The sequence below is a fragment of the Clostridium sp. chh4-2 genome, from assembly GCF_002899675.1.
In the GTDB taxonomy this organism is placed as follows: domain Bacteria; phylum Bacillota; class Clostridia; order Lachnospirales; family Lachnospiraceae; genus CHH4-2.
This window is the reverse complement of the sequence record NZ_PKUU01000008.1, coordinates 173,014-230,684: the sequence shown is the minus strand read 5'-3', so window position 1 is coordinate 230,684 and position 57,671 is coordinate 173,014. Positions and strand designations below refer to the sequence as shown.

54 protein-coding genes, 2 riboswitches and 1 other annotated feature (2 of these 57 only partly in view) are annotated in these 57,671 nt (G+C 45.8%); of the genes, 7 read left to right on the top strand and 47 right to left on the bottom strand.

Translation table 11 applies throughout. The features are described from left to right. The 14 genes from C0033_RS11040 to C0033_RS10975 all read right to left on the bottom strand — a co-directional run. Positions 1-1,193: the 5' portion of an amidohydrolase gene (locus C0033_RS11040; RefSeq protein ID WP_103227926.1), read on the bottom strand. The gene continues 427 nt to the left of window position 1, outside the view; the window shows 1,193 of its 1,620 coding nt (coding positions 1-1,193); it begins with the start codon at positions 1,191-1,193; its stop codon lies beyond the left edge, outside the window. Then, positions 1,193-2,665, bottom strand: coding sequence for a sodium:alanine symporter family protein (locus C0033_RS11035; protein ID WP_103227925.1), 1,473 nt, complete (start codon positions 2,663-2,665; stop codon positions 1,193-1,195). Before C0033_RS11035 ends, C0033_RS11040 begins: the two co-directional genes overlap by 1 nt. Positions 2,666-2,969: 304 nt before the next feature. After that, positions 2,970-3,143: riboswitch (Lysine riboswitch) on the bottom strand. Between the two features lie 313 nt (positions 3,144-3,456). Next, positions 3,457-4,449 carry a PHP domain-containing protein gene (locus C0033_RS11030; RefSeq protein WP_103227924.1) on the bottom strand — a complete coding sequence of 331 codons (993 nt, stop codon included), beginning with the start codon at positions 4,447-4,449 and terminating at the stop codon, positions 3,457-3,459. Positions 4,450-4,560: 111 nt separating this feature from the next. Further along, positions 4,561-5,568, bottom strand: a complete 1,008-nt coding sequence (locus C0033_RS11025; protein ID WP_103227923.1) for an ABC transporter ATP-binding protein — start codon at positions 5,566-5,568, stop codon at positions 4,561-4,563. A 3-nt stretch (positions 5,569-5,571) separates the two neighbouring features. Beyond that, a complete protein-coding gene (locus C0033_RS11020) occupies positions 5,572-6,363 on the bottom strand; it encodes an ABC transporter permease subunit (protein ID WP_103227922.1) in 792 nt (263 codons plus the stop codon). After that, positions 6,360-7,211, bottom strand: coding sequence for an ABC transporter permease subunit (locus tag C0033_RS11015; RefSeq protein WP_103227921.1), 852 nt, complete (start codon positions 7,209-7,211; stop codon positions 6,360-6,362). The genes C0033_RS11020 and C0033_RS11015 overlap by 4 nt, the downstream gene beginning before the upstream one ends. A gap of 29 nt (positions 7,212-7,240) precedes the next feature. Continuing rightward, positions 7,241-8,338 (bottom strand): ABC transporter substrate-binding protein, encoded by a 1,098-nt coding sequence (locus C0033_RS11010; protein ID WP_103227920.1) that lies wholly within the window; start codon positions 8,336-8,338, stop codon positions 7,241-7,243. Positions 8,339-8,805: 467 nt separating this feature from the next. After that, positions 8,806-9,996 carry an iron-containing alcohol dehydrogenase gene (locus C0033_RS11005; protein ID WP_103227919.1) on the bottom strand — a complete coding sequence of 397 codons (1,191 nt, stop codon included), beginning with the start codon at positions 9,994-9,996 and terminating at the stop codon, positions 8,806-8,808. Positions 9,997-10,032: 36 nt separating this feature from the next. After that, complete coding sequence (deoC, locus tag C0033_RS11000; RefSeq protein ID WP_103227918.1) at positions 10,033-10,695, bottom strand: deoxyribose-phosphate aldolase; 663 nt, start codon at positions 10,693-10,695, stop codon at positions 10,033-10,035. A 43-nt stretch (positions 10,696-10,738) separates the two neighbouring features. Further along, a complete protein-coding gene (locus tag C0033_RS10995) occupies positions 10,739-11,494 on the bottom strand; it encodes an ABC transporter ATP-binding protein (protein ID WP_103227917.1) in 756 nt (251 codons plus the stop codon). A 21-nt stretch (positions 11,495-11,515) separates the two neighbouring features. Continuing rightward, the gene (locus tag C0033_RS10990) at positions 11,516-12,277 is read right to left on the bottom strand and encodes an ABC transporter ATP-binding protein (protein ID WP_103227916.1); all 762 of its coding nucleotides are present in this window, start codon (positions 12,275-12,277) and stop codon (positions 11,516-11,518) included. Continuing rightward, positions 12,259-13,035, bottom strand: coding sequence for an ABC transporter permease (locus tag C0033_RS10985; protein WP_103227915.1), 777 nt, complete (start codon positions 13,033-13,035; stop codon positions 12,259-12,261). Before C0033_RS10985 ends, C0033_RS10990 begins: the two co-directional genes overlap by 19 nt. Next, a complete protein-coding gene (locus tag C0033_RS10980) occupies positions 13,022-13,834 on the bottom strand; it encodes an ABC transporter permease (protein ID WP_103227914.1) in 813 nt (270 codons plus the stop codon). Before C0033_RS10980 ends, C0033_RS10985 begins: the two co-directional genes overlap by 14 nt. Before the next feature lie 37 nt (positions 13,835-13,871). Beyond that, positions 13,872-15,062: an ABC transporter substrate-binding protein gene (locus tag C0033_RS10975; protein WP_103227913.1), complete on the bottom strand. Its 1,191-nt coding sequence runs from the start codon at positions 15,060-15,062 to the stop codon at positions 13,872-13,874. 263 nt (positions 15,063-15,325) lie between these two features. On the opposite strand from C0033_RS10975, the gene C0033_RS10970 reads away from it, so the two are divergent. Further along, complete coding sequence (locus tag C0033_RS10970) at positions 15,326-16,342, top strand: LacI family DNA-binding transcriptional regulator (RefSeq protein ID WP_180994680.1); 1,017 nt, start codon at positions 15,326-15,328, stop codon at positions 16,340-16,342. A gap of 92 nt (positions 16,343-16,434) precedes the next feature. Here C0033_RS10970 and C0033_RS10965 read toward each other — a convergent pair whose 3' ends face one another. The 8 genes from C0033_RS10965 to aspS form a co-directional block, all read right to left on the bottom strand. After that, entirely contained in the window at positions 16,435-17,325 is an 891-nt protein-coding gene (locus C0033_RS10965; protein ID WP_103227911.1) for a 3-isopropylmalate dehydrogenase, read from the bottom strand. 543 nt (positions 17,326-17,868) lie between these two features. Further along, positions 17,869-18,651 (bottom strand): DUF305 domain-containing protein, encoded by a 783-nt coding sequence (locus tag C0033_RS10960; RefSeq protein ID WP_103227910.1) that lies wholly within the window; start codon positions 18,649-18,651, stop codon positions 17,869-17,871. A 1,011-nt stretch (positions 18,652-19,662) separates the two neighbouring features. After that, on the bottom strand, positions 19,663-19,788 hold the full coding sequence (locus C0033_RS27630; protein WP_278320747.1) for a hypothetical protein: 126 nt from the start codon (positions 19,786-19,788) through the stop codon (positions 19,663-19,665). Between the two features lie 17 nt (positions 19,789-19,805). Continuing rightward, positions 19,806-21,095 carry an aminotransferase gene (locus C0033_RS10955; RefSeq protein ID WP_103227909.1) on the bottom strand — a complete coding sequence of 430 codons (1,290 nt, stop codon included), beginning with the start codon at positions 21,093-21,095 and terminating at the stop codon, positions 19,806-19,808. Positions 21,096-21,169: 74 nt separating this feature from the next. Then, entirely contained in the window at positions 21,170-22,606 is a 1,437-nt protein-coding gene (gene gatB / locus C0033_RS10950) for an Asp-tRNA(Asn)/Glu-tRNA(Gln) amidotransferase subunit GatB (RefSeq protein ID WP_103227908.1), read from the bottom strand. Beyond that, positions 22,603-24,090 (bottom strand): Asp-tRNA(Asn)/Glu-tRNA(Gln) amidotransferase subunit GatA, encoded by a 1,488-nt coding sequence (gatA, locus tag C0033_RS10945; protein WP_242984472.1) that lies wholly within the window; start codon positions 24,088-24,090, stop codon positions 22,603-22,605. The genes gatB and gatA overlap by 4 nt, the downstream gene beginning before the upstream one ends. A gap of 25 nt (positions 24,091-24,115) precedes the next feature. After that, entirely contained in the window at positions 24,116-24,409 is a 294-nt protein-coding gene (gene gatC / locus C0033_RS10940; protein WP_103227906.1) for an Asp-tRNA(Asn)/Glu-tRNA(Gln) amidotransferase subunit GatC, read from the bottom strand. Positions 24,410-24,524: 115 nt separating this feature from the next. Next, the gene (gene aspS, locus C0033_RS10935) at positions 24,525-25,856 is read right to left on the bottom strand and encodes an aspartate--tRNA(Asn) ligase (protein WP_103227905.1); all 1,332 of its coding nucleotides are present in this window, start codon (positions 25,854-25,856) and stop codon (positions 24,525-24,527) included. A 591-nt stretch (positions 25,857-26,447) separates the two neighbouring features. On the opposite strand from aspS, the gene C0033_RS10925 reads away from it, so the two are divergent. Both C0033_RS10925 and C0033_RS10920 read left to right on the top strand, forming a co-directional pair. Continuing rightward, entirely contained in the window at positions 26,448-27,818 is a 1,371-nt protein-coding gene (locus C0033_RS10925; RefSeq protein ID WP_103227903.1) for an MATE family efflux transporter, read from the top strand. A 323-nt stretch (positions 27,819-28,141) separates the two neighbouring features. Beyond that, the gene (locus C0033_RS10920) at positions 28,142-28,702 is read left to right on the top strand and encodes a manganese efflux pump MntP family protein (RefSeq protein ID WP_103227902.1); all 561 of its coding nucleotides are present in this window, start codon (positions 28,142-28,144) and stop codon (positions 28,700-28,702) included. Positions 28,703-28,713: 11 nt separating this feature from the next. On the opposite strand, the gene tyrS is transcribed toward C0033_RS10920, so the two are convergent. The 3 genes from tyrS to C0033_RS10905 form a co-directional block, all read right to left on the bottom strand. Next, positions 28,714-29,943, bottom strand: a complete 1,230-nt coding sequence (gene tyrS / locus C0033_RS10915; RefSeq protein ID WP_103227901.1) for a tyrosine--tRNA ligase — start codon at positions 29,941-29,943, stop codon at positions 28,714-28,716. A 151-nt stretch (positions 29,944-30,094) separates the two neighbouring features. Beyond that, positions 30,095-30,380, bottom strand: a binding site (T-box leader). A gap of 67 nt (positions 30,381-30,447) precedes the next feature. Then, positions 30,448-32,766, bottom strand: a complete 2,319-nt coding sequence (locus C0033_RS10910) for a HAMP domain-containing sensor histidine kinase (protein ID WP_146043756.1) — start codon at positions 32,764-32,766, stop codon at positions 30,448-30,450. Next, a complete protein-coding gene (locus C0033_RS10905) occupies positions 32,738-33,448 on the bottom strand; it encodes a response regulator transcription factor (RefSeq protein WP_103227899.1) in 711 nt (236 codons plus the stop codon). The genes C0033_RS10910 and C0033_RS10905 overlap by 29 nt, the downstream gene beginning before the upstream one ends. 345 nt (positions 33,449-33,793) lie before the next feature. On the opposite strand from C0033_RS10905, the gene C0033_RS10900 reads away from it, so the two are divergent. Next, positions 33,794-35,518 (top strand): ATP-binding protein, encoded by a 1,725-nt coding sequence (locus C0033_RS10900; protein WP_103227898.1) that lies wholly within the window; start codon positions 33,794-33,796, stop codon positions 35,516-35,518. Between the two features lie 3 nt (positions 35,519-35,521). Here C0033_RS10900 and C0033_RS10895 read toward each other — a convergent pair whose 3' ends face one another. Continuing rightward, a complete protein-coding gene (locus C0033_RS10895; RefSeq protein WP_103227947.1) occupies positions 35,522-36,667 on the bottom strand; it encodes a hypothetical protein in 1,146 nt (381 codons plus the stop codon). 165 nt (positions 36,668-36,832) lie between these two features. Here C0033_RS10895 and C0033_RS10890 point away from each other — a divergent pair, with 165 nt between their 5' ends. Then, positions 36,833-37,054 carry a hypothetical protein gene (locus tag C0033_RS10890; protein WP_103227897.1) on the top strand — a complete coding sequence of 74 codons (222 nt, stop codon included), beginning with the start codon at positions 36,833-36,835 and terminating at the stop codon, positions 37,052-37,054. 128 nt (positions 37,055-37,182) lie between these two features. Here the strand turns inward: C0033_RS10890 and C0033_RS27020 are convergent, their stop codons facing one another. From C0033_RS27020 to C0033_RS10870, 5 genes are all read right to left on the bottom strand, one after another. Next, positions 37,183-37,323, bottom strand: coding sequence for a hypothetical protein (locus C0033_RS27020; protein WP_180994679.1), 141 nt, complete (start codon positions 37,321-37,323; stop codon positions 37,183-37,185). A gap of 1 nt (position 37,324) precedes the next feature. Then, positions 37,325-38,377 (bottom strand): spermidine/putrescine ABC transporter substrate-binding protein, encoded by a 1,053-nt coding sequence (locus C0033_RS10885; protein WP_103227896.1) that lies wholly within the window; start codon positions 38,375-38,377, stop codon positions 37,325-37,327. Positions 38,378-38,465: 88 nt separating this feature from the next. Next, positions 38,466-39,257, bottom strand: a complete 792-nt coding sequence (locus tag C0033_RS10880) for an ABC transporter permease (protein ID WP_103227895.1) — start codon at positions 39,255-39,257, stop codon at positions 38,466-38,468. Beyond that, a complete protein-coding gene (locus C0033_RS10875) occupies positions 39,254-40,123 on the bottom strand; it encodes an ABC transporter permease (RefSeq protein ID WP_103227894.1) in 870 nt (289 codons plus the stop codon). The genes C0033_RS10880 and C0033_RS10875 overlap by 4 nt, the downstream gene beginning before the upstream one ends. Continuing rightward, positions 40,116-41,210 (bottom strand): ABC transporter ATP-binding protein, encoded by a 1,095-nt coding sequence (locus C0033_RS10870; protein ID WP_103227893.1) that lies wholly within the window; start codon positions 41,208-41,210, stop codon positions 40,116-40,118. Before C0033_RS10870 ends, C0033_RS10875 begins: the two co-directional genes overlap by 8 nt. 353 nt (positions 41,211-41,563) lie before the next feature. Here C0033_RS10870 and C0033_RS10865 point away from each other — a divergent pair, with 353 nt between their 5' ends. Beyond that, on the top strand, positions 41,564-42,193 hold the full coding sequence (locus tag C0033_RS10865) for a GntR family transcriptional regulator (RefSeq protein WP_103227892.1): 630 nt from the start codon (positions 41,564-41,566) through the stop codon (positions 42,191-42,193). A 107-nt stretch (positions 42,194-42,300) separates the two neighbouring features. Here C0033_RS10865 and C0033_RS10860 read toward each other — a convergent pair whose 3' ends face one another. The 14 genes from C0033_RS10860 to C0033_RS10795 all read right to left on the bottom strand — a co-directional run bounded on the left by C0033_RS10860 (position 42,301) and on the right by C0033_RS10795 (position 55,702). Further along, positions 42,301-42,558 carry a TIGR03905 family TSCPD domain-containing protein gene (locus tag C0033_RS10860; protein WP_180994678.1) on the bottom strand — a complete coding sequence of 86 codons (258 nt, stop codon included), beginning with the start codon at positions 42,556-42,558 and terminating at the stop codon, positions 42,301-42,303. Positions 42,559-42,597: 39 nt separating this feature from the next. Continuing rightward, the gene (locus C0033_RS10855) at positions 42,598-43,998 is read right to left on the bottom strand and encodes a cation:dicarboxylase symporter family transporter (protein ID WP_103227891.1); all 1,401 of its coding nucleotides are present in this window, start codon (positions 43,996-43,998) and stop codon (positions 42,598-42,600) included. Positions 43,999-44,023: 25 nt separating this feature from the next. Then, complete coding sequence (locus C0033_RS10850) at positions 44,024-45,310, bottom strand: L-serine ammonia-lyase, iron-sulfur-dependent, subunit alpha (protein ID WP_103227890.1); 1,287 nt, start codon at positions 45,308-45,310, stop codon at positions 44,024-44,026. Between the two features lie 386 nt (positions 45,311-45,696). After that, positions 45,697-46,521, bottom strand: coding sequence for a choloylglycine hydrolase (locus C0033_RS10845; RefSeq protein WP_103227889.1), 825 nt, complete (start codon positions 46,519-46,521; stop codon positions 45,697-45,699). A gap of 111 nt (positions 46,522-46,632) precedes the next feature. Next, positions 46,633-47,268: a sulfurtransferase-like selenium metabolism protein YedF gene (yedF, locus tag C0033_RS10840; RefSeq protein WP_347501091.1), complete on the bottom strand. Its 636-nt coding sequence runs from the start codon at positions 47,266-47,268 to the stop codon at positions 46,633-46,635. Between the two features lie 95 nt (positions 47,269-47,363). Further along, positions 47,364-47,987, bottom strand: a complete 624-nt coding sequence (locus C0033_RS10835; RefSeq protein ID WP_103227888.1) for an MBL fold metallo-hydrolase — start codon at positions 47,985-47,987, stop codon at positions 47,364-47,366. Positions 47,988-48,032: 45 nt separating this feature from the next. Continuing rightward, positions 48,033-48,824 (bottom strand): bifunctional hydroxymethylpyrimidine kinase/phosphomethylpyrimidine kinase, encoded by a 792-nt coding sequence (thiD, locus tag C0033_RS10830; protein ID WP_103227887.1) that lies wholly within the window; start codon positions 48,822-48,824, stop codon positions 48,033-48,035. Positions 48,825-48,885: 61 nt separating this feature from the next. Then, entirely contained in the window at positions 48,886-49,545 is a 660-nt protein-coding gene (thiE, locus tag C0033_RS10825; RefSeq protein WP_347501094.1) for a thiamine phosphate synthase, read from the bottom strand. Then, entirely contained in the window at positions 49,523-50,365 is an 843-nt protein-coding gene (gene thiM, locus C0033_RS10820) for a hydroxyethylthiazole kinase (protein ID WP_103227885.1), read from the bottom strand. Before thiM ends, thiE begins: the two co-directional genes overlap by 23 nt. Before the next feature lie 19 nt (positions 50,366-50,384). Then, complete coding sequence (gene thiW / locus C0033_RS10815; RefSeq protein ID WP_103227884.1) at positions 50,385-50,894, bottom strand: energy coupling factor transporter S component ThiW; 510 nt, start codon at positions 50,892-50,894, stop codon at positions 50,385-50,387. Between the two features lie 94 nt (positions 50,895-50,988). Further along, a complete protein-coding gene (thiC, locus tag C0033_RS10810) occupies positions 50,989-52,296 on the bottom strand; it encodes a phosphomethylpyrimidine synthase ThiC (RefSeq protein ID WP_103227883.1) in 1,308 nt (435 codons plus the stop codon). A 196-nt stretch (positions 52,297-52,492) separates the two neighbouring features. Further along, positions 52,493-52,599: riboswitch (TPP riboswitch) on the bottom strand. A gap of 33 nt (positions 52,600-52,632) precedes the next feature. Continuing rightward, on the bottom strand, positions 52,633-53,238 hold the full coding sequence (locus C0033_RS10805) for a cytidylate kinase-like family protein (RefSeq protein WP_103227944.1): 606 nt from the start codon (positions 53,236-53,238) through the stop codon (positions 52,633-52,635). A gap of 56 nt (positions 53,239-53,294) precedes the next feature. Next, on the bottom strand, positions 53,295-54,647 hold the full coding sequence (mgtE, locus tag C0033_RS10800; RefSeq protein WP_103227882.1) for a magnesium transporter: 1,353 nt from the start codon (positions 54,645-54,647) through the stop codon (positions 53,295-53,297). Between the two features lie 527 nt (positions 54,648-55,174). Further along, entirely contained in the window at positions 55,175-55,702 is a 528-nt protein-coding gene (locus C0033_RS10795) for a nitroreductase family protein (protein WP_103227881.1), read from the bottom strand. Positions 55,703-55,852: 150 nt separating this feature from the next. Between C0033_RS10795 and C0033_RS10790 the strand changes: the two genes are divergently transcribed. Then, positions 55,853-56,452, top strand: a complete 600-nt coding sequence (locus tag C0033_RS10790) for a TetR/AcrR family transcriptional regulator (RefSeq protein WP_103227880.1) — start codon at positions 55,853-55,855, stop codon at positions 56,450-56,452. A 285-nt stretch (positions 56,453-56,737) separates the two neighbouring features. On the opposite strand, the gene C0033_RS10785 is transcribed toward C0033_RS10790, so the two are convergent. Further along, positions 56,738-57,208 (bottom strand): methylglyoxal synthase, encoded by a 471-nt coding sequence (locus C0033_RS10785; RefSeq protein ID WP_103227879.1) that lies wholly within the window; start codon positions 57,206-57,208, stop codon positions 56,738-56,740. Positions 57,209-57,250: 42 nt separating this feature from the next. Continuing rightward, positions 57,251-57,671 carry the end of a DNA topoisomerase III gene (locus tag C0033_RS10780; protein ID WP_103227878.1) on the bottom strand. Its footprint extends 1,778 nt past the window's final position, so the window shows 421 of its 2,199 coding nt (coding positions 1,779-2,199); its start codon lies off the right edge, out of view; the stop codon is at positions 57,251-57,253.

The following is a 57,671-nucleotide window of genomic DNA, read 5'->3' as shown; positions in this document are numbered from 1 at the left end:
GACTGAATATAAGCATGGAGAGAGAACTCCTTAAACTTCGCAATCTGGTCCGGGCGCATGATCTGGCAGTGGACGATTCCATGACGGTGATCCTCCCTCGGGCATTCCGTCAAAGCCTTTTCATAAGCCGCCAGAATATCATCTAAAATCCCGTCTCCGATGGCATGAATGGCAACCTGCATATGATGGGAATTGGCATAGCAGACCATCTCTTCAAACTGTTCTCTGGTGAAGATCGGAATTCCTCTGGTGGACGCGTCATCCGCATAGGGTTCACTCATATAGGCGGTACGCGCGCCTAATGATCCGTCCCCCAGCATTTTAAGCGGCCCGATGCGGAACCATTCGTTTCCCCACCCGGTGTTGTATCCTTTGCCGATAAATTCCTTCAAACCGTCTAGCTCCATGAACTGAGACTGCTGGTTTACGCGGACCGTCATTTTTCCTTCCGCTTCCAATTCTGTATAGGCGTCCAGAATCCTTTGGTACGGCACGTTATTGAACACCAGAAGATCATCCGTCTGGGAAGAGGTCACGCCGTAGCTGTTAAGTGCTGCGGATGCGGCAAGAATCATCTTTTTAATGTCCTCTTTTGTTGGCTCCGGCAGTTTGGAATACACCAGATCCATGGCATTTTCACGGAAAATGCCGTTGGGTTCGCCGTCCGCTCCCAGTTCGAAACGGCCGCCCGGAATCTGCGGGGTATCTTTTGTAACGCCGATCATTTCCAACGCTTTGCTGTTTACCACACAGGCGTGCCCGCAGGTTCGGGTCAGACAGATGGGATGATCGGAGGAAATCTCGTCCAAATCCTGTTTCGTGGGAAATCTTTTGTCATCTGTGAAATAATCCTGGTTCCAGCCACGGCCTCTCACCCAGCTTTCTTTTTCGATCCCGCGGTCTGCGATGAACTGCTTTACGGCATTTTTCACGGCAACCATGGACTCTGTATGGGACGCCAGCTCAGCCATCTGAAGAGAATATCCGTAATTCACCAGATGCATATGGGAATCATTAAAACCGGCGCAGACAAAACGTCCTTCCAGGTCGCAGACCACATCGTCCCCGTCTTTCAGGCTCATGGCCCCTTCCACGGTTCCTGCATATACAAACCGTCCGTCCTCTACTGCAAATGCCCGGCAAAATGGCATTTCACCCGTATAAACAATACCGTTAATATAAATTGTTTTCATTATTTTCTTCCTTCCAGCGCTTCTTGCTTTTTCTTGTCTTCATAGAAAATCGGGAAGTTTTCATCCGGCCTGCCTTCATTCATGTAGCGCGCCTTATAGTCCTTTAACAGTTTAAAGTAAGTTCCGGACAGAATCAGCACCACAATAACATTGATAAAGGTCGGGATACCGCTTGTAATATCCACCATCGTCCAAATGCTCAGATCCCCCACATGGATCAGATAAAGGGTCAGCAGAAATGGCGGCAGCGCATAGAAATAGCGGAACATGAGCAGCAGCCATTTTTTCACCTTAGCATGATCCCCTGCCAGGTGGCGGAGAGTGGCCTCATAATAAACATACCAGCCGCCGGAAGTTGTGACAGAGAAAATCACCATGGTGACGGTCATAAACAGCGTGCCGAAACCTCCCAGGTTATCACGGAATACATTTAATGCAAGTGTAGCATTTGTAGCTCCGGATGTCCACTCCCCGGTGATCAATACGCTGAGGGCAGTCACCGTACACACCACAAATGTGTCCACAAATACTTCGAAAGAACCCCAAAGCCCCTGCTCCACCGGATGTCTTGTCTTGCTGGAAGCATGAACCATAGGGCTGGTTCCCCAACCGGCTTCATTGGAGTAAACGCTGCGGGCCATACCCGTGGAAATGGCTTTCGACACAGTCACTCCGGTAAATCCTCCGAGGGCGGCGCTTCCGGTAAATGCCTCTCTGAAAATCGCTGTGATCGTAGGCAGCAGATTCCCAATGTTCAGCACGATGATTACGATGCCGAACAGAAGATAGCCCACGCTCATAACAGGAACCAGTTTCACAAATATCTGTCCCAGCTTCTTAACGCCTCTCCAGATCAGGGCATATGTAAAGATAACCAGCATAAGGGCTGCCAGTTCCTGTTTTAAGCCCAGGGATGACGCCAGAACTTCCGATGTAGTAAAGTTGGATGCGCTGATGAAAAATGTGGAAAAGATTCCAAGGCCGAAGACAAATGCCAATGGAAGCCATTTTTTCCCCCAATGGCGCTCCTCTCCCAGACCGTATTCCATATAATAGGTAGGTCCGCCGTAAGGATTGCCCTCCTCATCGGTCCGCCTGTAATAAACAGCCAGAGTAACCTCCACCTGCTTAATCAGCATTCCCATCAGAGCGGTCATCCACATCCAGAACACAGCTCCCGGGCCGCCTGTGGTCACTGCCGTGGCAACGCCCGCGATATTGCCGAATCCTACCGATCCTCCTACCGCTGTGGCAATGGCTTCATATGGGCTCAGCAGCCCCTTGTCGTTTTCATCCTGGACATGGTCTTTTCGTAGAATGCAGCCCAAAGTCCGGTTAAAGATGTAACCCAGGTGCCGGATCTGGAAAAATCCGGTACGGATGGTCAGATAAAGTCCGGTTATCACCATAATTGCAATCAGCGGCGGTCCCCATAAAATGTCATAGGCAAACCAGTTAAAAAATTCAGTCATTTGTATATCCCCCTGTTTTCTTTTTTGATGCATCATCACTGTTTGAGCGCTGCAGTTAATGTTGACAACACTCTCGTTTTTGGCAAAATTGACGTCTGGATTTTATGGCATAAGAGAGAATCCCGCTTGCGGGATTCTCCGCCTGCGGCGGGTCGCTTCAGCGACATTATACCTTACCGCCGCAGTGCGGCCCCATAGCCAACGAAGTTGGCATTGGAGGGCTTTTTTATATCATAGGCTCACTTTCCTATGATATAAAAAAAGCAACGGCACAGGCCATTGCTTTTCATATCATATTAACAATCCAGCCAATAGCGCCTCCACTTTACAGTGAGAGTATGCAGCCTCTTAGACTGCATCCCAACGAATAAAACCGGCAGGTTTCCTTCGTTTCGGCGGTAAATCCTTTCCTCCCATCTCACAGCTCCTGCCGGACCTCCATGGGGCTACTGATCTTCACCGCGCCTCTATTGCATCTCATAGTATTAAATTCATTGATATCATACTATCAGTATTCAGGGTATGTCAACTATTTATTTTTTCAATCCGGTTTTAATAATCGGATATAAGTCAAATGCAAGTATTCCGAAAACGATGATATAAGCAACAGCGTACATCTTGACCGCCTCTCTTTCCCTTTTGATATCCTTATTATATCAGGTTGCAAAAGAATAACAATTCACAAAATACATAAGAATTCATACAAAAAGGAGCTGTTTTGCGATGATATACACAAATTTTTAGGTTGCCTAAAAAATTTTGTATTTTCAAAAATACAGACTGCACATGAATTAAGGAATTAAATAAATGGGATTGCTCCAGGCCGTCTTTCCTACCCTGTCCGTGCATTCAACGCGCACATAAGTTTCATGGCCTTTCAGATCGTAAAATGCTTCCGAAACCGTCTCTTCTTTAGACCTGCACACCATGCTCCTGCCGTCATTTACAAAATTGCCCGCTATAAAATCAATCCGGTACACAGGGCTGCAGTTCACATAAACTCTGCCGTCACGAATTCCCCAGTCATAAATCTCAGGCCCTGAAGAGGAATAATAATTCCCGCAGATCATATTTTCCACAATGTCCTCATGGGTCAGAGCATCCGCATTAACCACGATAAAGCCTCCGAAGGAATCGTCAAACAGCCCTTCATTGTGATTGTCATCGGAAGCAAATCCTAAAATCCTTTTGCCTTCTCTCAGCATAACATCCCAGTAAGTCGTGTCAAATCCGGTGCTGCTTTCATTTACCGTATCATAATTAAAGATCTCCAACGCCCACAGTCCCTTGGTGTCTATAAACTCGCTCTCCCTGACTCTGGACCATATGGGATGGTTATACGTCGTTATGCAGCCTTTCTCCCTCAGTTCATCCGCCAGCCGCTGCGCCGCTTCCGCTCCGTTCCAGGTTCCATAGTACCGGAGGGGTTCCTTCCGCTCCATATGTTTGAACAGTTTTCCGTTCTCCGACGCCTTCTCCTGCATGGCTTTTGTCCCTAAGATACCATGAATGTGGTGGACCTTCAGGCGGTTGGGGAAATTCCTGTTCTCAAACAACACTGCCGAAGCTTCCAGCCCCGGAAGAATGATAAAATTCTCAGAATCAAATTCATTTCTGTAATCCGTATAGCAGTCATGTTCCGACAGGCACAAAAAATGATACCCATGGCTTTTGAACAGCTCCACAGATTCCTCTGGCGTCAGCAAACCGTCCGAGTTTGTGGTATGGCTGTGAAGATTGCCTTTATACCAGTTTTTCAAATGTTTAAATCCACATCGTTCCATTCTCTTCTTCCTCTGTTCTTATTATGATTCGCAGTCCCTGTGGTCCCTGCCTTCCGCTCCGGTTTTGGCAGTTTGCCGCCGGGGCTGTGAATCGTAACCTGTCTTCTCAATTTACAGGCGAATGCAGTTTCTGTCCGACACGGAAAGGTTGACTTTCATCCCGTTTTCGAACAGAACTTTGCTCCTGAACAACACATCCACATGAAGTTTGATGCCCCCTGCGTCCACCAGATAGCGGAGCACATTTCCCCTCGGAATGCTGTCCACGATCACTCCGTCAAACCGGTATTCGTCAGGCCCGTCAATCGGTCCTGCCGATATCTGAAGGGTTTCCGGGCGGATGGCAATTTCGCTGCCGGATATTTCCCTGCGCGTTACGCAGAAGAACTCGTCTTTGGACAGGATGTTGTAATTGCCGATAAAACCGGCGGCAAATCGGCTAACCGGCTGTGTGTACATGGAGATGGGGCTGCCGGACTGCTCGATCTTTCCGGCGTGGAACAGATGAATCACATCCGACATGACCATGGCCTCGTCCTGGTCGTGGGTGACGAAAATGGAGGTCAGCCCCATTTCTTTATGAATCTGGCGAATGCTGTTCTGAAGGGATTTTCTCAGTTTTGCATCGATGGCGCTCAGCGGTTCGTCCAGAAGCAGAACCTTTGGACGCATCACGATACTTCTGGCCAGCGCCACTCTCTGCTGCTGTCCGCCGGACAGGTTCATGGGGTACTGGCGCTCCTTTCCCTCTAATTCCACCATTTTAATGGCCTCCAGCACCCTTTTTTCAATCTCCTTCTGACCTGTTTTTTTCAGTTTGAGGCCAAATGCGATATTCTCCTCCACCGTCATATTGGGGAACAGGCTGTACTGCTGAAATACCATACCTATATTGCGGTCTTTCGGATCTTTGTGTGTAATGTCTTCTCCGTCCAGAAGAATCTGTCCGCCGGATATCTCTTCTAAGCCGGAAAGGCAGCGCAGCAGCGTACTTTTTCCGCATCCGGAAGGGCCTAACAGGGTGACAAATTCTCCCTTTTCGATCTTCAGATCAATTCCCTTCAATACCTGGTTTGTGCCATAGTATTTATCAATCTGCTTAAATTCTATATATGACATAACTTATCTTTCCTTTCTGTCCCTGCCTCTTAAAAATACCCCCGCCGAGATAAATAATGTGACCAAAAACAGGATAATAATGATCGCACAGGTCTTTTGCCCGGATTTTTTCATCACATCATAGAGATACATCTGAGCGGTGGGGAAATAATTGCCCGCCACCGTATTAATCACCACAAAGTCGCCGAACACGATTGCCATAGCCAGCATGGCGGAAACCGTAACGCCGCTTACAATATTGGGAACTACCACCTTAAAAAATGCATAAAACTTGCTTGCTCCCAGCATCTGAGCGGCCTCAATCAGCCTTGGGGCGTGCACGCCGTTTAAATTATTGCGGATTCCCTGATAAATATAAGGAAGCACCACAATGCAGTAGGTGGACACCAGCATAAAGATCCTGTTGGAAAATGGTTCCGGCGCCGCGGCATACAAAGACAGCACGCAGATCGGAAGGATTACACCCTGGATCGCATACGGCACAGTACATAATGTTTTCATGATTTTATCCAGCTTTGGATGGTAAACCACCACCACATACATGGCTAAAAGAACGAAAACCGTGCAGATCACAATAGGAAATATGGAAATCACAATAGTTCTGCCTATGGCTTCCCAAAATGCCGGATCGCTCAGTATCTCATGGTAGGCCCTCAACGTAAATCCAGTGGGAAGAACCGCCATCCATTCATTGAATACTGAATACAAAAATGTAATGACCAAAGGAAACAAAAGATAGATTCCAATCACCGCGATGGCAATTTTCGCTCCCGCTTTCTTAGACGAACGTTTCATGACCTCCCTCCTTTCTGCATATGAAGCACCTTTTCATTCAAATAGATGGAAAGCACCATCAAAAGCATCAAAATCACCGCCAGAGCGCTTCCGAACTGGGGGCGCTGTACCACGTCCCCCACAAACTGTTCCGAAATCCGTATAGGCAAAATGGATAAGTTATTCATAAGGAGAGCATAAGCCGTGGCATAGGCGGATATGGCATTGGCAAACAGCACCGAAAATGTGCCCAATATGCTGGGTTTTAAGACCGGAATCCCCACTTTAAACCAAAATGTCCTTTCATCGCCTCCCAACAGGCTGACCGCCTCCTTCCACTCTTTTTTAATGGAATCAAAGGCCGGAATCAGCAAAAGCGTAGCCAATGGAACCTGAAAATACACATAGATCAGAAGCAGTCCCCACACCGTATAAAGCGGAAAACCTGCCAGAGCCCCGATTCCATATGTCTTTCCAATCATGGTCATCACCCCCACATTTCCAAACAGAATGATGTAGGAAAAAGCCAGCGGCACTCCGGAAAAATTGGATACCATATTTAAAATGCTCATAAAAAATTTCTTTCCTCTGCCGCTTTCACTATAAGCCGCTTTTGCACCGATAAATGCGATTATCAGACCGATGATGGAAGAAAACACAGCCACAATCAGACTGTTTCCAATTGCTGACCTATATAACTTTTTCGTAAAAATACTCTGATAATGTTCCAGGGTAAAACCGATTCCCCCTCCTTCCGGCATAAAGCTTTTCACCACAACCGTAAGGATCGGTACCAGTTCAAACATCCCTGCCAGCAGCAAAAACGGCAGCAGTGCAAATAAATAAGTTTTCCCTTTTAATGCTTTCATATAACCCTCTCAATCCGCCGTCCCTATTTCTATTTTGCGTAGGCTACCACTTCTTCCTGCCATTTCGTTCCGATGGTTTTTGCAGTCTCTTCCCATGCAGCCTGGTCAGTTACCATTCTCGCGTTCGCATACTGGCTGTCATCTATCAGCTTTGCTTTTAAGTCCGCCGGAATCTCCACGTTCCGCACCGGCTTTGCATAACCTTTTGCCAGGTTAATCTGCCCTTCATCGCTGAGAATATATTCTCTTGCAATGGCAGCCGCATGAGGGCGCTGGGAATATTTGTTAAGAATCGTACAGTAACCGCTTTGGATAGACGCTTCTGACGGCACATTCGCTTCAAAATCCGCACTTGGGTTATTTTCTACAAACTGGTCACGATAGCCCAAAGCATTATAATCCCATAAAAAGGCCACTCCAACTTCCCCTTTTTCAATTCTCGCCATCGAAAATTCGCCTAAGTCAAGACGCCCCTGCTCGGCAATCTTTCTAAAATACTCTAGTCCAGGTTCTATATTAGACTCGTCACCGCCCATGGCAATGGCCGCTGCCAGAACCGCATACTGTGCCTGAGTTGCCTTCGCCACGTCTCCTACTGCCACCATATAATCCCCATTTAAAAGATCCTCAAATGACGTTGGTGCTTCCGGCACCAGTTTTTTATTGGTCAGCATAGTCATGGTTCCGTAATAAGCGATGATCCAGTCTCCATCGTCATCCTTGGCCCAGTCAGGAATGGAATCCCAATAGCTTGTTTTATATTTCATCGTGACTCCCTTTTCCACTGCCACCGGTCCAAAAGCCTGTCCCACATCACCGATCTCTTTGGTCGCCTTATTCTTCTCGGATTCGAATATAGCGATTTCTTCCGCCGACGACATGTCCGTATCCACATGCTCCAATCCATATGTATCTTTAATCCCCTGCCAGGTTTCTCCCCAGTTGGCCCAGGTATCCGGCATTCCAACGGAATCCACGCGCCCTTCCTTTTTGGCTTCTTCTGCAATCTGTTCCAGGGTCATGCTGTTTAAATCCACTTCTTTGGCGCTTGCTTTGCCGGAACATCCTGATAATAATCCTGCAATCATTAAAGTCGATAACGCTGTGCAAACTATTCTTTTTTTCATACTTTCCTCTCATTCCGCCGGCTAAACGGCATTTTGAATCGATTGATTTTGTTTTTTTGATTTTTCTATATGTTGTGTGAAGCCTGTTATATTTTATCTGTATTCTCATACTTAGCGGCTTTCCGGATTTATTCCGGGTACAACAAAAATTATCATATCGGAAGTATGTAAAATGAGAGGAGGGGGAGGTGTTAAATATAGGTAAAGCTAAGAGGTGAAAGGGATTGCAATTTCGTTGAAGAGCAAAAATACATAGGAAAAGAATCCAAAAAAGGAACACAGTCCTTCCAAGGCCTGTTTGACCCGTTGACGGCTGTGTTCTCTTCCTGGATTCCTCTTTTGCGCCGGTTTTCACCTGCTTTGCTAAAAATATTTTATATCTGATTTTACATCGATCTTTGCATAAATCTCCAATGCATTTTTACATCAATCATGAAGGCATTTTGGAAAATGCCTTCACGCTTTACTTAAATGAATTCATCTCCATTAGCCAGACCATATATCCGGCGGACATCCTCTCGTTTAAGTTTTTCACAATTTCCCACTGTTTCTCTTCTTCCATTAAACATGCATTTTTCTGTCAATGAATCCAACTCTTCTCCTGTCAGCTTTCTGCCCATAAGCTCTTTCAGATCGACCGGCATTCCCCACTTCTTAAAATATTCTACTGTTTTTTCTATTCCGGCTATAGCAGCAGCTTCCTCTGTTGTACCGGTAATATGAAGCACCTTATCTGCATATCTGGCATAGCGTTTTATATTGTTTTTGTATGTATACCTGGCCCAGCTGCACCACATTGCGGTGACGGTTGCCGCGTGGGTCTTTTCATACATGCCGGAAAGTTCGTGCCCCATATTATGAGTTCCCCAGTCAAACTGTCCGCCTAAACCACAGTACATATAAGCCGAAGTTCCGGCCCACATAATTTCTGAAGTCACATCGTAATTCTTTGGATCATCCAAAAATGTGCCGCTGAGTTCATAAAGGGTTCTCATCATCCCTTCTGAACACTGATCTGAAATCCGGTTTTCTCCATGCTGGGTAAAATACCGTTCAAACGTATGGGATAGAATATCAGCTATGGTGCAGGCGCGCTGAAATCTGGGCAGAGTATATAGGATTTCAGGGTTCATAAACGCATAATCTGCCCGGCTGGCTTCACAATACAGACTTCTTTTCAATCCTTCTTCCTCATTCATCACCACAGAAGAAGCATTTGTTTCGCTTCCTGTGGCCGCAGTAGTCAACACTACCGCCATTTTAATAGCTGTTACCGGTTTAAATTTCCCTTCGTAGCAGTCCCAGATATCCACCTGGGGATTTGCGGTTCCCACACAGATGGCTTTTGCAGAGTCGATAGCGCTTCCTCCTCCAATAGCTGTCACACAATCCACCCCGTAATCCAAACATTTATTGATTCCGGAACGTATTACGGAAAGCTTGGTATTGGGCACCACGCCGCCATGACGTATGGTACTGATTCCCTCGGCATTCAAATATGTCTCTACCCTCTGCAAAATCCCCAACTGCTCTGCAATCTGGTCATAATGAAGCAGAACCTTTTCAACCCCTTCTTCCTTCATCTTTTTTCCAATTTCCATTTCAGCGTTTTTTCCAAATATAATTTTAGTCGTAAAATAAAGTTCAAACCCGTTCATCCAATCCCTCTTTCCCCGTTAATGCAGCCTGTTTTCTCACTTTATCATCTTGCCGCAAATTGCTGGTGTAAATGCCACGCCCACCCCTAAACGATCTGCGCCCATATCGACAAATGCTTTCGCTGTTTCATAATCGCTCATACCTCCGGAAGGTTTTACTTTTATCCTGCCGCCCGCGGCGTCTATCATTGTCTTCACACTTTCCATGGTGGCGCCACAGCCTAAAAAGCCTGTAGAGGTTTTTACGAAATCTGCTCCGCATTCAATACAGACTTCTGTACCTTTTCTGATTTCCTCTGTTGTAAGCTGGCTTGTCTCAAAGATAACCTTAACTCCTACCCCTTGAGCATGAGCTGCATTTACCACAGCTCTGATTTCGTCTGCTACCCGGTCCCATTCTCCGGACTTTGCCAGGCCAAAATTCATCACCATATCAATCTCAACCACCCCCATACCGGCATAAATGCGGGCCAATGCTTCTTTGGCATCTTTTCCCGCTGATCCATGAGGGAAATCCAGAACACAGCTGACAAGCGTATCCGTCCCCCGGCACATTTCCTGCGCAAGTCTTATGTCACATGGTCTTACACAAACGGTTTTCACATGATAGTCGATCCCCATCTGAATTCCCGCCTTTGCTTCCTCCTGTGTAAATTCCGGTTTTAATACCGCATGGTCCAGATATCTGTTTATTTCCATATTGTTTCTCCATTCCTCCGCTGTCTGCGGAAATGTTTTATTTTTACCACCATTTAATCTGATCCGTAATGTAAGCTCTCAAAGTTACAAATTCCGGGTCCGCAAAATTTCTGGGACGGGGCAGGTCTATGTTAATTTCTTCTTTTATTTTGGCCGGTTTATTCGTAAGAATCAGCACTTTTTGAGCGAGATAAACCGCTTCTTCTATATTATGGGTAATGAATACCACCGTGCTTTTTGTCTCTTTCCAAAGCCTGATCACCTCATCCTCCAGATAATATCTGAGCTTAATATCCATTTGGGCATAGGGTTCGTCCATCAAAAGGAGATCGGGATTCATGGCAAATGCCCTTCCTATAATAATTCTCTGCTCCGTACTGACAGAGAGCTGATGTGGATAGCTTTTTCTTGACTTTTCAAGCCCCATCAGACGCAGAATATTATTTACCCTGGTCTTGATTTCTTCCTTAGGAAGCTTTTTTATCTGGAGACCAAAGGCAATATTCTGCTCAACTGTCAGCCATGGATACGCAGACGGCTCCTGAAAGACAAAAGCCAGATTATGCTTTTTCGGATCTGCTGGCACTCCGTCTATCAAAAGTTCTCCTGATGTAGGCTCATAAAGCTTTGTCAGCAGGTTCAAAAAGGTCGTCTTTCCACAGCCCGTAGGTCCTACCACGCAAACAAATTCTCCTCTTTTTATATTAAATGAGATATCATCCAGCACGAGCAGGTCGCCAAACTTTTTAGTGAGATGTTTCACTTCAACTTTAATTTCTTCGCACTCCTTCTCAATCATAACAGCCGCTCCTTTTCCGATCTATAAAGCGAGATCCGTGTTCTCCGCAATCTCCTGTCTGATCTCCATAAAGTATGGGTCCACAAAATTTCTGGGCCGGGAAAGATCAATTTCATAAATCTTTTTTACAGTTGCAGGACATCCACTGAGCAGCACAATTCTGTCTCCCAAGTATACGGCTTCTTCAATGTTGTTCGTAACAAACACAACCGTTCGTTTATCCTGTTCCCACAACCGGCTGATCTCCTCTTCCATGGCATATCTGGTCTGAGCATCCAGCGCTCCAAACGGTTCGTCCATTAAAAGCAGCTGAGGATCGGCGGCATACGCCCTTGCAATGCCCACCCTCTGTTTCATTCCGCCGGAAAGCTGAGACGGATAGTGTTTCTCAAATCCTTTCAGCCCCACTAAATCTATGTATTTTTGTGCGGCCTGCCGCCTTTTTTCTTTCTTGACCCCTGCGAATTTAAGACCCAATTCCGTATTCTGCATCACTGTTTTCCACGGCATAAGTCCGGTTTTTTGAAAAACCATGGCGATATCCCGGTTTGGCTTATTATGCGTTTTTCCATCCAAAAGCACTTCTCCCGAGGTGGGTGCATCAAGTCCGTCCATAATATTTAAAAGAACTGATTTTCCACAGTGCCCCGGCCCTAAAACAACCAAAAATTCATTGTCGTAAACATCCAGTGAAACGTCTTTAACCGCCTCAAAAGCTTCCGATTTCGTATAAAATTTTTTATTCACATGTTTTAGGCTAAGCCTTATCTTTTTTCCATCCATGGGCAAGCCATCCTTTCAACCAGTTCAAATACAATCGCCAAAAGAGCACCTACAATGCCTATGGCAATCATGGCAACCAGCACAAGAGGGGTATCCGCGCTGTCCATACCCCGGCTGATTAAAAATCCAACTCCAGAGCTGGCGCCCAGCATTTCAGCCGCCACCACCACCATCCAGGCCGAGCTGGTGGAAGTCCTCATTCCGGCCAGAATCGCCGGCATGATCGAGGGCATAGCCACTTCCCACAAAAGCTGGCGGTTGTCCGCGCTGAAAGATTTTGCCACGTCCAGATACAGTCCTTCCACATTGCTCATTCCAGCCTGGGTATTTACCACTACGGGTATAAACGCTCCGATAAACACGATCAATATCTTAGGCATCTCGCCTATTCCAAAACAAATGGTTATTAACGGAATCCACGCCAGCGGCGGAATCGGGCGCAGCATGGTAAAAACAGAGCCAAACAGAGCGTTGGCAGCCCTGTTCCATCCAATTACCACACCAAACGCCACACCGGTTACCCAGGATATCAAAAGTGCAATTCCAACCCGCCTCAAACTGGCCGCCACATGCTGCAGAAGATTTAATTTCTTGACCGGTTTTGAAAATGTCAGCATAAAGCGTTCCCACGTTTTTTGTGGGCTGGGAATCATTTCGGGATAATTGGCTGCAACAAAAATCCATATTCCCAGCAGAAATGAAAGCGAAAGCGCCGTCACAATGATCCGTTTTCTGTTTATCCGCTTACTTTCCATCATTTGTTTTCCTCCATGCCAGAACCTTTTTCTCTGCAATCGATAAAATTCCATTGAAAAACGCCCCGACTGCGCCGATCACAAGCATTCCTAATATAATAATATCCGGCCTGCCAAAGGATCTTCCTGTCAGAATCATATAGCCAAGGCCTGAACTGGCCGACAGCATCTCCGCCGCCACCAAAGTGGACCAGGAATTGCCCAGGGCAATTCTCATACCCGCAAAAACCATTGGAAGAGATGCCGGTATCCCCACCTTGTAAAAAATAGTGAATTTTGACGCTCCGCACGTCTTTGCCACATTGATTAAAACAGGACTTGCCAGCTTGATTCCAGTATAGGAATTGATTACACAAGGAATAAACGCTGAAAAAAATATAATAAATGCCTTGGCTTTTAATCCGATTCCCAACCACAGAATTGTCAGAGGAATCCATGATATAGGCGGAATCGGACGAATCACTTCAAATATCGGCCGGACAAATAAATCCACGTCTTCGTACCATGCCATAATCCATCCAAGCGGCACTCCAACAGCAATGGCTAATCCCAGCCCTGTCAGCGACAGCTGCAGGCTTGTGAGAATATTCGTCTGCAGAAGTGAACCGTCCGGGCTTTTATCACTTAATTTTACAAAGAACAGGTGAATCACTTCCGTCGGTTTTGAAAGTATTCTGGAACTGACAATTCCCGTTTCCAGAACCAACTGCCAAATCAGAAAAAATCCCAGAATCCCGGCTGCTGTCAAAAAAGCATATTTGGCGGAATCTTTTCTTTGTTTTTGAACAACTTCTTTTTCCATACCCTGCCGCCTCCTTATTCGATCTTCCTGTTTAAAGTTAATTGCGGCTTTCCAGTTCTTCTTTCACTAATTTTGCAATTGTATCGTCAATCATTCTGTTATCTAATAAGAAGTTTCTGTTTTCATTCGTATATTTTCCCTGATCCACAAAAAAATCAAAGGTTTCAAACAGATCCACTTCCACCTGGTTCAGCTTTCTTGCAGTATACAAGCCTCTGGGGTCCTCCATTTCATTCTCAAACATCGCAATACTCTCTTCCAGTGTAGGCACAAACAGAATGGAAACTGCATAAGCGGCATCTTCAGCCGTACAGAGCACTCCTTCGTCAGTACATACTTCCATATAATATTCTGCCGCCTCTTCCGGATTCTCAAGACACCATTTCGCCGATTGATAGTAAAGTTCATATGCTTTCACTATAAGATCTGTCTTATTCTCTATTGCATCCGAAGTCGCGCATACGTTGCAGACAATAATATCTCCGTTTGCATCTAAACCTCCCACTTTTTTATACCCCTCGCGCTCTGCAGCCAAAGCCAATGTCGACCACTCTCCGCAGCCATCCCCCTCTCCTGCTTTAAATCCTGCAAGTGCAGAACTCACATCCATATTGACAATGGTCACCTCATCTGTAGGCACACCCACCTTCTCAAGCGTTGAAAACAGTATTTTATGAAGCGTAGTCCCTACCGGAAGAAGCCACGTAGTTCCTTTCCAATCCTCAGGTGTTCCATATATATCTTCATAGCCGTCCACATGACCTTTTCCAGATTTTAAAATCGGAGAATCTTCTCGAACATATAAATTCAGACCGGCATCATAAGTTGCTGTCCCAATGCATTTTACGTCATATGTCAAAGCTCCCACTATCGTTCCAGGTCCTCCTGTTGTAGCGAAATCCCAACTGCTGCTGGCTTCCATCATTGCCGGACCATTTGAAAAAGTTACATATTCCAAATCAATGTTCAATTCATCGAACCATCCCTTTTGATCCGCCACATAAATCGGAAGAGCATGCTGTACTCCTACGAAATATCCGACATTTAACGTTGTCCTCTCTTTCATTGGAGAAATACCAAATTGCGTATCCTTTGTTTCATTCCCCCCATCTTCTGTCTGGCTTTCCTGCACATCTTTGGAAGTTTCCGTCTGTGCACCAGCCCCATTGCCGCACCCCGCCAAAAAAACTGTCATTGCCAATCCCCATGCCAATAATCTCTTTTTCATTTCGCCTCTCCTTTCACAATTTGCTCCAAATTTTTGGATTAACTTTTACCACATTTCAAGAAAATTCGACAGTAAATACTGGATTTTCTTCTTATATTTTCATATTATCATCGTTATTCCAAATTTTCAATCCTTTTATATCCAAAGTTTTTGGAATTATCATTCGTCTTTTTATTGACATACTTTATATTTTCTATTATACTAGCACTATATTATGGATGATAATCCAATTTTATCCAATTCCGCACAAAGGAGTCCTGCCTATGCGTCCTACACTTTATGAAATTGCACAGCAAGCGGGTGTTTCCATCTCAACTGTATCCCGCGTTCTTAATAATGACAAACAAAAGCCAGCCAGTCCTGCTACAGCTGAAAAAGTAAAACAGATCGCCAGATCATTAGGCTATATCAATGACATTTCATTTGCCAGAACTTCTGCTAAATCCTTGGCATGTGTGCTGGTATCGCCATCCGATAGCTTTAATAATTATTTTTTTGCACAGCTTTTAGTTGGAATCCAGGAAGAATCAGCCAGATTAGACTATGAATTGAAACAGACCATATCAACTTCAAACGTCGATATCTCTCCTATATTGAGCAGCCTGGAAAAACAGAATTATGACGGCATCATTCTTCTCGGGAGAATTACACAGGAGGTTATGAACCGTTTCAAACAGATGGGAACGAATCTTATCTACGCAGGTTTGAACTCTCCCAATGCTGATATTGATGAAGTCATCTGCGATGCTTATACGGCTACCACATATGCCACAGAATATTTCATCAAATGCGGATTCAAATCGATCGGCTTTTTAGGCACGATTCCATCCGATTCCGCCAATTATATCAATGAGCACCGGTTCCGTGCTTTTTGCGATACCTTGTCCGCCCATTCATTTCCGCTCGACATGGATTACTGCCGTAACATTATCCTCACAGCGGATCAGGCCTATGCAGCTGTTAACGACTTAATTGAGCATAAAAAACTTCCGGAGGCAATCATATGCGCAGATGATTATCCCGCCATAGGCGCTATCAGCGCCCTCCATGACCACGGTTATAAGATACCTCAGGATATTTCCATAATTGGTCTGGCAGATATTGACATTGCACAGTTCATATCCCCACGGCTCACCACTGTACGAGTTGTGAAAAAGGAACTTGGGGAGTTTGCTGTGAAAATTCTGGATGACCGGATTTCAGGAAGACATACGTCTCCAATTAAAGTTCAATTTCCATGCGAACTGGTTGTCCGCGAAAGTTCCATTTCCCTTTCGTAATAAGGATAAAAAATATTTTGCAAAATTAAAAAGGTTCCGTAAGAAGGTATTTATGCCTCCTGACGAAACCTTTTTGTATCTTACCATATAACTCATGAAAAGCAAATCTGGTAAACCTCTTCATCTGTACTTTCCATATGGCCCTGGATTGTCTGATATATCTTGCTTACCAATTCAGGTTCCTCTTCTAAAATCTCCGCAATTTCTACTACTGACAGACCTTTTTGCTGTTTTTTGCGAATTTGAGAAATCAGTTTCAACATTGCTCCCCGTTCCATCCCTTTCTCTTCACGTTCCACCAATTCATCCGCAAATAATTCTCTTAATGCCTCGCACATCTTTTTTCCCTCCTCATACTGCTCCTGGTTTGCCCGGATAATTAAATCCATCACTGCCTGATACAACGGATCTTTTTCTTTTCCCTTGTACACCAATGCCAATGGTTCAATATCCGATTTTATTTCCAGATCTTTTCTCAATCGGCTCAGCCAGATGTAATCTTCTTTCGACAGTTGATCTGTCACCAGCACCTGCACAGGAAACATCAGGCCATCCATATAGTAAATTCCCTCGAATACTTCCCGACGCAAAATGCCGTAATTCTTCTTTAAATGATCGATCAATGCCTTGGGATAATGGCTGCATACAAAAGTAACTGTCAATTCTTCCGGCGGTATTTCCATTACTTTTTCCGTATCCGACTGATAGATACAGACATATCCCATCACTTTGTAAAAATCATTAATGCTGATATAATCCTCCGGACTCTTATACTCCACAATATTATGCTGCCGAAACAGCTTGCCAATACTCTTTTTAATCACATGCCCAGGTGCCAATTTTATGATCAGCGTATCCATCCGCAGCGGTTTCTTACTCAGATTATATTCCTCTACAAATCGCAGATATGGCCGGTCTTCAGCAAGTTCAACCTGAAGCGCTGCTTGAAATGCGGGATGCCAATGCAGTGTTTTCTTCCCCATTTCTCTTCTCCTTTCAGTATAATCAAAATAAAACGCAACTTCAATAGATGCGGATAAAATTCCTCACCTCTCCTTCAATCCATATTTCAAGTTCTGAATTTGCGACCGAACCGGTCATTACAGTGCTGCTCACACTTTAGACTGCCGCTTAACGGCAAAAACTTCTTCTGCGAAAGAAATCCGCAGGAAACGTAATTCTAAACTCAGGAATAGTTTTAGTATAACACATACATCTATAAAATGGGAAGCTGCAAATCTTTATTTAATTGACTAAGAAATGCCTAAAACAAGTCCGAAAAAGCAACGTGGAATACCCCTTAGTAAGGGCATAAATTCATCAGAAAAACATCCTTTTCTGCAGGCCGAAGGAAGGGATCAGGTTCAATTGCAGGGAGACGATTCATTTTTATAACAGTTTTCTTCACATATAATCAAAATCGTCTGAGCGGCCTTACTACAAATAACTTCTCACTACTTCGCTTTCCAACCACGTTCCCAATCCCCATTCTTCTTCCATCCCGGCCTACCTTATTGCCGTACCGTTTATCTCACCGATTGTAAGATATTTTCCATCTTTTCCATTTCGTCTTCCTGCGTGCGGACAATATTTTGAGCCATCATCTTAACAGCGCCTTCGTCTGCATAATTCAGGATTGCTTTTGACATATCAACGGCCATTTTGTGATGCATATGCATTCCTTCGGCAAATGCCTGGTCAATGTTATCGGCTGAACTGTGGCCTTCATGATGAGCCGACATCATTTCGTTGTACTCCTTCAGATATGCCTCTTCTTTTTCCGTATCGGTCTGCCCAAGAGCCGTAAGTTCATCAATCAGGGCCTTCATCTGCCAGATTTCATCTGTCTGAGTTTCAATAATGGATTCTGCCATTTCTTTCAGCTCCTGATTCTCCCCTCCATATTTCAGATAGCTTTCCGCCATATCGACGGCCGACTCATGATGCGGAATCATGCCTTCCAAAAAATCGATGGAAGCATTTCCTGTCTTTTCTATTTCCGACATATCTCTCATCATAGCCATCATAATCTTGTCCTGATCATTTAAATAAGCTTCCAGGCTCTCGTCTTCCATATCCGTGTCCGAATTAACGGTTCCATGGCCCATAGCTCCATGTTCCATGTTATCATGACCAGAAATACCGGAAGTTTCATCTGTGAGAGAACTCTCTTCTGTCGATTCTCCGACTATGCCGTTTTCCTCTCTTTTGCTTCTGCTTTTATTGTAGCTTACCGCAAGCAGTATGATAAGAATGACTACTACTGCGGCAATTCCTCCTACCAACCAATAATTATTTTGTTTTTTCATAAAGGCTCCCTCCGAATTTTACTTTAATTCTATTATTATTATCTTGAGGGAGGCTTAAAATTATTCATGGCTTAAAAATGACAAAAAATTTTCATATGGATAGAATACCGCTAAATGGGCGTAGAACATCATTTAATATGAAAACATTGACAATAAATACTCTTACTACAAACTAAAAATAAACTATCATAAATCTTTATTTAATTGAGAAAGAAACGCCGGAAAGAAGGGGAAACCTGGGCGGGCGGCGAACATAGAGAACGACAGGGGATTCGGGTTACGACCCTAAGTAATACTAGGCCGCCAAGAGCGAAAAAAGGCAGCGCGGCGCCATTCACGATGAACTCTTTATGACTTCATCGTTCAAGGGCGCCTCAAACACTGATTCGGAATTCAGTATTTGTCTGCCTTTTTCCGTTCTTGCCGGCCAAGTATCACTAAGGGTCTGCACACGATCCCCTGTCGTTCTCTATGTTCGCCGCCCGCCCAGGTTTCCCCTTCTTTCCGGCTGTTGCTTGGCTAGCTGAGGGTAAAAAAGATTTGGTGGAGTAGTGAGTAAGTTTTTACATCAACCGTGAAGGGATTTTCAGAAATGCCTTCATGATTTAATGTAAAGAGTGAAGTCGTTTCGTGAAATGCCTTGACGTTTAAAGTAAAACCTGAAGTCATTTCTGAAAATCCCTTCACGATCTATGTACGAACTATGTAAATGTAGTGCTACATAAATACCTACGCACCAATATTGTTTTTAACCAGGCCAGCAAAAACCAGCCCGGAATCGGGAGGCGGAGCCGGGAAACGAAGGTTGGAGGGGCCGTCCGGGCCGGGGAAGGAAGATGCAGACAGATCGGATCGTATGGAACCCCTTTAGAACAACTTAGGCCCGTAAGGGCAGAACGAGGCAGGTAGAAACTGATTTCCGTGTCAGTTTCTAAGGCGCCCTTGAGCAGCGAAGTCATAAAGAGTTCACTGCGAATGGCGCCGGCCTGCCTCGTTCTGTCCTTACGGGTCTTAGTAGTTCTTAGGGGCGAATCCCGAATCCGATCTGGCTGCATCTTCCTTCCCCGGCCCGGACGGCTCCTCCGACCTTCGTCTCCCGGTTCCGCCTCCCGATTCCGGGCGTCCCCCTTTCGCCACCCCCGTTAAATAACAATTTACTGCATTTCATTCAAAAGTTTATCAATGCTTACCATCTTAACGCACAAAGCAAACAATTCCATAGCCACCATCAAATCCCCCAGCGGCGGATAAGAAGGCGCAATACGGATATTGCTGTCATGAGGATCTTTTCCATATGGATAAGTCGCTCCAGCTCCTGTCATTATCAGGCCGGCTTTTTTACATCTTGCAACGATCGCTTTCGCACATCCGTCTAAAGAATCAAAGGAGATGAAATATCCGCCCTTTGGTGACAGCCAGCTACCGATTCCAAGTCCGCCCAGCTCTCTTTCCAAAATTGTGGTAACCGCTTCAAATTTAGGTCTCATAATATCAGCGTGTTTTCTCATATGCTCAACCATTCCGTGAATGTCGCCGAAGAAGCGAACATGGCGGAGCTGGTTCACTTTATCATGGCCGATGGTCTGAATCTTCAGCTGCTTTTTAATGTCAACCAGGTTGTTGTGTGAGGTAGCGATTGCCGCAATACCGGAACCTGGGAAGCTGACTTTTGAAGTGGATGAGAATTTATAAACCAGGTCCGGATTACCTGCCCTCTTACATTCTGCAAGAATTTCAACCAAATGATCCTGGTCATGGTCGTATAAATGATGAATGCCATAAGCATTATCCCAATAAATTCTGAAATCAGAAGCTGCCGGTTTTAAACGAGCAAAACGGCGTACCGTCTCGTCAGAATAGGAAATTCCCTGTGGATTGGAATATTTAGGCACGCACCAGATTCCCTTGATCGCCTCGTCATTTGCCACCAGATTTTCTACGATGTCCATATCCGGGCCGGTAGGAGTCATTGGCACATTGATCATTTCAATTCCGAAATATTCTGTGATCGCAAAGTGTCTGTCATATCCCGGTACAGGGCAGAGGAATTTCACCTTATCCAGTTTACACCAGGGAGTATTTCCCATAACACCGTGAGTCATGGAACGGGAAATGGTATCGTACATAACATTTAAGCTGGAGTTGCCGTAGATAATGATATTGTCGGGATGAACCTCGATCATATCTCCGATCAATTCCTTTGCTTCTTTAATTCCATCTAATACGCCATAGTTACGGCAATCGGTTCCGTCTTCACATGTCAGGTCGTCATCGCTGCTTAAAACATCCATCATGCCCATGGACAGGTCTAACTGCTCTGCGCTTGGTTTGCCGCGGGACATATCCAGTTTCAGATCTTTACCCTGGAATTCCTTGTACTGGGCGGACAGCTGTTTTCTAAGTGACTGTAACTCTTCTTTCGTCATTTCTGCATATGGCTTCATTTTCTTCCTCCTCATTTTTACCTCTCATTCTGCCAGTTACGGCAATATAATCGAAACCTCCATAGGGAGAGCGATTACCTCATTAGTATTTCTTTTACAATCTGGTTTACCATGGCCGGATCTGCCTTGCCTTTCATGGCCCGCATGGTCTGGCCCACTAAAAAGCCCATGGCCTTTTCTTTTCCACTATGGTAATCCTCTACGGACTGGGGGTTCGCCGCCACGATCTCTTCTATGGTCCGGCGGAGAGCGCCTTCGTCATTGACTACTTTCAGCCCGTTTTCTTCCACATAGAGCTCCGGATCTGTGTCATTTTTAAATACTTCTTCAAATACTGTCTTGGCTACCGTGCGGTTTATTATATTAGTATCCACCAATTTTATTAACTTTGCAAGGTTTTCCGGTGAAAATGTGATATCTTCCGGATCTTTTTCTTCTTCCTTCAGCAAACGCATGGTTTCAACCATCAGCCAGTTGGACACTTCTTTCGGTTTCCGGCACAGGGATACGGTCTGTTCAAACAGATCCGCCATGTGTTTGGAAGAGGTCAAGATCCCGGCGTCGTACTCCGGCAGCTGGTATTCTCTTTGATACCGTTCCAATTTTTCCGTCCGAAGTTCCGGCTGCCTTTTTCTTATCTCCTCCAGCCATTCATCACTGATTACAACAGGCGTCAGATCCGGGTCCGGAAAATACCGGTAGTCCTGGGCGTCCTCCTTGGAACGCATGGCATGGGAGGATTCCTTATTGTCGTCCCAGCGCCGCGTCTCCTGAACCACCTTTTTTCCTTCCTCAATCAGTTCAATCTGACGTTTTCTCTCCCCCTCAATCGCACGGGCAATGGCCTTGAAGGAGTTTAGATTCTTCATTTCTGTCCTTGTACCGAATTCAGGTGCTCCCACTTCGCGGACAGACAGGTTCACGTCGGCCCTCATGGAACCCTCCTGAAGTTTACAGTCCGACGCGCCTAAATACTGTATAATCAGCCTCAGTTTTTCCAGATATGCGATTACCTCATCAGCGCTTCTCATATCCGGTTCTGAAACGATCTCGATTAACGGCACGCCGCTACGGTTATAATCCACCAGAGAGCAGTCTTCCCATTCATCATGAATCAATTTTCCGGCATCTTCTTCCATGTGGATTTCGTGGATACCAACCTTCTTTTTCCCGGCCGAAGTATCGATTTCGACCCAGCCGTCGTGACAGATCGGCAGATAAAGCTGTGAAATCTGGTAATTCTGCGGATTATCCGGATAAAAATAATTTTTCCTGTCAAATTTGCAGTACTGGTTAATGCCGCAGTTGGTGGCAAGGCCCACGGCCAGGGCATATTCCACCACCTGTTTATTAAGCACCGGCAATGATCCCGGCATTCCCGTGCACACCGGACATGTATGGGTGTTAGGAGCTCCGCCAAACTCGGTGGAGCAGGAGCAGAAGATTTTTGTCTTTGTGGCAAGTTCAACATGAACTTCCAAACCGATTACTGTCTCATACTGTTTGCTCATGACACCACCTCCCGTTCTGCCACCCCTTTTGCCAGTCCGGGCGCTTCATAAGTTCTCGTCTTTTCAAATGCATAGCCCGCGCGGATGATATTCTTCTCTTTAAAGCAGTCTCCGATCAGCTGCAGCCCGATTGGCAGGCCTTTCGAATCCTTTCCGCAAGGAACCGTCATTCCCGGAAGTCCTGCTAAGTTAACCGAAATGGTATAAATGTCGCCCAAATACATTTTCAGCGGATCATTTAAGGATTCTCCCAATTTCGGCGCCGTAGCAGGCGACGCCGGTCCAAGAATCACATCGTAAGATTCAAATGCCTTGTCAAATGCCTTCTTAATTAACGCCTTGGTCCTCAGCGCCTTCAGATAATAAGCATCATAATAACCGCTGCTTAATACAAATGATCCCAGCATAATCCGCCGTTTCACTTCCGGCCCGAACCCTTCCGAACGGCTTTTCTTGTACATACTGTGAAGCCCCTCGTATTCCTTTGCACGGTAGCCATATTTTACTCCATCGAATCTGGACAGATTGGAGCTGGCTTCTGCGGATGCGATCACGTAATAGGCCGGAATCGCATATTCCACCAGGCTCAAATCAAACAGTTCCACCAAAGCTCCTTTAGCTTCCAATTCCTTGGCCGCTTTGAGCACCGCATCCTTCACCTCCGGGTCCAGCCCGTCTCCCAGGTAATCTCTTGGAATTCCAATTCTCATTCCCTTCACATCATCCACCAGAGCAGATGTAAAATCGCAGTCTTCTCGTTTCACGGATGTGCTGTCCTTATTATCATAGGAAGCAATCGCTTCTAATATAGTGGCGCAGTCCGTAACATCTTTCGCCACCGGACCGATCTGGTCCAAAGAAGATCCGTATGCAATCAGTCCATAACGTGATACGGTTCCATAAGTGGGTTTAATCCCCGTCACTCCGCAGAATGAGCTGGGCTGACGGATGGAACCGCCTGTATCAGACCCCAGTGCGAAAAAGCACTCATTTGCCGCCACCGCCGCACAGGAACCGCCTGAAGAACCGCCGGGAACATGTTCCGTGTTCCAAGGATTCTTCGTCTCACCATATGCGGAGGTTTCTGTGGTACTGCCCATGGCGAATTCGTCCATATTGGTCTTTCCCAGAATTACCGCCCCGGCCTGCTCCAGATTCTTAACTGCCTGGGCCGTATAAGTTGGTTTAAAATTATATAGAATTTTGGAGCTGCAGGTTGTCAGCATTCCTTCCGTACACATATTATCCTTAATCGCCACCGGAACGCCCGCCAATGGGCCGGTCAGGGTTCCGTCGTCAATCATTTTCTGCACCTCTTCGGCGCGTTTGACCGCTCCTTCCTCATCGACTGTAACAAAACAGTTCAATTCCGGTTCCAGAGCCTTGATCTGAGCTAATGCCGCTTTTGTGGCTTCTACTGCGGTAATCTCTTTTGACTTAATCTTTTTTCCCAGCTCAACCGCTGTTAAATCCAATATACTCAAGCTGAACTCTCCTTTCTGCTGGAATTTATTCCACGGTCTTTGGCACCTTGAAGGCTCCGTCCTTGCATTGGGGTGCATTTTTCAGTATCTGTTCCCGTTCATCACCATTGGTGACCACGTCTTCGCGGAATACATTGCTGACCGGGAAGATGTGGGACAGAGGCTCTACTCCGGTAGTGTCTAATTCGTTTAATTTATCGATGTAAGCCAGCATGCGGCTCATGTCGTTTTGGGCGGCCTGTTTTTCTGACTGGGAAAGCTCCAGTTTTGCAAGAATGCCCACGTATTCGATTGTTTCGTCGCTGATTATATTTGCCATTGTTCTCCGCTCCTTTTTTAACATCAAGGGTGAAGGCATTTTCAGAAATGCCTTCACGTTTTTATGTTAAGGGTGAAGGCATTTTCGAAAATGCCTTCACCCTTAGTGTAAAAAATCAGGGTTCCAGTCTGGTAACATCCCGCGGAAACATAGCAGTTTCCCTCACATTCTGCTCATCCAACAGCCTCATCGTCAGCCTCTCCAGCCCAATTCCCAGCCCTCCATGAGGCGGCATCCCATACTTAAATATCATCAGATAGGATTCAATATCCGCCGGGTCCATCCCTCTCTTCTCCATCTTTTTCACAATCTCTCCATAATCATGGATTCTCTGCCCTCCCGTAGTGACCTCAAGTCCCTTAAACAGCAGATCAAAACTCAGGGTAAATTTGCTGTCCGCCGGATCGTCCATGGCATAAAACGGCCGTTTTTTCGACGGATAGTGGGTAACGAATACAAAGTCGCTGTCATATTCCTCTTTAAAATATCTTCCTATTAATATCTCTTCTTCCGGTTCCAGATCGTATGGGTTTCTGATCTTTCTGTCGTACTTCTCTGAAACCAGTTCTTTTGCCCGGTCAAAACGCACGGCCGGAATCCGGTCTGTTTTCGGCAGGGTCACTCCAAGTATTTCCAGTTCCTTTTTATATTCCCTGCTCAGAAGGTCCATGGTATATTGAAGAAATCCTGTTTCCATTGCCATGATGTCTTCGAAACCGTCGATATAGCCCATCTCAAAATCCAGGCTCACATATTCGTTCAGATGGCGGGTAGTGTTGTGCTTTTCCGCCCGGAACACGGGGGCGGCTTCAAATACCCGGTCATATACCCCAACCATGGTTTGTTTATAAAACTGGGGGCTTTGCCCCAACTCCGCTTTTTTATTAAAATAATCCAGTTTAAATACGTTGGAACCGCCTTCCGCTCCTCTTGCCACAATCTTAGGGGTACGTATCTCCGTAAATCCCTGGGCGTGAAGGTAATCGCGGAAACCTCTTACGATCCCTTCCTGAATCTTAAATTTCGCCCTTTCCCGGATGTTGCGCAAAGTAACCGGGCGCAGGGCCAGTTTTGTTTCAAGAGACGTGGTCATCTTCCATTTGTTGATCGCAACCGGCATCACTTCCGCCGGCTGTGACAGGACCTTTATGGTCTGAAGGCGGATCTCAAAACCTTGAGGCGCCCGCTCTTCCGGTGCGGCAGTTCCTGTTATCTCCACTGCTGATTCTTCTTTTAAGTCTTTTAAATCGAATTCCGTAACCCCTTTTTCATAAACACACTGTACCAATCCCTCCGCTTTGCGAAGAATTACAAATGCTACGTCCCCCATGTGGCGGACATTGTGTACGGCACCGTTCATTTTAACGGTTTTTCCCATATATTTCCCGTCAAGCACTGCCTCAATCCCCACTGTCTCCTTCTCCACTACTCCACTGATAAATTCCATGTTTCATTTCTCCTTACCATCGGTGCAATTGATTTACGGTTATCCAGCATAAAATGCTGCACAGCATTCTGGCACGCCTGCTGCAGGCGCCGCAGCCAGATATTCCGGGACCTTTCTATCTTCTCGATTTACGGGAAATAAAAAAGTCCCGGAATACTGTTACGTATTCCGGGACGGACAATCGTTCTTATCCGCGGTACCACCCGCATTGAGATCCGCTTGGGTTACTGAATCTCCTCTCTTACACGTAACGTGTGCCTACGGACATACCTACTTTGCCAAACCCAAATTGACAGTGTTCAATATGTCAGCTCCAGAGTGTTCCCTTTGCCAGTTCCTACGTGACGGTGCTCTCAGTCGGTGACACCATCTTCCTGTTGAAGTCCCTCAGGCAAGAGTCTCTTTCTTCGCTTTTTCATGGGGAAAAGCCTAAAATCAATAGTTTTAATACTTTCCCTCACTAAATTGTTTATTATGATAGCATAACCATTTTCTCTTTGCAATACCCAATTTATATAAAATAATAAAACATTGACTTTTATTGTCATTCCCGCTACAATAGTTAGCATGCTAACTATATAGGAGGTTTTTATGGCTGTAAACAATCAACCGGCAGAAAACAAGATGGGAACCATGCCCATCAACCGTCTGCTCCTTTCCATGTCCCTGCCCATGGTTATTTCCATGCTGGTGCAGGCCATGTATAACATTATAGACAGTGTCTTTGTGGCACAGATCGGGGAAGAAGCCCTGACTGCGGTATCTCTGGCATTTCCGGTGCAGAACCTGATGATCGCCGTATCCGTGGGAACCTGCGTCGGCGTCAACGCCCTGCTGTCCCGGTCTTTGGGAGAAAAGAACCAGACGGCCGCCGACAACGCCGCTGTCAACGGTATATTTCTTGCATTTGTAAGCTACTTAGCGTTCGCTGCTTTCGGAATCTTCGGCGCGCACAGTTTTTTTGCCACCCAGACGGACAACCCTCTCATCATCGAGTATGGAACTCAGTATCTGAGCATTTGCTGTGTCTTCTGCTTCGGTCTCTTTTTGGAAATGATGCTGGAACGAATCATGCAGTCCACGGGCCGCACCATTTACAACATGCTGACACAGGGCGCAGGAGCGATTATCAACATCATTTTAGACCCTATCATGATCTTCGGACTGTTGGGATTTCCTGCTCTCGGCATCCGCGGGGCAGCTATTGCAACTGTAACCGGGCAGATTATCGCCATGATTTTGTCCGCATTCTTTAATAAAACAAAGAATCCTGACGTCATCATCCGGTTAAGAGGATTCCGTCCTCATAAGAAAACCATTGCAGTCATCTACGAGGTGGGCATCCCGTCCATCATCATGCAGTCCATCGCATCCGTGATGACATTCGGAATGAACAAAATTCTGATCATGTTTTCAGAAACGGCAGTTTCCGTGTTCGGAATTTATTTCAAGCTTCAAAGCTTCATATTCATGCCTGTATTCGGTTTGAACAACGGGATGATCCCGATTATCGCCTACAACTATGGCGCGCGGAATAAAAAACGTATTATGGATACCGCAAAACTCAGCATCTGCGTTGCGGTTGGAATCATGATGATCGGACTGATTATCTTCCAGACCCTTCCGGTTCAGCTGCTTAAAATGTTCAACGCATCCCCATATATGCTGGAAATCGGAACTCCGGCCCTGCGTTTAATCAGCATCAGCTTCCTGTTTGCCGGCTACTGCATTATCGTAGGTTCCGTATTCCAGGCGCTTGGAAACGGGGTCTACAGCCTGATCGTGTCCGTCGCCAGGCAGCTGGTCTGCATCCTGCCGCTGGCCTATCTCTTTGCGAGAAGTTTGGGGTTAAACAGCGTATGGTACGCATTTCCTTTGGCCGAAATTATCGCTGCCATCCTGAGCACCATCCTGTTCAGGCAGATTTATAAAGAGAAGATTCAAAAACTGTCCGGTCATTAACGGCATCGGAAGACTGATCTATTACTGTTAATGAGAATTTTTCTTGACAGATTCATGAAAATACTTTAGAATTGAGCGAAGATGAGGGAGTAGTCAGCACGTGTCCCGCGTGTAATAAGGTCAACATACTGATATTCATATATCTGGCTTTATTTTGAATGATGAGACTTATCTGCAGTGTTTTGCTGCAGATAGGTCTTTTTTTATGTCTTAGGAAAATTTCTCCTATGATATAAAATACCTTCCGGCGTGAAACAGTTCTACTTCCTCACAAAATCTGATACATTTAAGGGTCGGTATTACAAACATAGGAGGATCTTCACATGTCACTAATTGAATTATTTATCATCGCAGTCGGGCTGTCCATGGACGCCTTCGCCGTATCCATCTGTAAGGGGCTGAGCATGTCCAGGATGAGCTGGAAAAATGCGGTTATTGTGGGACTGTATTTTGGCGGTTTTCAGGCTGCCATGCCGTTTTTCGGTTATGTTTTAGGCTCCCAGTTCCGGGATTCCATCACCGCAGTGGACCACTGGATCGCATTTATTTTGTTAAGCGTCATCGGTTTTAACATGATCCGTGAATCCCTGAACAAAGAAGAGGAAAGCTGCGATGCATCCCTCGATCCCAAAAACATGACGCTGCTTGCCATCGCAACCAGCATCGATGCCCTTGCCGTGGGAGTCACCTTTGCTTTCCTCCAGGTTCGTATTGTTCCGGCAGTCTCCTTTATCGGAATCACCACATTTGCCCTTTCAATCGTGGGAGTTAAGGTGGGCAATGTGTTTGGCTGCAAATACAAATCAAAGGCTGAATTTGCAGGCGGGCTGATTCTCATACTGATGGGATTCAATATCCTGATTGAACATCTGTTTTTCGATTAATGAAACGCCGTTTATTCCTGAACGGTCACCTTCATAAAATTCTTTTTACCGCGTTTTACAACGATACCGTCAACGCCGATTTCTTCAGCAGTAAATGTTTTTTTAATATCTTTGATCTGCTGTCCGTCTACGGAAACTCCGCCCTGTTCCACGTTACGTCTCGCTTCGGAACGGGAAGCTGCCAGACCGGATTTCTGCAGTACGGACAGAATGTCAATGATTCCGTCTGTAAAGTCATCGGCGGTCAGCTGGTGAGACGGCATATTCTCTGAATTTCCTGCGCCTGAGAACAGTGCGCGGGAAGCCTCCTGAGCCTTATTTGCCTCTTCTTCGTCATGAACCAGTTTTGTCAGTTCAAATGCGAGAATTTCTTTGGCCGTGTTCAGCTGGCTGCCTTCCCATTTATCCATCTCATCGATCTGCTCTAAAGGAAGGAATGTGAGCATGCGCAGGCATTTTAATACGTCCGCATCCGCAATATTTCTCCAGTACTGATAGAATTCGAATGGGGAAGTCTTATTCGGGTCAAGCCATACGGCGCCGGACTGGGTTTTTCCCATCTTCTTTCCTTCGGAGTTGAGCAGCAGAGTGATGGTCATCGCATGGGCGTCTTTTCCCAGTTTGCGGCGGATCAGTTCGGTTCCGCCCAGCATGTTGCTCCACTGGTCGTCCCCGCCAAACTGCATGTTGCATCCGTATTTCTGGAATAACTCATAGAAATCGTAGCTCTGCATGATCATGTAGTTGAACTCTAAAAAGCTCAGTCCCTTTTCCATACGCTGCTTGTAGCATTCTGCGGTCAGCATGCGGTTTACGCTGAAACAGGAACCCACTTCTCTTAACAGTTCCACATAGTTTAATTTCAAAAGCCAGTCGGCATTGTTCACCATAAGCGCTTTATCTTCCGAAAAATCGATGAATTTGCTCATCTGAACCTTAAAGCAGTCGCAGTTGTGCTGGATGGTCTCTGTTGTCATCATCTGGCGCATATCGCTTCTTCCCGAAGGATCGCCGATCATCGCCGTGCCGCCGCCGATTAATGCGATCGGTTTATTTCCTGCCATTTGAAGACGTTTCATTAAGCAAAGAGCCATAAAATGTCCTACGTGAAGGCTGTCAGCGGTAGGGTCAAATCCGATATAAAAAGTGGCTTTTCCATTGTTTACCATCTCTTTAATCTCTTCCTCGTTGGTCACCTGGGCAATCAGCCCGCGGGCCACTAATTCGTCATAACAATTCATTTTCCATTCTCCTTTTTCTTTCTTCTGAGCCGTGTTTTCATGCTTTTATCTCTGCTGGTTTGTCCGGAAGCGGAGGGCTTTTTATATCATGGAAGCATTTTCCTATGGCACCCGAATCCTATGATACAAAAAAAGACCCGTCCCTATGTTACATAAGGACGGGCCGAACCCGCGTTACCACCTTAATTTATAAACGGCTCGCGCCGCTTACCTCCTCAAGTACAGTCTCCATAAGAGATCTATACTCCAGCACTATAACGTGTGCATATCTGCCGGCAGGCAAATACTGGTTCCGTCACAGCCTACTTGGTATCTGTATACCGTTGGGTGTGAAGCTCAAAGATGTATTCATAACCGGCTTTCCACGCGCCTCTCATCACCCGGCTGCTTTCTGTGTGCTTTTGCCAATTACTACTTTTTCTTATCATCGCTTTTCTTCATGAAATTTTGCTCATTACTGATAATCCACATTATACGGGGTGAATTCTCAATTGTCAAGCCCAATTATCTCCTGAAATTCTGATTTCTCCAGCGGACGGTTACCCGGAATAAATCCGCCTCGATTTCCACATCCATCTCTCCGCCCTGTACTTCCACAAAGCTTTTCGCGATGGCCATTCCAAGTCCTGAGCCTTCCGTATTTCTGGATTCATCGCCGCGCACAAACCGTTCCATCAGTTCCTGCGGAGTCACCGTGATCTCAGTAGCCGAGATATTGCGAAGCGTCACGGTCACCCACTCGTCTTCCGTCAGTTCCACATAGGCTCTCGTTCCCGGAAGCGCATATTTCGTAATGTTCACCAACAGGTTTTCAAAAATCCTATAAGTTTTCTGGCTGTCCAGCGTCAGAATGACTTTTTCTTCCGGAAGCTTCCAGCGGAAGTCAATTCCTGATGTTTCAATCCGGTCGGAAAGTTCCAGACGAACCTGCTTAATCAGGTTTACAAGATCCACATCCACCAGATTTAAAGGCATATTTCTGCTGGTAGCCTTGCTGATATCAAACAGATCCTCAATGAGCGCCTTCAGTCTCATGGATTTCTGCTCCAGGACTTCAATATAGTTCTTCTTCTCCTCTTCTGTCACATCTTCCTGCTGCAACAGATTCACATAAGTGATGATGGCAGTCAAAGGAGTCTTTAAATCATGGGAGACATTGGTGATCAGTTCTGTCTTCATGTGCTGGCTCACCATCTCTTTATTCACCGCATTTTTAAATCCGTCCTGAATTACGGACAGCTCTTCCTTAATGGGTTCGAACACGCCTAAATCTTCTTCAATCCGGATATTTAAATCTCCGTCCGCAATCTGGCTGATGGATTCCAGAAGAATCCCATATTTTTTCTGCATGTCATTATAATACTTTCGCAGCCAGAAAAACAAAACTGCGGAGTAGATTAAAATTGCCGGAATTCCGAAAAACCAGAAGCAGTTGATGATAATAAGCAGGATTCCGTTGACAAGAACCAGCTTTCCAATCTGTTTCGTGGAAGTGCTGCTCCAGTCGATTGTTGTCATACATTTTACAAATTTGATCCAATGTTTCCAAAGCCAGCGAAGAATCCGGCCGGTTAACGTGCGTTCCTTAAAATATCTCACAGGTCCGATCACGAAAACGGATCTCATACAGGTAATTCCCCAGTAAAGCAGCCCGAATCCAATTGCCCATGCTCCAAAATTGATAAGCCAAACCAGGAAATTGGCGGCTCCCGGAAGAAAATCAGCCCTGATCAGTTCTTCCCGGAATGCACCGGTCAGAGTCATCCCAACTATTTGAGCCGGCAGCGTTGAAAAGAAAATGCTGATGCATACACTGGCAATCAGCAGCACCAGTTCCAACGGAGCCCTGAATATTTTCTCCTGTCCTATCTGGAAAGAGCGAAAGCAGGGAAAAAAAAGTGCCAGCAATGTAACCAGCCCCATAATCGCTAAGGCTGTATATAAGATTGTATGGTCATGATAGTATGGCAGTATCCTGCTCCATTGGCTGTAGCTCTGGTTATCCGGAATAACAGCCGACTGATTGACCGTAAACTCATAGGTTACGTTTTTAGGACCTGAAAAGCTGAAATTGGGAATGGCAACTCCTGAATAATAATCTTGATATACAGCCGCCATAGGATCATAAAAATAATAATTTCCCAATGAGTCCCCAATCGTATTGGCGATCTGTTCCTGATAGACAGAGGTATCCGCCTGAACGCGTTCCACCAAAAGCCGACCTAAATTATCAAATTTCATTTGAACTGTGATGGTACCTTTTAACGGATCGAAGTCGCTTCCCTTATTGCTCATAAGCTCTTTTCCGTTCTCATCCAGCATGCGGTAGCTCATCTTAGGGCGGAGCTGCCTGTAATGTGATTTCCAAATCTCTCCGCGTTCGTTAATGCTGTACTGAAAATCTCTCAAATATTCGCTGACATCAACGGCAGTCTCCATTTGCGCTGTGTCTTCTTCACTATAGCTGCCGTCTTCCGCCTCCACAGTATTTGTATCCTGCTGAATGTTCGTATCCTGCACGTTTTCTTTCATCAGTGAATCCGCCACCTGAGGATAGAATACCTGTGCAGGCGTCATAATGTATCCCGCCTGGTCCTGTATATATTCCTGCCAAATCGCATAGCTGCTGTTCATAAATTCAACAGAAAATTCTCTGGCCTGATTGACCTCATACTCGCCGGACTTTTTTCTTCCCGCTTCATATGCTGCGGCATTCTTTTCGATATAAGGATACATCCCGATCATGGACGCCGCCGCCACAATAATAGTGACGATCATCAATAAAATTCCTAAACTATGCCTGTTTTTCAATTTTGTATCCAACTCCCCACACCACCTTTAAATATTTCGGGTCCTTTGGATTCACTTCAATCTTTTCACGGATATTTCTTACATGTACCATAACCGTATCCGTGTTGACCGCCCGCTCATTCCAAACCCGTTCATAGATTTCCTCAGCCGAGAATACCCGGCCTGGATTTTTCATTAACAGCAACAATATCTTATATTCCATAGGGGTCATTCTGACCGGATTTCCATCCACAAAAACCTCCACGGTGTCCTCATTTAATTCCAATCCGCCAATCCTGTAGATCCTTCCATTGTCCGGCTGGCTGTTTTCCAGCCGTTCCAGAAAACGTTTATAACGCCTTAACTGTGAATTCACACGGGCTAATAATTCCATCGGAGTGAACGGTTTCGTAATGTAGTCGTCCGCTCCCATATTAAGTCCCATGATCTTATCCACTTCCTCTGATTTCGCCGAAAGAAATATGACCGGAAAATCATATGTTTCCCTAAGCTTAATTGTCATGGTGATCCCGTCCATACGGGGCATCATCACATCCACAACCGCCAGATGTATCTCTTCCCGTTCAATAATTTCCAATCCTTCCACGCCGTCTGCCGCCTGGAATACCTGGTATCCCTGCGCCTTCAAAAAAATTTCAATTCCCTCTCTGATTTCCTTATCGTCTTCTACTAGTAAAATTCGGCTCGCTTCCATCACTCATAAATCCCTTTCCACTCATAAACTTATCTGATGATAAGTAGTATATCATTTCTTTCGGCTTTGCACCTCCTCTTTTTGATGAGATAAGTATACGTTTCAAATCTAAAGGTGCAATGCAGAAAAAACGAAAGAATTTCTAAAGATTGGTTAAGGTATTGCAAAAGCATTTGGCTCATAATATCTTAACCCGTTTTCTCAATTACAAAATAATATTTTTATTTGCGATTATATTTAAAATTGTAATGCCGTAACCATTTTCCTATGATATAATGGCAGTAAAAAAGCGGCTTATATCATGTTTCATCCATAAAATTAACCAGAAAGAACATAGGTATCCATATGATAAATTTTTCACAGAAATTGTCGCAGAAAATAATGCCGGTTCTCTTAATTGTTCTTTTTTTCTTCATCAGCATCACGTCTCTTTCTTCCATCAGTCATCTTCAGGGAAACGGCAGGGTTATCAACTATGCAGGCATTGTCCGAGGCGCCAGCCAGCGCCTCGTAAAACAGGAACTAAATTACACGCCTAACGATTCTCTCATTCAATATCTGGATGAAATCATTTGTGAACTGGCCGACGGAAACGGCAATAATGATCTGATCCTTCTTCCTGATCCCCAATTCCAAAATCATATTAATACGATGGCCCAATCCTGGGAACTGCTGAAAGCGGAAATCCTGAATGTCAGAAATGGTTCCGACAGCCATCGTCTGTTCGATCTGAGCGAAGAATTCTTCGTTTTAGCCGACACCACAGTCAGCGCCGCAGAAATCTATTCCGAAACCTGCGTCAGCAATGCAAAATTCCGCCTTATCTGCCTAAACCTTGTATTCATCGTTCTGGTCGCCCTGTTCTGGTTCTACAGCCAACAGCAGAAAAAGATAAACGACGCCCTTTTAGCCGCGGAAAATGCCAGCCAGGCCAAAAGCGAATTTCTTTCCCGCATGTCCCATGAGATCCGTACTCCGATGAACGGAATCATCGGCATGACCGCAGTGGCCCGGATGTCTGTGGACAACAGAAAAAAGCTCCTGGACTGTTTAAATAAGATCGATTTATCCTCCAGCTATCTGATGACTTTAATTAACGATATTCTGGATATGTCCCGGATCGAAAGCGGAAAAGTGGAATTATATGATGAAGAATTTGAACTTCCGCGGCTTATCGACCGGATCAATACAATGTTTAAACAAAAAGCGGAAGACGCCGGGATCCGCTTTTATATCGACGCCCGCGGCCTGACCGTGCGTTCCGTCATCGGCGACGAACTCAGAATCAGCCAAATCATCATTAACATTATTTCCAATGCCCTGAAATTTACCCCCTCCGGCGGATGTGTCCATCTGGATATTACAGAAAAAACCGTTCAGGATGACCTGGTATCTCTTCAATTCATGATCAAAGATAACGGAATCGGCATGAGCGAGGAATTCCAAAGCCGCATTTTTGAGCCATTTGAACAGGCCGAGGCGTCCACCTCCCATCAATACGGAGGAACAGGACTTGGACTTGCAATCAGTTATAATTTTGTGAAAATGATGCACGGAGACATTACGGTGGCCAGTAAACCCGGACAGGGTTCTTGTTTTACAATCACTCTCCCCCTGAAATGCCCGCCGCAAAACAGTAAACAGCCGGAGACCCAAGCCGCTTTTGCCACAGAAGACGCAGAATGCAGTTTGGACGGCATTTCCATTCTGCTGGCGGAAGACAACGAGATCAATTCAGAAATCGCCTCCGCCATATTGGAAAGCTGCGGAGCCGCTGTAAAGCCTGTATGGAACGGAAAAGAAGCTGTCGATGAATTCGCAGCTTCTCTTCCGGGTCAATATAAACTGATTCTTATGGATATCCAGATGCCGGTGATGGACGGGCTGAAGGCCAGCCGTTCCATACGCTCCATAAACCGCCCGGATGCCCGGACAATCCCCATCCTGGGGCTTTCCGCCAATGCCTTCCATCATGATATCGATGCGGCACACCAAAATGGAATGGACGGATATATCTCCAAACCCATTGATATCACAAAGCTGTTTGAGACAATCCGTCCTTACCTTTAAACGCTATTGTTTTTCCATACCGCTGTAAGTGATTACACCGCTCTTATCGGTACAGTAGTATACATCGTTTCCGTCTTTTAAATTCTTTTTATTTTTCATGATTTTGCCTGAAGTATTAACCAGATACTCCTTGCCGTCACAAGTTGCCGGTTCATACTTCAGATCAGAATCTGCCTCCAGCTTCCTGCCCTTTTTATAAATGTATCCGTCCGAAATTCCATTCAAACCAATTCCATTGGACCGGAATGTGAAGTTAAATTTTTCTCCGTCCAGCCTTATGGTCTGATTTCCGGTCTGAAGCGTTCCATACTGGGACCCTTCGCTGAAATAATAGACATCCCACGGATCATCTTTCTCGGGGAGATCCCCTTCTTCTAATATTTTCTCGGCTTCTTCGATCTTGCTTCCGCTGGTTTTCAGCTTATAAAGCCCCCGCAGCATCTCGCCATCATCATTAAACCCGTATTTTTTCCCGTTTATGGTTCGGAACACGCCGACCGTCTTCTTGCCGTTGCTTCCCAGATAAAGCCATTCGACACGGGTGTCTCCGTTATCGTCCACCTCATCCTCCAAAATCACCCTGGCCCAGGTATTCGAAGCAACCGCTCCATCCCCGTTATCCCCGCAGTAATAGGTGGCCTCTTTATATGCGTCATCTTCCGGAACCCGCTCACCATTGTCATTTACCCATCCAAACTGCATTCTGCCTTCATCGTCAAATATGTATTTGCAGGTGGTTCCATTAGCTTTTTTAATGGATTTTAAACTGAGATTAGACCCGTTCTGCTTCCACGCCTTTCCGTTATCCCGGAAATAATACCACCAGACTTCCGGCTCATCTTCTTCCCTGTCTTCGTTGGGCACGGTCCTCCACTGGCTCTTTACCATCATTCCCGAGGAATTCACATAATAATAATCGTCATCCTCTTCGATCAGGGTGCTTTTAAGCATATAACCATCCCCGCCGAGATAATACCATCCTCCGTTGGATTCCTTCCATTCGTCCGTCACTTTATTCCCTGAATTATCATAATAACACCAATTGTTATTCTCCTGCACCCAGCCGTTCTGAGCCGCCGTGGATACGCTGCCATTCATCGTAAGAACAGCCAGTATCACAGCTGCCGCTTTGTATCTTCTGTTTTTCATAATATCAGCTCCCGACATCCTTGTTTTATCGCCTTCATGAAATGCGGCTACATTCCGCCTTTCCTTCCACTCTCTATCATAAAGTATGGAGTAACTCCAAGCTCAACAGATGTCCGTCAATTGTAATAATTTGTAATATTTTCTCAAGTTTTTTGAGATGGGTGAGTGAGTTTTTACATCAACCGTGAAGGCTTTTTCAGAAATGCCTTCACCCTCTATGTAAATCGGTCTTTACATAAATACCAATGCATTAACATTGTTTTTAACCAGGCCAGCGAAAACCAGCCTGGAATCGGGAGGCGGAGCCGGGAGACGAAGGTCAGAGGGGCCGTCCGGGCCGGGGAAGGAAGATGCAGACAGATCGGATCGTATGGAACCCCTTTATAACTACTTAGACCCGGAAGGGCAGAACGAGGCAGGTAGAACCTGATTTCGGTGTCAGGTTCTAAAGCGCCGCTGAGCAGCGAAGTTCACTGCGAATGGCGCTGGCCTGCCTCGTTCTGTCCTTACGGGTCTTAGTAGTTCTTAGGGGCGAATCCCGAATCCGATCTGGCTGCATCTTCCTTCCCCGGCCCGGACGGCCCCTCTGACCTTCGTCTCCCGGTTCCGCATCCCGATTCCGGGCGTACTATTCCGCCAAATCCGTTAAAAAACAATTTAATCCAGCTTCGCCTTAAACTCTGTCCAGAGTTCTTCATGAAGTGATGTGGCATCCGCGTTCACATCCTGGATAAATTCTCCGTTTGGAATATCATCAGAGCTGATCACAAGGCTCTTTTTGAATTCCTCCGGCAAAAATTCATAAGCAGCTTTGTTCGGGCAGAGATAGTAGGTTTCCTGCGATACCTTGGCTCCTACTTCCCCATCCAGGATATAGTTTAAGAATTTCATCGCATTATCGCTGTTAGGCGCCTGTGCCGGGATAAATGCAGCGTCCACGCCAAAGCCCAATCCCTCTTTCGGATATACTACCTTTAAATCAGGATTCTGCTGCAGGGCCAGAACAACCTGGGAGGTGAACAGATAAGCTGCGCTTACCTCTCCGCTGAGAAGGAAATCCTGGGTCTGGTTCTGGCTGAGCACACGCACGTTTGGAGCCAGCTCCATCAGTTTGCTGCCTGCCTGCTTAATCACATCCAAATCTTCCGTATTAAATGATTCACCCATGGTTTTTAAAACCATTCCCATCACCACACGCTCGCTGTCCATCAGGGCCACGCTGTCTTTTAAAGACGGGTCCCATAAAGATTCATAGCCTGTAATTTCAGTGCTTACCATCTCCGGATTGTATACAATAAGTGGAATGCCTGGGCCATATGGGACGGTCAGCTTGTTGTCCGGATCGTAAAAGAAGTTCTGGAATACAGGATCAATGTTCTGGTAATTGGGAACTTTTTCTTTGTCGATCTCTTTTATAAGGCCCTCGTCGGCCGCTATCTTGATGATATAATCGGACGCGATGATAATATCATAATCGCCGCCTTTGCTGGTTTCCAGCTTTGCCAGCATCTCTTCATTGGCCTCAAAGTTGGTGTAATTCACTTTGATTCCCGTTTTCTCTTCAAAGCCGTCGATCACATCCTGCGGCACATATTCCGCCCAGGTGTAGATGTTCAGTTCTTCACTTTTCTTTCCGCCACATCCCTGTAAAAGACCGGCTGCCATGATTCCCGACAGCAAAAGCGCTGCGCTGCGTTTCCATTTTTTCATAACTTCCTCCTGTTCTGCCGCTTGGCGGCATTGCCTGTTTACTTGCCTGAAACTTTATTTTATTTCTATTCATCCCGGCGGCATTTCATCAATTTGCCCCTCCACGGTCCATTCTGCGACCGATTATCTGCGATGTGATGACAATCACAAATGTCACAACCAGCATAATGCTGCACAGCGCGTTGATCTCCGGCGTTACCCCTGATTTCAGCTGGGTATAGATCCGGATTGGGAGCGTATTGGTCTTTGCCCCGGTAACGAAAATACTGATAACCACATCGTCCAGAGACATTGCAAAGGCCAGCAGCATGCCCGATACGACTGCAGGCGTAATTAAAGGCAGCGTAATGTCCCAAAATGCCCTGGGTTCCGACGCCCCCAGATCCTTGGCCGCTTCGCCAAGGGATTTATCGATTCCAACCAAACTGGCTTTCACCATCATAAACACATAAGGAACGCAGAAGGTGGTATGCCCCAGCACCAAAGTCAGCATGCCGAACGGAAGGCTGAGCATCGCAAAAAATGCCATAAACACCATACCTAAAATAATCTCGGGAATCATAATCGGAAGAGTGGATATATACTCCACCGCCCCCTTGCTCTTAAAGCTGACCCGCGCCATGCCCACAGCACCCAGAGTTCCGATGATTCCGGCAGCCGAACTGCTCAACGCCGCCAGCACAATGCTGTTTCTAAGAGCCTCTAAAAGTCCTCTGTTCTGAAACATCTTCAGATACCAGTCGATTGTCACGCCGCCCCACACGGTCGTATTCTTCGAAACATTGAAAGAATAAACCACAACCACTGCGATGGGCAGATACATCAGCACCAAAAGGGCTGCCTGGTAAACGGACGATAAACGGATTTTTTTCTTTTTCATAGCAGTCCCTCCAGATCCTTTACCCGGGTCACTTTACGGTACAGCCAGATCATGAAAGAAGTAAATATCATGAGAATTACGGACAAAGCCGCCGCAAACGGCCAGTCCCTTCCGCTCTGCAGCTGGTTCTGAATCAGATTTCCCACCAGCATGACCTTACCGCCGCCCAGGATATCGGCGATGAAGAAAAGTCCCATGGACGGAATAAATACTAAGACAACGCCTGACATAATGCCGGGCAGAGTCATTTTCACAGTGACCGTAAGAAATGCCTGAAGCCTAGAAGCCCCCAGATCCCGGGCCGCCTCCACCAAAGACCAGTCCATCTTATCCGTACTTGAATACACGGACAAAATCATAAACGGAAGCAGGGAATATACCATTCCCACCAGCACGGCCGGATAGGAATACAGCAGTTTCAGCGGATCTTTCGTGATCCCCAAAGCCATCAAAAGCTTGTCGAGCAGACCGTTACTTCGGAAAATGATAATCCATCCGTACATGCGCATCAGCGCGCTGGTCCAGAACGGTATCACCACAAACAGCATCATCATGCTCTTCGCCTTTTTCTCCAAACGGGCCATAAAATAACCAAAGGGATAACCGATAACCAGAGTAACCAGAGTAGTTGAGACTGCAAGCTGAAAGGATTCCTTAAATGTATTCAAATAAACCGGTTTTAATATCTTCGCATAATTATCTAATGTAAATTCATTTACCACGCCCCAGGTCTGGGCCCGGGTCATGAAACTGAGCACAATCAGGTAAATGATCGGCAGAGCAACGAATATAATGGTAAAAATGTAAAGAGGCGCGACTGTCATCCACCAGTGATTACCCGGCTTTTTTCCTGTCTTTTCAGCCATCTTCTTCTCCTTCCACATCCACCAAAACCGCATGCTCCGGCTGCCATCCGGCATATACCACATCTCCCGGGCGCACGGAACTGTTAATCCCCTGCCTGCTGGAAACCAGCTCTCCCAGACTACCTCCGTCCAAGCTGATCCGCAGCATTCCTCCGGCGAAATTCTTTTCCGTCACCACTAATTTCATGCCTTCCGGCTGTTTATCGGAGCAAAGGGTGACATTTTCACTTCTGACAGCAGCGGTTACCGGCTGTCCGTCCTTTAGATGAATCTTCTGTTTTTCTGTCACAGACGCTCTCACAACGCCTGCCGCCGTGCGTATGAACGCCGTACCTTCCGATATATGATCCAGAGTGCCCTTTATAATATTAGCCGTTCCTACAAAGCTGGCCACATAACTGGTTTTCGGATGATCGTAAATCTCATCGGGAGTGCCCACCTGCTCAAACAGCCCGTCCTTCATCACCACAATCCGGTCGGACATATTGATGGCCTCTTCCTGGTCATGGGTGATGTAGATAAATGTGATCCCCAGCTGTTTTTGAAGCCGTTTCAGCTCGGTCTGCATCTGCCGCCTCAACTGCAGATCGAGGGCGCCTAGCGGTTCGTCCAAAAGCAGCACTTCCGGGTTATTGACCACTGCTCTCGCTATAGCCACCCTCTGCTTCTGCCCGCCGCTCAGTTCCGAAGGCATTCTCTTCTCAAACCCGGACAACTGAACCAGCTCCAATACCTTGGCCGCACGCTGGGCAATCTCCTGTTTCGGCACTTTTTTTAATTTTAACCCGTAGGATATATTGGTTATCACATCCATATGAGGAAACAACGCGTAATTTTGAAATACTGTATTTACATTGCGCTGGTTCGGTTCCAGTCCCGTCACATCGCGGCCGTCCAAACGGACCTGTCCGCTGTCCGGGCTTTCCAGACCTGCAATAATCCTGAGTGTTGTGGTCTTACCGCAGCCAGACGCGCCTAAAAGGGTGATGAACTCCCCTTTTTCAATCGAAAGGCTGATGCCTTTCAGCACTCCGGTCTCTCCGAAGCTCTTCTTTATCTGGTCTAATTCTAATATAATATCAGCCACATTAAGCCTCCTTATCTTCTTACCAATTGTACCATAAAAACCCAGGGATGCAACAATATATTGTGTTTTAGCATGATCAAAGACGATTTTCAGGCCATATTTTTATTCCCGTTTTGTTCCCGCCCACAGCCTTATGGCATCTCTGCCGTCCGGCCGGGTTTTGGTGGTTTTCAAAAAACTTTCCATACCCCGATTCAATTCATACAGGTAAAACGCCCGCTCAGACAGACGGACCTCTCTCCGGAACAAAATCAGACCGGACATCATAAAATGCGGAAACTCAGGAACCGCATCACTTTACTTTCAAGTCTTTATTTGCTATGATAAAGCTACTATATAAATGGAGAAATGATATGAACAAGGAAAAAAACAGTCTAAAATCAATCGTCTACCAAGAAACACTGGACGGTATCATTAGAGGCGAATACAAAGCAAATCAAATTATCAACGAACAGGAGCTGGTAGCCAAATTCGGTTTCAGCAAGTCCCCGGTCCGGGAGGCTCTCATCTCCTTATGCAACGAAGGGGTCCTTCACAACATTCCAAGATACGGTTATGAAGTTGTGCGGCTCACCAGCAAAGATGCCAATGAGATTCTGCGCTTCCGTTTTATCTTAGAAGGCGGCATGCTGAGAGACTGCTACGATAAGATCACGCCGGATCAGATCGACGAATTATACCGTCTTGATGATCTGTGCAACGCTTCCGTTGACGATATGTGGGTGCACTGGGAACATAATATCAATTTCCACTTAAAGCTTTTATCCTACTCCGGCAACGCCTACGCCTATCAGCAGCTGCAGCGGTCCATGGACATCTTAAAGCGTGCCTATGCCCAATTCTACTGGGATAAATGGGATTCCGCCTACAACCCGATTGATATGCGCTATCACCGGGCTATCCTGTCCTGCATCAAGATCAAGGACATCCACGGAGCTCTCAAAAATCTGGAACTGGATTTGAAGGATTTCCGAAGCATTTAACTAACTACCTATGTAAAATACAATAAAATCCCGGCAGCCCGGCTTTCCATGTGATTGTGGAGAACCGATGCTGCCGGGATTTTTACTGCAGACGCCTGTCCGCAGGATTATTTCTGGTTTTCTTCGTATTTTGCGCGCACTGCGATAGCCAGCTGGTCTGCGCAGGAAGTTGTGTTCTTACCGCAGGTATTGCCTTTTAAGAAAGACTCAACCTGTTCTACGGTCATGCCGTCAACTAATTTGCTGATGGCTTTTAAGTTTCCGTTGCATCCGTCAACAAACTCTATATTTCTTACTACATCTCCGTCCAAATCAAAGGAAAGGGAAGATGGACAAACTCTCTGTGGTTTTACTGTATATCTCATGATTTCCTCCATTCTGCCTGTTTAGCGGCATCTTATCTTTTATTTTTTCAGGTTCAGGCTCATATCGTTAAAAGCCTTTTCATCTAACGTTCCCATATGTTTATCCACAACTAATGCATTGGTAAGGGAGCCGGTAACATTTAACATGGTTCTTGGCATATCGATGATTGGGTCGATTGCAAGGATTGGGCTTACCATAGCGAACTGGGATGCCATTCCGACACCGGAAAGTCCTACGGAAGCTGCCATTGTCGCTGTTCCAGGAATACCTGCGATTCCTAAAGAACCGATGGTTACTACGATTACTGTCATTACCAGCATGGTTACATCAAGCGGTGTGCCTGTTACATGGCATACATAAACGATGAGCAGTGACGGGAATACGCCGGCACATCCCTGCATGCCTGCGGTTGTACCAAAGCCTGCAACAAAGCTTGCCGTACCCTGATCCACACCCAGTTTCTTTGTCAATGTTTCGATTGTCATCGGCAGACATCCAACGCTGGAACGGGAAGTAAATGCCAGCAGCATCGTTGCAAATGATTTCTTCATATAAGTAACCGGATTTAATCCGTGCACTGCCAGCAGAACCAGCTGAATGATAAACTGTACTACAACTGCCAGATAAAGTGCAACAATAAACTTACCAACTTCAAGGATTGAGGACAGACCTCTCTGAGCGATTGTATTTGCAAGCAATGCCATAACTGCCCATGGCATGTAATCCAGAATTAATAACGCCATGTTGATCATAGCTTTATGAGCCGCATTGATTCCGTCGTATAAAGGTTTTGCTGCTTCCGGGCTTTCATAATTGATCCACCATACTGCCAGACCAAAGAATGCTGAGAAGATAACAAGTCCGATAATGTTGCTGTCAACCATAGCTCCTACGATATTGGAAGGAATCAGGTTTTTCAGTGTGGTCGCTACAGAAGTGATGGCTTTCGCTTCTGCGGTTCCGTCCGTTACAATTGCGGAGCCTTTGCCAACCCCTAATAAAAGGCCTACACAGATACCGATAACAGAAGAAACTGCAACCATTCCCATGGTAACAAAGATGGTTTTCTTTACTAAAGCGCCCATGGAGCTTCCCTGCTGCATGTTGATAATAACCTGCATAATGGAAACCATTACAAGCGGTACAACGATCATCTTAATCAGGTTGATGTATCCGTTTCCGAATAATCCGAACCAAGTGGTCGTTTCTTTAATAAATGCCACTTCCATCGGCGCATCCGGGAAACCTGAAACGAACTGCATCGCAAGTCCGAGAAGAAGTCCAAGGCCTGTGCCGATCATTACAACAACTGCAAAATCCATATGTTTTTTATGGTATAAAACATGGATCAAATAGAATAACCCCGCCAAAATTGCAAGAAATACGATTGTTCTTAAATCGCTGATCATCAGAAACTCTTGTAAAAATACATTTTCCATCTCCATACTCTCCTAATCATTTGTATTATGCTTCGTCTACATTAACACGGTCGATCATAATATTCAATATCTCCGTATCCGTGATTTTCATACCTACGCGCCCGATGTATCCCATACTGCGGATGGTTCCCTCAACATCGTTCTGCACAATTCCTTCACCCGGCTGGAAGCAGTGGTGTTTGCTTGCCATATAGTGAGCCAGAACAGCCGCTTCCACAGCGGATGCGATCTTCGCCGCACAGGATGACTTGGCCCCGTCGCACACGATTCCGCCCACGTTGCCGATGGTGTTCGTAATGGTCAAACCTACCTCTTCTTCACTTCCGCCGTAAAGATATGTAATTGCCGCGCCTGCCCCACAGGCTGCACTTACGGCTCCGCAGTATGCGGAAAGGCTTCCGATGTATTTTTTCTGATGAATTGCGATCAGATTGCTGACTACCAGAGCCCGGTATAATTTCTCTTCTGAAGCATTCACTTCTTTTGCAAATTCAATGACCGGAAGGGACACTGTCATGCCCTGGTTTCCGCTTCCTGAATTGATTACAACAGGGAGGGAACATCCGCCCATTCTGGCGTCGGAACCTGCAGCCGCTCTGGCTCTGGCTCTCACCTTCACATCGTCTCCGTAAACCTCCAAAAGCGTCCGCCCTACTTCGGCTCCATAATGATTCTTCATTCCTTCATCGGAAATCGCGGAATTCAGTGTGATCTGATTGCCGATGGCCTCGCGGATATCATCGATCTTCACTTCGTCGGCAAAAATCAGAATGTCCTTTACATTAAGAAGAGATTTGTCCACATAATCCGGTGATTCTTCACTGACCTTATGCTCAAATAAGATCTCTCCATCTTTGACGATCTTGGTAATCAATGTATGGCGGTTGATGATCGTAACTTCTGCAAAATGCTCGTCTTTCATCACCTTTGCCACGATGTACAGGTTTTCCACGCCTTCCTGAAGCTTACACTGGCAGAATCCATCAGCGACCAGCTGTTTGGTCTTATCAATATCTTCCTGCGTAATGTCTTCCAGCACTTCCAGTTCCCTGTCCGCATCTCCGCCCACGATTCCCAAAGTTGCCGCCACATCAATACCACGCAGCCCCCCGGAATTCGGTACGGTCACACCCATTACATTTTTGATAATGTTTCCGCTGCAGTGCATCTCTACACGGTCCGGAAATGTTCCCAAAATCGCCCGCGCTTTTGCAGCTGCATATGCAATTGCAATCGGCTCCGTGCAACCTAGTGCAGGAACAAGCTCATTATTCAAAATTTTTACATAATTTTGATATAGGCTTTGATCCATATCGTTCCTCCTTGTTGGTAATATTACTAATCTTGTTATTAATAATATCATTGATATTATCAGTTGTCAACAATATAACACAATTTTTCTCAATAAGATTTTCAGAAAATTTTAAAAATGCGAAATGCCTCCTCCTCAGACTACGGACAATCCGGTTTTCCGTTAATACATAAGATGATTATAGACACAAAAGGGCCGTGACTTTTAATCGTCACGGCCCTTTTGTACAGAATTAAATCCCACACCTATCTATCTTTTCTCCTAAATTCAGTTAATATCCCATATTTCTCCCTTTAAACGCTGCCTTATTGACACGGTCAGATTCTCATCAATCAACAGTACCGCCTGTTTTTATTTTCATAATTTGCTGCATATGCTGACAATTATTACTTATATAAACTGATAAGATCCTTCACAAATATTTCTCCATTGGTAAATTGAATTTTGTTATTGCTTAAAAATCCATCCATGGATTGAATTGTTTTTTCGCTAATGGATATTTTCCATCTTTTCGTCAGATCTTCTTTAAAACTAATATATATTTCATTGTTTGACGGATCATACACGATGGAACACAACGTATTTTCCTGACTTGTTTTACTTAAAACTTCAAAGGCTTCATTTATTCCAAAGCTATGAATATGCTTATGAATATATTCATGAGCACAAATATATCTGTCAGCCCCTATGCCAGATACTTTATCATAATCTGCTTCCTTAAAATCCCCATTAGGAAAATTTGTCATAACAATAAAATCATTATGGATAGGAGTTATTATATTAGTATCATTTCCTTCCTCCAGAATAAATGCATCACCAGTTTTATCAGCGATTATCGTATGTAACCCTAAATCCGGGTATAATGGATTTCTGGGATATGAAAGCACTCTTTTATTAAGAATTCCAAAAAACTCAGATGTTCTTTTTGTTTTCTTCAGCGCTTCATCCAAAATATCAAAGGCAGTCCAATCATTCTCGTCACAGCCTGCTTTAAAATCTGGACCATATTTTACTGCTTGAGTGCAGATAAAAAGACCCTCGCTGTTAAATCCAGCGATATTCCTGAATTCACCACCTGCTAAGGCTAAAAAATAAAAAAAGTTTATACCATTATAACTATTGACCTTTAGTTGAAGGTCAACTTCTTCAGTATCAAAATTCATACCATAAATAGCTTTTTCTTGATTATATACTGCAAAACTTGTACACATTTTGAAATCTCCTCTCAATATAGAATCCAGGCTCGTATGCTTTCCATAGAAGTCTGAGGGTGAAAGCATTTCGCGAAATTCCTTCACCCTTTCTGTAAATTCCCACCTCTATTAAGGCTTTATAATCTTACCGCACCCATTCATCGCCTCCGCGATATTGTACATATTGGTCACTTCTCCCACCAATAATTTATCCGACAAACCGTAATAATTCAAACAGGTTCCGCAGGACAAAATCTCGACTCCCTGGGCCTCCATGGACTTCAAATCCTCAATGGAATCGGACCCTTCCGTTGTGAGCGTGACCCCGCCGTTATAAAAAATCACTTTGGACGGCAGCTGGTCCAACTGGCTGACCGCATAGATAAATCCCTTCATCAGCACTTTTCCCAGCTCGTCATTGCCGGTTCCCATCGTGGCCGAATCGATGATTACTACCGTATCATTTCTGGAATCCGGATAGCATACCGGCATGTCGGGCCGCTCTAACGCTCCGGCATTGCCTGCCGCTGCACCGCCGTCCCTGCCCTGGATGGTCACTACAAAATGCTTATCCGCCACTTTTTCCGATGTACAGCCATATTCCTGATTCTTTGCCATCTTTGTTAGGTTTTGTACGGCGAATTCATTGTCCACTTCCACCTTCACCACATCCCCGGAAGCAGCCTGATCCAATGCCTTTTTCGCTTTTACCACCGGAATCGGACATTGGTCGCCGATTGCATTCACCTCAATTATCTTTACCATCGTATTATTTCCTTTCTCTGCATGCAAAATGATGATAAGCCATTCAGGCTGCCCATCTCACGGCGCAGCACAAACCAACTGTATCTCACGATCCACTATAGCGACAAGACTGCCGTCTGTTTATCCATACCTTTGGTAATCTGAATGGAGTTTCCGCCGCAGATCACCGTATCGTCACACAGCTTCGTATACTCCTCCAAAGTCCCGATAACCGGATATCCAAATGTTTCACTGCGGTAATGCATCGGTATGGTTACCACCGCTCCCAATACATCGGAAATCTCCTTTGCCTTGACCGCGTCAATGGTATAATAACCGCCCACCGGTATTAAAAGCGCATCCGGTCTGCCGATCTCTTCTATCTGCTCTTTTGTCAGGTCACAGCCCAAATCTCCCATATGAACTAAGCGGATTCCATGATAATCGAGGATATGGATTCGGTTTGCTCCCCGCAGTTCCCCCTTCTTATCGTCATGATAGGTATCGATCCAGGATATCTTCCACGGATTCGGCCCGCTTCCTTCCGCCAGCTCCACGCCGTCTCTATAATTATGATCGCCGTGTTCATGGCTGCAAAGCACTTGATTTGCAGATACGCAAAGCGCAGGAAGTCCGGGAACATTATTGTCCTCATAAGGGTCCATTACAATCGAATATCCTTCGGCCTCCGCTTTAAAACAGGAATGTCCATACCAGGTAACCGTCATTTTCTCTGCCATCATTCTACCTCCTATCTGGTCTGCTGTTATTTGCACCTAGAAATATTATAAAGTATTTTCGATGGAAAAACAATGATTTAAAGGGCCGCTTCCTTTCCCCAGATTCAGATCCGTGCTCAGGGCATTTGACAGATATTGTTTCGCCCTCTCCACGCTTTCCTCCATGGAATACCCCTTTGCCAGCCCGCAGGCGATGGCCGAAGACAGCGTGCAGCCGGTGCCGTGGGTATTGGGATTATCGATCCGTTTGCCGTAAAACCAGACCGCCTGTCCCTCCCTATAAAGCACGTCATTGGCATCGTTAAGCTGATGGCCTCCTTTTACCAAAACCGCCGTATGGAAGCGGTCTGCAATCCTTTCCGCCGCCTGCGTCATGTCCCGTTCCGTCTCAATCCGGCTGCCGGCAAGAAGTTCGGCCTCCGGTATATTAGGCGTTATGAGGTCCGCAAGGGGAAGAAGGAATTCCATCAATGTATATAGGGCGTCTTCCTCTAAAAGCCGGCTTTTGCTGGTGGAAACCATCACCGGATCGATCACAATCTGTTTTGCCTGATACTGCTCAAGCTTATCTGCAATTACCTTTATCAGCTCTTTTTTCGAAACCATTCCAATCTTAACCGCATCCGGGCGGATATCCGTAAAAATACAGTCCAGCTGATTTGCCAGAAATTCCGGCGTGCTGTCCAAAATGCCGTATACGCCCGTTGTATTCTGAGCCGTCAACGCAGTTACCGCACTCATACCATATACGCCAAGCGATGTCATCGTCTTCAAATCGGCCTGAATTCCGGCTCCGCCGCTGCAGTCAGAGCCTGCAATTGTCAATACTGTTTTCATAATAACCCTCCACTTTCCTTACAATTGTTACGGTTCGGCCTTCCCATAGCTTCATATCTTCTCAGTCACCGCATATTCCTGTTATTATCTTTGCTTTTTTCAACAGCCCCTCCGCTGCTTTTCCCACATCTTCAGCGGCAAAGATACCGGAAACAACGGCTATCCCCGCTATCCCGCTTCCCTTCAGCCCCATCACATTTGCCTCAGAAATGCCGCCGATGGCCACGATTGGAATGGATACCGCTCTGGCTATCTCACCAAGCCTTTCCACGGTCATTGGAACCGCATCCTTTTTCGTGGAAGAGCCAAATACCGCCCCCACTCCCAGATAATCAGCTCCGTTTTTTTCCGCCAGCCTGGCCTGTTCCACTGTTTTGGCCGTAACACCTAATATCTTATCCTTACCGAGCAGCGCCCTGGCCTGTTTCGCTTCCAGATCACATTGCCCTACATGAACGCCGTCCGCGTCACAGGCCAATGCGATCTCAAGATTATCATTTATAATAAGAGGGACCTGATAATCCCTTGTCAATTCTCTCATTTTTACAGCTTCTTTTAAAAAGTCCTGATAATCTAACTCTTTCTCCCTCAGCTGAACCATGGTGACGCCCGCTTTTAACGCCGCCTCCACCTGCTGCTCCAACGTCTGTTTTCCTGTCCACGTGCGGTCAGTTACTGCATATAAAAGAAGCATCGATCTATCGAATTTCAATTTTCGCACCTCCAATTACCATATCGTCCGTAAGACGGCTCATAGCATCGATCAGGTACATCCTGAAACTTGCAGTGCCTCCATTGGCTTGGGCCGTTTTTTGTGCAGCGGTCTGACCGCAAATCCCCTCTGCCGCCACAGCCAATGCGGTTAATGCCGCCGCAGAATCTTCCTTCCCGCCGGACGCGCAAAATGCGGCGGTCACCCCGTCCAGCATACATCCGGTACCCGTAATCCGGCTCATCATCGGATCGCCGCCCCTGATTATAAATGACGTTTTTCCGTCTGTAACCACATCTACCGCTCCGGTAACAGCCACCACCGCTCCGGTCCGCCTGCTCAATTCCTTTCCCATATCCAGATAGTATTCCAGATTTCCCTCCGATATCCTGTCCTTTTTATCCGCGTCCACGCCGCCCATACTGCCGGTTCCCAGAGCTAAAGACTTTATTTCGGAAGCATTTCCGCGGATCACGTGACAGGGCAGTTCATTCATGATCCTCAAAGCTGCATCGGTCCTAAACCGGCTGGCACCGGCGCCTACCGGGTCGAATATGATCGGAATGTTCCGTTTTTCAGCTGTTTTTCCGGCTTTTATCATGGATTCCAGCTTTCCTTCATTCAGCGTTCCCAGATTGAGCATCAGTCCCCGGCTCAAGCTTACGATGTCTTCCACCTCCAGGATGCCGTCCGCCATAATCGGGGCGCCGCCGATGGCTAATATCATATTCGCCACATCGTTGGCGGTTACATAGTTGGTGATGCAGTGAATGAGAGGGGATTGGCGGCGGATGTTGGATATGATTTGTGTGGGAAATTGGTATGTCATAGTTTTTATCTCCTCTTTTCTAATTTTCCGCCAGCATATGATTTAAATATGCAAATGCCCCCGATTTATAAAGGGCTCCCACCAAAACAGCCGCAATCATCGTTCCGCAAAGCGTACTCATCAAAAACGGCAGCACATATGCAAAGACAGCCGCCTCTTTTCCCATAATAAAAGCTGCCACCGGATAACAGAGCATTCCGCCCAATATCCCGGTGCCGAACACTTCGCCGATATAAGCCATGGCCAGTTTATTGGTATATTTAAACATCATTGCCCCCAGCCACGCTCCTACCATGCTTCCGGGGAATGCCAGTAAGCTGCCGGTTCCCATAAGGTTGCGGATCAGAGACGTACAAAATGCCATGGAAACGCCGTATACCGGGCCTAAGAAGACTGCGGCGATCACATTCACCATATGCTGAATCGGGAAACATTTGGATGCTCCGATGGGGATGGAAAAGCTGGATAAAGAAACTGCCACTGCTACGAGCATGCCGCCCACTACGATTTTTTTAATATTTATCTTCATTTTTTTCGCTCCTTTTACATAACTGACCTGGTCTTTTGAGTTAAAGGGTGAAGGCATTTCGCGAAATGCCTTCACCCTTTACTTTATTCTGTTATCATTCGTCATAGATGCTCACGATTTCCCCGTCCAAAATCCGGTTCATATTCTTCACCGCACAGAAATTCCCGCACATCGAACAGGTATCCTCTTTCTCAGGTTTTGCCGACGCCCTGTAACTTCTGGCCTTTTCCGGATCGATGGATAAATCGAACATCTTTTCCCAATCCAGGTTCTTTCTGGCCGTGCTCATCTCATGATCCCAATCCTTCGCGCCCTTCACCCCTTTTGCGATATCCGCCGCATGAGCCGCTATCTTGGACGCGATAATCCCTTCTTTCACATCGTTCTCATCCGGCAGCCGCAGATGTTCCGCCGGAGTGACATAACATAAAAATGACGCTCCGAACGATGCGGCGACCGCGCCTCCGATGGCTGCCGTGATATGGTCATACCCCGGGGCGATATCCGTGACAAGAGGCCCCAGCACATAAAACGGCGCTCCCTTACAGATGGTCTGCTGAATCTTCATATTGGCTTCAATCTGGTTAAGGGGCATATGTCCCGGCCCTTCGATGATTACCTGGACATTTTTCTCCCAAGCCCTTCGGGTCAGTTCGCCTAAGGTCACCAGTTCTTCAATCTGGGAAATGTCTGTGGCGTCTTCAATACATCCCGGCCTGCACGCATCGCCCAGACTCAGGGTCACATCGTATTCCTGGCAGATATCCAGAATCCTGTCATAATGCTCATAGAAGGGGTTCTCCTGCCCGGTCATCTCCATCCAGGCAAAAATGATGGAGCCGCCGCGGGAAACGATATTGGTCAGACGCTTATTCTCCTTAAATCGTTTTGCAGTGCTTTTATTGATGCCCACGTGAATGGTCATAAAATCCACGCCGTCTTTGGCATGCATCTCCACGATTTTAATCCATTCCTCCGAGGTGATTTCTTTTAAAGGCTTGTGGTAATATACCACCGCGTCATAGATCGGCACCGTGCCGATGATGGCCGGACATTCCTTCGTCAGTTTTTGACGGAATACCTGAGTGTCCCCAAATGAACTGAGATCCATTATGGATTCCGCTCCCATGGAAACCGCATCATTGACCTTTCTCAGTTCCATATCCAAATCTTTACAATCCCTTGAAGTTCCCAGGTTTACATTGATCTTGGTTTTCAGCATGGAGCCGATCCCATTGGGCTCTAAGCAGGTATGTAATTTGTTGGCCGGAATTGCCACTTTTCCCTCTCCCACCAGCTTCATCAGTTCCTTAGGATCATACTGCTCCTTTTCGGCCACCGCCTCCATCTCTTTGGTTCGGATGCCTTTTCTGGCGGCATCCATCTGCGTTGAATAATTCATATCATTTCTCCTTTGCTTCTGTTTGGGGGTTGTAAATTCAACAGCAGGTATAAGATTTTGCGGTGCGGCGCAGTGCGTTTCCATAGCCAGCGAAGTTGGCATTGGATGGCTATTTATATTCCATATGGGAAAAAATAAAAAAGCCTGCACCACGCACGGCACAGGCTTCTATCTCCATCCTTATCCAATCCAAGACTTTGACAAATCACTATTTCCCTACGTTGGCATTACCCAAATCAGGTTATATAGGTCGAAGTTGATTACTTCCTCTCAGCCCGCTCACGAGCTCCCTGTTTATGACTGTAAGTTTATCACCTGACATTTCTCATGTCAAGCTTATTTATCCAGGTACATATCCTTAATCAGACGGACCACTTCGTCCTCTCCCAACAGGCTCACATTCATGAGCACCTGGTGGGAATCAATGCTGCCCCAGTTGTTGTCCGTATACGTTTCATAGTAATATTTTCTTTTGCGGTCCACCTTTTTGATGGCGTCCAAGGCATCCCGCTCGGACAGCTCATACCGGTCCATAATTCTCTTTTTCCGGTCCTCTTTGGAGGCACAGATAAACACGCTGATGCATCCCGGATGGTCGCGAAGCACATAATCCGCACAGCGGCCAATGATAACGCAGTCCTCTTTTAACGCCAGTTTCATGATGATCTGGCTCTGAATCAGGAACATGTTGTCATTTAACGGAAGGCCGTAATCCATGGCCGATTCCGTATAGCTTGGAGATTTGTGAAGGGAAAAGAATCGGCTTACCGCGCTTTCATCCACCCGCTCCAGGTCATATTCATCCACGCCCATCTCTTTGGAAGCCATCTCGATCAAAGCCCTGTCATAGCAGGGAATCCCCAGTTCTTTTGCGACGCGTTCCCCGATTCTGCGGCCTCCGCTGCCAAATTGCCTTCCAATTGTAATAATTCTAGTTCCCATATACACTTCCCCTTTCTTGCCGTCCCTTCTGCTGCCATCCTGAACTTTCTGAATCACTAAGCCAGTTTAAGCAGCATACAAGCCAGCTGAAAATATATAATCAGGCTGAATGCATCCACAATCGTTGTGATGAGAGGAGCCGCCATGATGGCCGGGTCCATCTTCAATACCTTAGCTGCGATGGGCAGCATACATCCGATTGTTTTTGCCAGCACAACAGTGCCAAATAAGCTGAGCACAACGGTTAAACACAGCATCTCGCTGCCCGGATACATGATGATAAGGCGGATATAATTCACCAGCCCCAAAATCGCACCCACAACCATTCCCACTCTCAGTTCCTTCCATAATACCCGTAAAATGTCCGACGCTTCAATCTCTCCAACAGCCATACCACGGATGATCAAAGTGCTGCTCTGGCTTCCCGCATTGCCGCCCGTATCCGTCAGCATGGGGATAAATGTCACCAGCAAAGGGATTATGGTAAACGCATTCTCATATTTCGCCAGAATACCACCTGTAACCATGCTGCTCACCATCAGGATCAGCAGCCATACAATCCGGTTCTTAGCCAGCTGGAACACCCCTGTCTTCAGATACGGTTTCTCACTGGGCGCCATAGCCGCCATCTTCTCGAAATCCTCGGTGGCCTCCTGTTCCATAACGTCGACGATATCATCGACCGTAATAATTCCTACCAGACGGTTTTCCTGATCCACAACAGGAAGGCTCAAAAGATCATATCTCTGGAAACTGTCCATGACCTCTTCCTGGTCGTCCGTTGTCACCGCTTTAATCACATGAGTGTCCATAATGTCGCGGATCACCTTATCATACGGATTCATCAAAAGGTCTTTTACGGTCACAACGCCTTCCAGACATCTTTTGGCGTCCATGACATAACAGGTGTAGATAGTCTCCTTATCCACCCCATGTTTGCGGATATAAGCAAATGCCTCCTCCACAGTCATGGTCTGTTTCAGTCCCACATATTCCGCCGTCATAATGCTTCCGGCGCTGTTTTCCGGATAATTCAGAAACTGGTTAATCAGATTTCTGGTTTCCGGGGTCGCGATCTTCAGCACGCGCTTCACCACGCTGGCCGGAAGTTCCTCCAGCATATCCACCGCATCGTCCACGTACAAGTCTTCAATAATCGTCCCCAGTTCGTAATCTCCGATGCTGTTAATAATATGCTGCTGCGTCTCCGGCGCCAAACAGGCAAATACATCCGTACTCAGTTCCTTGGAGAGCATGCGGAAAACCACAACCTTCTTCTCCGAATCCAATTCCTCGATGAACTCGGCAATATCCGCCTCATTCATCTCGCTTAAAATCTCTTTCAGCCTCCGAAACTGGCGCTCATCCACCAGTCTCAGCAGTTCATCCATATCAAAAATATCCTGCATGATGTTCTGTTCTCCTTTCAACTCTATCGGTTATGTAGATACTGCATCGATATCGTTTGAAAGCAAGACAAAAAAATAGCCACGGCTATCTGCGTATTCCTGTAGGAAAGCAATCCATGGCTATCATAAGCATAACAATTCCGGCAATGTGAAACAGAGTGCGGCCCCGTCAGGTTCCGGCTCCGGCGTCCACACTGCCATGCGCCCATGATAATTGCTGTCTGCTTTCATACTATGACTTCGACCTTCCACTATGCTTCACATCCTTTCTGCTTTTATACCACCAGCATATCAGCTTTCCAAGCCAAGTGCAACTATAAATATAAAAATTTATTGGGGAGAGGGCGTTACTCACCCAGGAATGAGGGCTATAACAAAAACCGCCTATGCAGCGCAAAACTGAACAGGCGGCTATGCCATATGATGCAACAAGGCATATATGATGATGTGTGAGTTCCTCTTGATGGTCGCAATATCCCGTAGACAGGAATTGACTTTTTTTAACCGGTTTCAAAAACTTCCACAATCTATTTTTCGTTATAACATTCAAACATAACCGTATCATACAAAGGTTTCCGTTCTGTCTGATGACGCTCTGCACTTAAAAAGCCATCTGCAGGATAGCCAAGCATTAGTAATGCTGTAGGTACTATGTATTCCGGCAAAATGAAATCTTTTTTGATAATAGCGGGATCAAATAGACCGACCATCACACTTCCAATTTCCAATTCTCTTGCTTCTAACATCATGTGATCGCAGACAATACCAATGTCCAAATCCCCGGAGCATTTATTATCATAAGGGCGAATTAACTCGTTTCGTCTATCTCTGCATACGATAAGAACGCAAGAGGAACCAAACGTCTTGTATGCCTTTTGGATTTTTAAGAGATTTTCCGGTGTGCGGACAACGATAATTCTTTGCGGCTGGCGATTGCAGGCACTCGGCGCTACCCGACTTGCCAGAAGTATTTTTTGTAGGTGTTCTTCCGGTATAGGCATATCACTAAACCCTCGTGTGGTACACCGCTTTTTTGCCAATTCTAAAAACTCCATATATATATCTCCCAAAACATGAACAGTATTTCGTATTCTTATATTATCACACCCTTGTAACTGTGTCAATAATACGAATAATATTTCTTGTTTTTATTGACCTTTCAAAAACCGCCCGTTATAATGAAGAAAGGCATGGGAGGTGACCTGATGGCAAAAACAAGAATACCTACGCAAAAACGCTCAATAGAAAAGCGAGAGAAGATATTAAAGGCCGGTTTTGAATTGTTCTGTAAAAATGGATACTATAAAGCAAATACCGCGGAAATCGCCAAATGTGCCGGAGTATCAACAGGGGCTTTGTATAGCTATTTTGCGGATAAACGAGAGATTTTTATCGAGGCATTTCACCAATACCTTGATACGATTTCATCTGCTTTACTGTGCCAACTAACCGACTTACCACAAGCACTTGATCTGCCTGCGTTTATTGAAGAATGGATAAACGCATATATTAATCTTTATTCAAAATCAAACCATGTACTTGTTCAACTGCGTTTAATGATAGTGGATGATGATGAAATCAATCGCCATTTTTCAAACCTTGAAAATACCTATTTTTCGAATATAACCTTGATATTGAAAAGCAGAGGAATTGCTTGCGACAATCTGCTTGAAAAAGTATATACTTCTTGTATATTGATTGACGCACTACGGCAGGAGAAAACCTCATTTTCACATAACGGATTAAGCTTTGAAATCATAAAAGAGCAAGTTAAAGAAAATATTTTGAAAATGCTCTCTACTTGATGTAGGTTTTAGAATTGTTGGAAAATAACATTTCCAATGCCACAGAGTCACTAGTTTCCTATTGATGAACTCATTGAAAAAATTATTGAATAATCAAGCTAAACTCTGTAAGAAATTATTAACACAATAAAAAGACCTACCACATCACCAGTTTATACGTGATTTGGTAGGAAATGATATAAAAGACGGCTCTGCAAATGGAATCCTTTAGGATAATTTGCGGAGCCGAATATTTTAGAATGATTATTTGGGGGCAGACAACTAATTTAGAATATAGCCGATAGCCTACATATTGTCGGCCCGGTCTTGTACATTCTTTTTGAAGTTGATGACTTCATGATCATAGGTGGTCTGCATGTATTGGGATTTGATCATGAAATCGGCGGTGGCTTTGTTGATGGCCATCGGGATGTCGTAGACCTGGGCGATTCGCATCAGGGCTTTTACGTCTGGGTCGTGGGGTTGGGCGGTCAGGGGGTCGGAGAAGAAGATGACGAAATCGATGACGCCTTCCACGATTTTGGCTCCGATCTGCTGGTCGCCGCCTAAGGGGCCGCTGTTGTAGCCTTTTACGGTGAGGCCGGTTTTTTCTGTGATCAGCCTGGCAGTTGTACCGGTTCCGTATAGTTTGTGATTTTTCAGGATATCGCTGTGCTCTTTGCACCACTCGATCAGTTTTGGTTTTTCATTGTCGTGGGCTATGAGGGCTATATTTTTCTTTTCGCGGATCGTAAATGTGATGTAATCTGAATTCATTTTCTTATCCTCCTCTTTTCATCATTTGAAATGGGCTTTGCTTTATTTTTCATCCAGGTTAATCTTGGCGAAGGCGGCGGCAAATGCATTGTTGATGGGCTCTTCGGCTTCCTTTTTCTGCTTGTTTAAGTATGCGGCCACGTCGCGCTTTGTCACGCCTGCGCCCTCTTTTTTCCGGCGTTCCTGGAAGGATGTCAGTTTTTCTTTATAGCCGCATTTGCATACGAAGATCTGGCTGTCGCCTTTTCCCCGCAGTTCCATCTTTTTATGGCAGTTTGGGCATCTGGCATTGCTGGTTCTGGCAACGTTTTCCCTGTAGCCGCATTCCCGGTCCTGACAGACCAGCATCTCGCTGTTCTTTCCTTTAACGGACAGCATACGCTTTCCGCACTGGGGACATTTGGTGTTAGTAAGGTTATCGTGGCGGAAAGTTCCGTTTCCTGTTTTAATCTGCTCGATCAGT

Bases quoted from the DNA above. Each gene is read 5' to 3' on its own strand.
- C0033_RS11030 (WP_103227924.1), bottom strand. From the start codon at position 4,449: ATGGAACGATGTGGATTTAAACATTTGAAAAACTGGTATAAAGGCAAT.
- tyrS (WP_103227901.1), bottom strand. From the start codon at position 29,943: ATGAATTGTTATGACGAATTAGTGGCCCGCGGGCTGATTGCCCAGGTG.
- C0033_RS10965 (WP_103227911.1), bottom strand. From the start codon at position 17,325: ATGGGGAAGAAAACACTGCATTGGCATCCCGCATTTCAAGCAGCGCTT.
- C0033_RS11020 (WP_103227922.1), bottom strand. From the start codon at position 6,363: ATGAAACGTTCGTCTAAGAAAGCGGGAGCGAAAATTGCCATCGCGGTG.
- C0033_RS11025 (WP_103227923.1), bottom strand. From the start codon at position 5,568: ATGTCATATATAGAATTTAAGCAGATTGATAAATACTATGGCACAAAC.
- C0033_RS11035 (WP_103227925.1), bottom strand. From the start codon at position 2,665: ATGACTGAATTTTTTAACTGGTTTGCCTATGACATTTTATGGGGACCG.
- C0033_RS10905 (WP_103227899.1), bottom strand. From the start codon at position 33,448: ATGGAAGCGAGCCGAATTTTACTAGTAGAAGACGATAAGGAAATCAGA.
- thiM (WP_103227885.1), bottom strand. From the start codon at position 50,365: ATGACATACCAATTTCCCACACAAATCATATCCAACATCCGCCGCCAA.
- C0033_RS10985 (WP_103227915.1), bottom strand. From the start codon at position 13,035: ATGATGGAAAGTAAGCGGATAAACAGAAAACGGATCATTGTGACGGCG.
- C0033_RS10970 (WP_180994680.1), top strand. From the start codon at position 15,326: ATGCGTCCTACACTTTATGAAATTGCACAGCAAGCGGGTGTTTCCATC.
- C0033_RS10925 (WP_103227903.1), top strand. From the start codon at position 26,448: ATGGCTGTAAACAATCAACCGGCAGAAAACAAGATGGGAACCATGCCC.
- C0033_RS10790 (WP_103227880.1), top strand. From the start codon at position 55,853: ATGGCAAAAACAAGAATACCTACGCAAAAACGCTCAATAGAAAAGCGA.
- C0033_RS10865 (WP_103227892.1), top strand. From the start codon at position 41,564: ATGAACAAGGAAAAAAACAGTCTAAAATCAATCGTCTACCAAGAAACA.
- C0033_RS10975 (WP_103227913.1), bottom strand. From the start codon at position 15,062: ATGAAAAAGAGATTATTGGCATGGGGATTGGCAATGACAGTTTTTTTG.
- C0033_RS10835 (WP_103227888.1), bottom strand. From the start codon at position 47,987: ATGGCAGAGAAAATGACGGTTACCTGGTATGGACATTCCTGTTTTAAA.
- aspS (WP_103227905.1), bottom strand. From the start codon at position 25,856: ATGGAATTTATCAGTGGAGTAGTGGAGAAGGAGACAGTGGGGATTGAG.
- C0033_RS10960 (WP_103227910.1), bottom strand. From the start codon at position 18,651: ATGAAAAAACAAAATAATTATTGGTTGGTAGGAGGAATTGCCGCAGTA.
- thiC (WP_103227883.1), bottom strand. From the start codon at position 52,296: ATGAATTATTCAACGCAGATGGATGCCGCCAGAAAAGGCATCCGAACC.
- gatB (WP_103227908.1), bottom strand. From the start codon at position 22,606: ATGAGCAAACAGTATGAGACAGTAATCGGTTTGGAAGTTCATGTTGAA.
- C0033_RS10855 (WP_103227891.1), bottom strand. From the start codon at position 43,998: ATGGAAAATGTATTTTTACAAGAGTTTCTGATGATCAGCGATTTAAGA.
- C0033_RS10920 (WP_103227902.1), top strand. From the start codon at position 28,142: ATGTCACTAATTGAATTATTTATCATCGCAGTCGGGCTGTCCATGGAC.
- C0033_RS11005 (WP_103227919.1), bottom strand. From the start codon at position 9,996: ATGAACGGGTTTGAACTTTATTTTACGACTAAAATTATATTTGGAAAA.
- C0033_RS10875 (WP_103227894.1), bottom strand. From the start codon at position 40,123: ATGGCTGAAAAGACAGGAAAAAAGCCGGGTAATCACTGGTGGATGACA.
- C0033_RS10860 (WP_180994678.1), bottom strand. From the start codon at position 42,558: ATGAGATATACAGTAAAACCACAGAGAGTTTGTCCATCTTCCCTTTCC.
- C0033_RS10880 (WP_103227895.1), bottom strand. From the start codon at position 39,257: ATGAAAAAGAAAAAAATCCGTTTATCGTCCGTTTACCAGGCAGCCCTT.
- C0033_RS10785 (WP_103227879.1), bottom strand. From the start codon at position 57,208: ATGAATTCAGATTACATCACATTTACGATCCGCGAAAAGAAAAATATA.
- deoC (WP_103227918.1), bottom strand. From the start codon at position 10,695: ATGGAAATAAACAGATATCTGGACCATGCGGTATTAAAACCGGAATTT.
- C0033_RS10805 (WP_103227944.1), bottom strand. From the start codon at position 53,238: ATGGGAACTAGAATTATTACAATTGGAAGGCAATTTGGCAGCGGAGGC.
- mgtE (WP_103227882.1), bottom strand. From the start codon at position 54,647: ATGCAGGATATTTTTGATATGGATGAACTGCTGAGACTGGTGGATGAG.
- C0033_RS11015 (WP_103227921.1), bottom strand. From the start codon at position 7,211: ATGAAAGCATTAAAAGGGAAAACTTATTTATTTGCACTGCTGCCGTTT.
- thiD (WP_103227887.1), bottom strand. From the start codon at position 48,824: ATGAAAACAGTATTGACAATTGCAGGCTCTGACTGCAGCGGCGGAGCC.
- C0033_RS10850 (WP_103227890.1), bottom strand. From the start codon at position 45,310: ATGGATCAAAGCCTATATCAAAATTATGTAAAAATTTTGAATAATGAG.
- C0033_RS10995 (WP_103227917.1), bottom strand. From the start codon at position 11,494: ATGATTGAGAAGGAGTGCGAAGAAATTAAAGTTGAAGTGAAACATCTC.
- C0033_RS10955 (WP_103227909.1), bottom strand. From the start codon at position 21,095: ATGAAGCCATATGCAGAAATGACGAAAGAAGAGTTACAGTCACTTAGA.
- C0033_RS10795 (WP_103227881.1), bottom strand. From the start codon at position 55,702: ATGGAGTTTTTAGAATTGGCAAAAAAGCGGTGTACCACACGAGGGTTT.
- C0033_RS10990 (WP_103227916.1), bottom strand. From the start codon at position 12,277: ATGGATGGAAAAAAGATAAGGCTTAGCCTAAAACATGTGAATAAAAAA.
- C0033_RS10845 (WP_103227889.1), bottom strand. From the start codon at position 46,521: ATGTGTACAAGTTTTGCAGTATATAATCAAGAAAAAGCTATTTATGGT.
- C0033_RS10895 (WP_103227947.1), bottom strand. From the start codon at position 36,667: ATGAAAAACAGAAGATACAAAGCGGCAGCTGTGATACTGGCTGTTCTT.
- C0033_RS10980 (WP_103227914.1), bottom strand. From the start codon at position 13,834: ATGGAAAAAGAAGTTGTTCAAAAACAAAGAAAAGATTCCGCCAAATAT.
- thiW (WP_103227884.1), bottom strand. From the start codon at position 50,894: ATGAAGATAAATATTAAAAAAATCGTAGTGGGCGGCATGCTCGTAGCA.
- C0033_RS10885 (WP_103227896.1), bottom strand. From the start codon at position 38,377: ATGAAAAAATGGAAACGCAGCGCAGCGCTTTTGCTGTCGGGAATCATG.
- gatC (WP_103227906.1), bottom strand. From the start codon at position 24,409: ATGGCAAATATAATCAGCGACGAAACAATCGAATACGTGGGCATTCTT.
- yedF (WP_347501091.1), bottom strand. From the start codon at position 47,268: ATGGTAAAGATAATTGAGGTGAATGCAATCGGCGACCAATGTCCGATT.
- C0033_RS10900 (WP_103227898.1), top strand. From the start codon at position 33,794: ATGATAAATTTTTCACAGAAATTGTCGCAGAAAATAATGCCGGTTCTC.
- C0033_RS11010 (WP_103227920.1), bottom strand. From the start codon at position 8,338: ATGAAAAAAAGAATAGTTTGCACAGCGTTATCGACTTTAATGATTGCA.